The organism is Xanthomonas sp. LMC-A-07 (genome assembly GCF_030208825.1).
Lineage (GTDB): Bacteria > Pseudomonadota > Gammaproteobacteria > Xanthomonadales > Xanthomonadaceae > Xanthomonas > Xanthomonas campestris.
The window spans coordinates 170,264-227,391 of sequence record NZ_JARVTF010000013.1 but is presented as its reverse complement, the minus strand read 5'-3'; the positions used below and the strand labels follow the sequence as shown (position 1 = coordinate 227,391).

General features: G+C 66.0%; 48 protein-coding genes, 1 tRNA gene and 1 other RNA gene (1 of these 50 cut by a window edge). 30 read left to right on the top strand and 20 right to left on the bottom strand.

What is annotated here, in order from left to right:
• The 3 genes from QRM89_RS14980 to QRM89_RS14970 form a co-directional block, all read right to left on the bottom strand.
• Positions 1-760 carry the 5' portion of a diguanylate cyclase gene (locus QRM89_RS14980; protein WP_012438097.1) on the bottom strand. 539 nt of this gene lie to the left of the window's left edge, so the window shows 760 of its 1,299 coding nt (coding positions 1-760); the start codon lies at positions 758-760; the stop codon falls past the left edge of the window.
• A gap of 74 nt (positions 761-834) precedes the next feature.
• Positions 835-2,148, bottom strand: coding sequence for an FAD-binding oxidoreductase (locus QRM89_RS14975; RefSeq protein ID WP_285445821.1), 1,314 nt, complete (start codon positions 2,146-2,148; stop codon positions 835-837).
• Positions 2,148-3,527, bottom strand: a complete 1,380-nt coding sequence (locus tag QRM89_RS14970) for a glutamine synthetase family protein (protein WP_285445820.1) — start codon at positions 3,525-3,527, stop codon at positions 2,148-2,150. The genes QRM89_RS14975 and QRM89_RS14970 overlap by 1 nt, the downstream gene beginning before the upstream one ends.
• A 129-nt stretch (positions 3,528-3,656) precedes the next feature.
• On the opposite strand from QRM89_RS14970, the gene QRM89_RS14965 reads away from it, so the two are divergent.
• From QRM89_RS14965 to QRM89_RS14915, 11 genes are all read left to right on the top strand, one after another.
• Positions 3,657-4,412 carry a gamma-glutamyl-gamma-aminobutyrate hydrolase family protein gene (locus QRM89_RS14965; protein ID WP_285448355.1) on the top strand — a complete coding sequence of 252 codons (756 nt, stop codon included), beginning with the start codon at positions 3,657-3,659 and terminating at the stop codon, positions 4,410-4,412.
• Positions 4,413-4,418: 6 nt separating this feature from the next.
• Positions 4,419-5,804 carry a glutamine synthetase family protein gene (locus QRM89_RS14960; RefSeq protein ID WP_285448354.1) on the top strand — a complete coding sequence of 462 codons (1,386 nt, stop codon included), beginning with the start codon at positions 4,419-4,421 and terminating at the stop codon, positions 5,802-5,804.
• A 660-nt stretch (positions 5,805-6,464) separates the two neighbouring features.
• Positions 6,465-7,832 (top strand): aspartate aminotransferase family protein, encoded by a 1,368-nt coding sequence (locus QRM89_RS14955; protein WP_285448353.1) that lies wholly within the window; start codon positions 6,465-6,467, stop codon positions 7,830-7,832.
• Positions 7,833-8,048: 216 nt separating this feature from the next.
• On the top strand, positions 8,049-9,164 hold the full coding sequence (locus QRM89_RS14950) for a polyamine ABC transporter substrate-binding protein (protein WP_285448352.1): 1,116 nt from the start codon (positions 8,049-8,051) through the stop codon (positions 9,162-9,164).
• Positions 9,165-9,366: 202 nt separating this feature from the next.
• On the top strand, positions 9,367-10,566 hold the full coding sequence (locus tag QRM89_RS14945; protein WP_259174307.1) for an HlyD family secretion protein: 1,200 nt from the start codon (positions 9,367-9,369) through the stop codon (positions 10,564-10,566).
• A complete protein-coding gene (locus QRM89_RS14940; protein WP_012438104.1) occupies positions 10,563-12,149 on the top strand; it encodes an MDR family MFS transporter in 1,587 nt (528 codons plus the stop codon). Before QRM89_RS14945 ends, QRM89_RS14940 begins: the two co-directional genes overlap by 4 nt.
• A gap of 4 nt (positions 12,150-12,153) precedes the next feature.
• A complete protein-coding gene (locus tag QRM89_RS14935) occupies positions 12,154-13,647 on the top strand; it encodes an efflux transporter outer membrane subunit (RefSeq protein ID WP_285448376.1) in 1,494 nt (497 codons plus the stop codon).
• Positions 13,648-13,749: 102 nt separating this feature from the next.
• Complete coding sequence (gene potA / locus QRM89_RS14930; RefSeq protein WP_285448351.1) at positions 13,750-14,880, top strand: polyamine ABC transporter ATP-binding protein; 1,131 nt, start codon at positions 13,750-13,752, stop codon at positions 14,878-14,880.
• Between the two features lie 76 nt (positions 14,881-14,956).
• A non-coding RNA gene (locus QRM89_RS14925) (sX9 sRNA) lies at positions 14,957-15,032 on the top strand.
• Positions 15,024-15,935, top strand: coding sequence for an ABC transporter permease subunit (locus tag QRM89_RS14920; protein ID WP_103702706.1), 912 nt, complete (start codon positions 15,024-15,026; stop codon positions 15,933-15,935). The genes QRM89_RS14925 and QRM89_RS14920 overlap by 9 nt, the downstream gene beginning before the upstream one ends.
• Entirely contained in the window at positions 15,932-16,780 is an 849-nt protein-coding gene (locus QRM89_RS14915) for an ABC transporter permease subunit (protein WP_285448350.1), read from the top strand. The genes QRM89_RS14920 and QRM89_RS14915 overlap by 4 nt, the downstream gene beginning before the upstream one ends.
• Positions 16,781-16,925: 145 nt before the next feature.
• Here QRM89_RS14915 and QRM89_RS14910 read toward each other — a convergent pair whose 3' ends face one another.
• Positions 16,926-17,336, bottom strand: coding sequence for a hypothetical protein (locus tag QRM89_RS14910; RefSeq protein ID WP_285448349.1), 411 nt, complete (start codon positions 17,334-17,336; stop codon positions 16,926-16,928).
• Between the two features lie 262 nt (positions 17,337-17,598).
• Between QRM89_RS14910 and QRM89_RS14905 the strand changes: the two genes are divergently transcribed.
• Entirely contained in the window at positions 17,599-18,963 is a 1,365-nt protein-coding gene (locus QRM89_RS14905) for an NAD-dependent succinate-semialdehyde dehydrogenase (protein WP_285448348.1), read from the top strand.
• A gap of 920 nt (positions 18,964-19,883) precedes the next feature.
• Here QRM89_RS14905 and QRM89_RS14900 read toward each other — a convergent pair.
• The 9 genes from QRM89_RS14900 to QRM89_RS14860 all read right to left on the bottom strand — a co-directional run bounded on the left by QRM89_RS14900 (position 19,884) and on the right by QRM89_RS14860 (position 29,342).
• On the bottom strand, positions 19,884-20,882 hold the full coding sequence (locus QRM89_RS14900; RefSeq protein ID WP_285448347.1) for a magnesium and cobalt transport protein CorA: 999 nt from the start codon (positions 20,880-20,882) through the stop codon (positions 19,884-19,886).
• A 14-nt stretch (positions 20,883-20,896) separates the two neighbouring features.
• Positions 20,897-22,021, bottom strand: coding sequence for a DUF4105 domain-containing protein (locus tag QRM89_RS14895; RefSeq protein ID WP_285448375.1), 1,125 nt, complete (start codon positions 22,019-22,021; stop codon positions 20,897-20,899).
• A 110-nt stretch (positions 22,022-22,131) separates the two neighbouring features.
• Positions 22,132-23,010 carry a transporter associated domain-containing protein gene (locus QRM89_RS14890; RefSeq protein WP_011037476.1) on the bottom strand — a complete coding sequence of 293 codons (879 nt, stop codon included), beginning with the start codon at positions 23,008-23,010 and terminating at the stop codon, positions 22,132-22,134.
• A gap of 333 nt (positions 23,011-23,343) precedes the next feature.
• Positions 23,344-23,862 (bottom strand): hypothetical protein, encoded by a 519-nt coding sequence (locus QRM89_RS14885; protein WP_115577194.1) that lies wholly within the window; start codon positions 23,860-23,862, stop codon positions 23,344-23,346.
• Positions 23,862-24,347, bottom strand: coding sequence for an rRNA maturation RNase YbeY (ybeY, locus tag QRM89_RS14880; RefSeq protein WP_011037474.1), 486 nt, complete (start codon positions 24,345-24,347; stop codon positions 23,862-23,864). The genes QRM89_RS14885 and ybeY overlap by 1 nt, the downstream gene beginning before the upstream one ends.
• Positions 24,348-24,402: 55 nt before the next feature.
• Positions 24,403-25,275 (bottom strand): hypothetical protein, encoded by an 873-nt coding sequence (locus QRM89_RS14875; RefSeq protein ID WP_228439764.1) that lies wholly within the window; start codon positions 25,273-25,275, stop codon positions 24,403-24,405.
• A gap of 265 nt (positions 25,276-25,540) precedes the next feature.
• Positions 25,541-26,527, bottom strand: coding sequence for a PhoH family protein (locus QRM89_RS14870; RefSeq protein ID WP_228419263.1), 987 nt, complete (start codon positions 26,525-26,527; stop codon positions 25,541-25,543).
• Between the two features lie 676 nt (positions 26,528-27,203).
• The gene (miaB, locus tag QRM89_RS14865; RefSeq protein WP_228419264.1) at positions 27,204-28,661 is read right to left on the bottom strand and encodes a tRNA (N6-isopentenyl adenosine(37)-C2)-methylthiotransferase MiaB; all 1,458 of its coding nucleotides are present in this window, start codon (positions 28,659-28,661) and stop codon (positions 27,204-27,206) included.
• Positions 28,662-28,727: 66 nt separating this feature from the next.
• On the bottom strand, positions 28,728-29,342 hold the full coding sequence (locus QRM89_RS14860; protein WP_103701041.1) for a glutathione S-transferase: 615 nt from the start codon (positions 29,340-29,342) through the stop codon (positions 28,728-28,730).
• A gap of 84 nt (positions 29,343-29,426) precedes the next feature.
• Between QRM89_RS14860 and QRM89_RS14855 the strand changes: the two genes are divergently transcribed.
• The 8 genes from QRM89_RS14855 (at position 29,427) to QRM89_RS14820 (ending at position 36,116) form a co-directional block, all read left to right on the top strand.
• Positions 29,427-30,446: a WYL domain-containing protein gene (locus QRM89_RS14855; RefSeq protein ID WP_285448346.1), complete on the top strand. Its 1,020-nt coding sequence runs from the start codon at positions 29,427-29,429 to the stop codon at positions 30,444-30,446.
• Entirely contained in the window at positions 30,443-31,411 is a 969-nt protein-coding gene (locus QRM89_RS14850; RefSeq protein ID WP_274341957.1) for a lytic transglycosylase domain-containing protein, read from the top strand. The genes QRM89_RS14855 and QRM89_RS14850 overlap by 4 nt, the downstream gene beginning before the upstream one ends.
• Positions 31,412-31,774: 363 nt before the next feature.
• The gene (gene petA / locus QRM89_RS14845; RefSeq protein ID WP_011037467.1) at positions 31,775-32,419 is read left to right on the top strand and encodes a ubiquinol-cytochrome c reductase iron-sulfur subunit; all 645 of its coding nucleotides are present in this window, start codon (positions 31,775-31,777) and stop codon (positions 32,417-32,419) included.
• Positions 32,419-33,678 carry a cytochrome bc complex cytochrome b subunit gene (locus tag QRM89_RS14840; RefSeq protein ID WP_011037466.1) on the top strand — a complete coding sequence of 420 codons (1,260 nt, stop codon included), beginning with the start codon at positions 32,419-32,421 and terminating at the stop codon, positions 33,676-33,678. Before petA ends, QRM89_RS14840 begins: the two co-directional genes overlap by 1 nt.
• Entirely contained in the window at positions 33,671-34,429 is a 759-nt protein-coding gene (locus QRM89_RS14835) for a cytochrome c1 (protein WP_285448345.1), read from the top strand. The genes QRM89_RS14840 and QRM89_RS14835 overlap by 8 nt, the downstream gene beginning before the upstream one ends.
• Before the next feature lie 165 nt (positions 34,430-34,594).
• The gene (locus QRM89_RS14830) at positions 34,595-35,230 is read left to right on the top strand and encodes a glutathione S-transferase N-terminal domain-containing protein (protein ID WP_285448344.1); all 636 of its coding nucleotides are present in this window, start codon (positions 34,595-34,597) and stop codon (positions 35,228-35,230) included.
• Between the two features lie 78 nt (positions 35,231-35,308).
• Entirely contained in the window at positions 35,309-35,752 is a 444-nt protein-coding gene (locus QRM89_RS14825; RefSeq protein WP_114998943.1) for a ClpXP protease specificity-enhancing factor, read from the top strand.
• Positions 35,753-35,783: 31 nt separating this feature from the next.
• On the top strand, positions 35,784-36,116 hold the full coding sequence (locus QRM89_RS14820; protein WP_186829416.1) for a hypothetical protein: 333 nt from the start codon (positions 35,784-35,786) through the stop codon (positions 36,114-36,116).
• A 113-nt stretch (positions 36,117-36,229) separates the two neighbouring features.
• On the opposite strand, the gene QRM89_RS14815 is transcribed toward QRM89_RS14820, so the two are convergent.
• Positions 36,230-36,574, bottom strand: coding sequence for a DUF3301 domain-containing protein (locus QRM89_RS14815; protein WP_050912576.1), 345 nt, complete (start codon positions 36,572-36,574; stop codon positions 36,230-36,232).
• Between the two features lie 396 nt (positions 36,575-36,970).
• Between QRM89_RS14815 and QRM89_RS14810 the strand changes: the two genes are divergently transcribed.
• Complete coding sequence (locus QRM89_RS14810; protein WP_285448343.1) at positions 36,971-41,365, top strand: DEAD/DEAH box helicase; 4,395 nt, start codon at positions 36,971-36,973, stop codon at positions 41,363-41,365.
• On the opposite strand, the gene QRM89_RS14805 is transcribed toward QRM89_RS14810, so the two are convergent.
• Complete coding sequence (locus tag QRM89_RS14805; RefSeq protein WP_285448342.1) at positions 41,305-41,928, bottom strand: DNA-3-methyladenine glycosylase; 624 nt, start codon at positions 41,926-41,928, stop codon at positions 41,305-41,307. The genes QRM89_RS14810 and QRM89_RS14805 overlap by 61 nt on opposite strands.
• A 297-nt stretch (positions 41,929-42,225) precedes the next feature.
• Here QRM89_RS14805 and QRM89_RS14800 point away from each other — a divergent pair, with 297 nt between their 5' ends.
• Positions 42,226-43,884 (top strand): methyl-accepting chemotaxis protein, encoded by a 1,659-nt coding sequence (locus QRM89_RS14800; RefSeq protein ID WP_285448341.1) that lies wholly within the window; start codon positions 42,226-42,228, stop codon positions 43,882-43,884.
• 9 nt (positions 43,885-43,893) lie between these two features.
• The gene (locus tag QRM89_RS14795; protein ID WP_011037457.1) at positions 43,894-44,403 is read left to right on the top strand and encodes a chemotaxis protein CheW; all 510 of its coding nucleotides are present in this window, start codon (positions 43,894-43,896) and stop codon (positions 44,401-44,403) included.
• A gap of 39 nt (positions 44,404-44,442) precedes the next feature.
• On the opposite strand, the gene QRM89_RS14790 is transcribed toward QRM89_RS14795, so the two are convergent.
• Positions 44,443-45,519 (bottom strand): diguanylate cyclase, encoded by a 1,077-nt coding sequence (locus QRM89_RS14790; protein WP_285448340.1) that lies wholly within the window; start codon positions 45,517-45,519, stop codon positions 44,443-44,445.
• Between the two features lie 317 nt (positions 45,520-45,836).
• On the opposite strand from QRM89_RS14790, the gene QRM89_RS14785 reads away from it, so the two are divergent.
• The 3 genes from QRM89_RS14785 to QRM89_RS14775 all read left to right on the top strand — a co-directional run bounded on the left by QRM89_RS14785 (position 45,837) and on the right by QRM89_RS14775 (position 47,268).
• On the top strand, positions 45,837-46,010 hold the full coding sequence (locus QRM89_RS14785) for a hypothetical protein (RefSeq protein WP_172666318.1): 174 nt from the start codon (positions 45,837-45,839) through the stop codon (positions 46,008-46,010).
• 414 nt (positions 46,011-46,424) lie between these two features.
• Entirely contained in the window at positions 46,425-46,925 is a 501-nt protein-coding gene (locus tag QRM89_RS14780; protein WP_285448339.1) for a hypothetical protein, read from the top strand.
• 82 nt (positions 46,926-47,007) lie between these two features.
• Entirely contained in the window at positions 47,008-47,268 is a 261-nt protein-coding gene (locus QRM89_RS14775; RefSeq protein WP_040941188.1) for a hypothetical protein, read from the top strand.
• A 361-nt stretch (positions 47,269-47,629) separates the two neighbouring features.
• Here QRM89_RS14775 and QRM89_RS14770 read toward each other — a convergent pair.
• Positions 47,630-47,705: transfer RNA gene (locus QRM89_RS14770), tRNA-Ala, on the bottom strand.
• Positions 47,706-47,795: 90 nt separating this feature from the next.
• On the bottom strand, positions 47,796-48,200 hold the full coding sequence (locus QRM89_RS14765) for an H-NS family nucleoid-associated regulatory protein (protein ID WP_040941192.1): 405 nt from the start codon (positions 48,198-48,200) through the stop codon (positions 47,796-47,798).
• 221 nt (positions 48,201-48,421) lie between these two features.
• Here QRM89_RS14765 and QRM89_RS14760 point away from each other — a divergent pair, with 221 nt between their 5' ends.
• Together QRM89_RS14760 and ligD are read left to right on the top strand one after the other, a co-directional pair.
• Positions 48,422-48,598 (top strand): DUF3606 domain-containing protein, encoded by a 177-nt coding sequence (locus tag QRM89_RS14760; protein ID WP_259174289.1) that lies wholly within the window; start codon positions 48,422-48,424, stop codon positions 48,596-48,598.
• An 11-nt stretch (positions 48,599-48,609) separates the two neighbouring features.
• The gene (gene ligD, locus QRM89_RS14755; RefSeq protein WP_285448338.1) at positions 48,610-51,159 is read left to right on the top strand and encodes a DNA ligase D; all 2,550 of its coding nucleotides are present in this window, start codon (positions 48,610-48,612) and stop codon (positions 51,157-51,159) included.
• An 89-nt stretch (positions 51,160-51,248) separates the two neighbouring features.
• Here the strand turns inward: ligD and rnd are convergent, their stop codons facing one another.
• Positions 51,249-52,337 (bottom strand): ribonuclease D, encoded by a 1,089-nt coding sequence (gene rnd / locus QRM89_RS14750; RefSeq protein ID WP_285448337.1) that lies wholly within the window; start codon positions 52,335-52,337, stop codon positions 51,249-51,251.
• A gap of 205 nt (positions 52,338-52,542) precedes the next feature.
• On the opposite strand from rnd, the gene QRM89_RS14745 reads away from it, so the two are divergent.
• Positions 52,543-54,312, top strand: a complete 1,770-nt coding sequence (locus QRM89_RS14745; protein WP_315968447.1) for a formylglycine-generating enzyme family protein — start codon at positions 52,543-52,545, stop codon at positions 54,310-54,312.
• Between the two features lie 106 nt (positions 54,313-54,418).
• On the top strand, positions 54,419-55,666 hold the full coding sequence (locus QRM89_RS14740) for a virulence factor (RefSeq protein ID WP_285448336.1): 1,248 nt from the start codon (positions 54,419-54,421) through the stop codon (positions 55,664-55,666).
• A 48-nt stretch (positions 55,667-55,714) separates the two neighbouring features.
• Here QRM89_RS14740 and xseA read toward each other — a convergent pair whose 3' ends face one another.
• On the bottom strand, positions 55,715-57,055 hold the full coding sequence (gene xseA / locus QRM89_RS14735) for an exodeoxyribonuclease VII large subunit (protein ID WP_285448335.1): 1,341 nt from the start codon (positions 57,053-57,055) through the stop codon (positions 55,715-55,717).
• Positions 57,056-57,128: the final 73 nt, after the last annotated feature.

Here is a 57,128-nt window from a genome sequence, read left to right as displayed (position 1 = left end):
AGACGCGGCAGAAGAATTCTTCGCGCGAGAACGGCTTGCGTAGAAAGTCGTTGGCGCCGTTCTTGAGAAAACGCGGGATCAGCGACGAATCGCTGTTGCCGGAGATGCCGATCACCGCCACCTTGTCGCGCGAGCGGATCGCACGCAGCCGGCGGGTGAATTCCACCCCTTCCATGCCGGGCATTTCCTGGTCGACGATGGTCAGGCGGATGCCGGGGTCGCGTTCGATCGCCTGCAGGCCGGCAGCACCGTCGGCAGCCAGCACCACGCGGTAGCCATACATCGACAACAACGCCGCAGCATAGGTGCGTGCAGACAACGAGTCGTCCACCACCAGCGCGCCGATGCGCCGGTTGCGCTCCAGGCGCTGCACCAGCCAGGCCAGGTATTCGATGCTGCCTGGCGCGTTCTTGAGCACGTAATCGATGATCTGCTGCTGCAGCACGCGCTGGCGCAGGTCTTCGTCGTAGACGCCACTGACCACCACGGTGGGCAGGTTGCGCGAGAGGAAGAACTCCACCACCTTGTCGCGGTCGCCGTCCACCAGCACCAGTCCGGTCAGGACCAGGAACCAGCCACTTTCTTCGTCCAGCACGCGCGCGGCTTCGGCCAGGGTCGATACGACCGTGACCGGCAGCTCCACGCGTTGCTCGATGGCCTCGCGCAGCATGCTGGTGAACGTGCGCGAGTTCTCCACCAGCAGCACGCGCTGCGGCAAGACTTCGCTTTCACTGTTGCGATGTAGGGTGCCTGGGGACATCGGTCAGCCGTCTGGATCGAACCGTCAGGTCAGCTAACGGCTCGGTTCGGCAGAACTTGAGCACTGCGTCGCACTCACCACAGCGCGTCGCGCAGCCGGTACCAGCTCATCGCGGCCACCAGCAGCGGGGTGCGCAGCAACCGGCCGCCGGGAAAGGGCGCGTGCGGAATGCGGGCGAACACGTCCAGGCGCTGGCTCTGGCCGGTGATGGCCTCGGCGATGACCTCGCCGGCCAGCCCGGTGGCCGCTACCCCGTGGCCGGAAAAGCCCTGTGCGAAATACAGGTTCGGGGCCAGCCGGCCCCAGTGCGGCGCCCGGTTGGCCGAGATGTCCACGTAGCCGCCCCAGACCGTTTCCAGCCGCACGTCGCGCAGTTGCGGGAATACGGTGTGCATGCGGCGGGTCATCAGCCGCGCCAGCCCCGGCGGGGGCAGCGACGAATAGCTGGCCCGCCCGCCGAACAGCAGCCGGTGGTCGGCACTGAGACGGTAGTAGTCCAGGGCCCAGTTGGTGTCGGCCACTGCCATGTCGTTGCGGATCAGGTTGCGGGCCCGCTCGGCGCCCAGCGGCGGGGTGGCACCGACGTAGGTGCCCACCGGCATGATGCGGCGCTCCAGCGGTGCGGCGACGCCGCGCAGCAGCGCGTTGCCGGCAAGCACGCCAAACTCCGCCGAGATGCTGCCCTGGTCGGTGTGCAGCACGATCCGCTCGCCCTGTTGCACCCGCGTCACCGCGCTGTGCTCGTAGATGCGCACGCCGGCGGCCAGCGCTGCGCGCGCCAGCCCCAGCGCATAGGCCAGCGGCTGCAGGTGGCCGCTGGCCGGGTCGAACATGGCGCCGAGATAGAGCGGGCTGTCCAGCTCCGCGCGCAGCTGGCTGCGGTCCCACCACTGCAGTGGATAGTCATAGCGTTCGGCCATGCGCACGATGCCGCGCTGCAGGGCCTGCACCTGGCGTGGCTTCAATGGCACGTGCGCGTGGCCGTCGCGCCAGTCGCAGGCAATGCCGTGGCGCGCGATGCGTTCGCGCAGCAGCCGCATGCCATCGCGCGAATAGTCGAACAGCAGGCGTGCATCGCTGTCGCCGATGAGCGCTTCCAGCGTGTCCTGTTCGCAGCCATAGCCCACGATGGCCTGGCCGCCGTTGCGCCCCGAGGCACCCCAGCCAACACGCCGGGCCTCCAGCACGGTGACCTGGTAGCCGGCCTCGGCCAGCGCCAGCGCCGCGGTGAGCCCGGTGTAGCCGGCGCCGAGCACGCAGACATCGCTTCGCTGCGCGCCGTGCAGCGGCGCCTGCGCAGGCAAGGGCGGCGTGCTGCGCGCATACCAGCTGTCGGGATACCCGTTGCCCGGTGCGTCAGTCGAGCCGGCGGGCAAGGCGGTGGCCATCAGACCGTCCGCAGATACCGGGCGTAGTCCAGGTCCGGCACCAGCGCCTGATAGTCGAGCAGCTCGCGCTGCTTCTGCTCGCCGAACACATGCTGGAACTGCGTGCCCAACTGGGCGGCGATGAAGTCGCTGCGCAGGAAAGCATCCACCGCGCCCTGCCAGGTGCGCGGGGTGAAGGTCGCCTGCGCGTAGGCGTTGCCCTGCACCGGGGCGGTGGGTTCGCCGGGGTGCTGCAAGCCGTCCAGCATCGCGGCCAACACGGCCGCCGCCACCAGGTAGGGGTTGGCATCGGCGCCGGCGATGCGGTGTTCGATACGGGTGTTGTGCGCGTCGCTGTGCGGGATGCGCAAGGCCACGGTGCGATTGTTGAAGCCCCAGCTGGCGTCCAGCGGCACGAACGCATTCGGCACGAAACGGCGGTAACTGTTGGCATGCGGCGCGAACAGCAGCAGCGATGCGTCCGCATGCCGTTGCAGCCCGGCAATGGCATGGCGCAGGGCGGCGGCCGGCGCATCCGCTGTGCCGTGCAGCACGTTGTGGCCCGCGGCATCGAGCAGGCTGACGTGCACGTGCAGCCCGCTGCCGGCCTGGCCGGCGAACGGCTTGGCCATGAAACTGGCCAGCAGGTGTTGCTGCTGCGCGATCGCCTTGATGGTGCGCTTGAGCAGCAGCGCCTCGTCGCACGCGGCCACCGCATCGGCGCGGTGCTGCAGGTTGATCTCGAACTGCCCGGGCGCGTACTCGGCCACCGCGGTATCGGCCGGGATGCCCTGCTGCCGGCACGCCGCGGTGACGGCATCGGTAAAGTTGCGGTGGTCGTCCAGATCCTGCAATGCATACACCTGGGTGCTGGTGTTGCGTTCGCCGGTGTGTGCATCGCGCGGCGTCTGCGGGCGGCCCTGGGCATCGGCCATGGCGTCGAACAGGTAGAACTCCAGCTCCACGGCGATCACCGGCGTCAGGCCCAGCGCGGCGAACCCCTGCACCACACGTTGCAGCACCGCGCGCGGGGCGACCTCGAACAAGGCGCCGTCGGGCGTGTGCATCGCCAGCAACAGCTGCGCCATCGGCTGCGGCGCCCATGGCACCGGGCGGAGTGAGCCGGCGATCGGGCGGCAGATGCGATCGGCGTCGCCAATGGCGTAGCCCAGGCCGGTTTCTTCCACTGTATTGCCGGTGATGTCGGTGGCGATCAGCGACATCGGCAGGCACACGCCGTCGCGGTAGACCTTGTCGAGCGCCTCGCGGGTGACACGCTTGCCGCGCAACACGCCGTTGGTATCGGGCAGCAGCAGGTCCACCAGCGCACAGCCCTCGATCGCGGCCAGGGTGGCGGCATCGGTGCTGGGCAGGGACGCGACACGGGTTTCGGTTGCCATGGGCCACACCTGTGAAATCGCAGGCCAGCGTAGCAAAGCGGGCGTGAGCAGGCGCAGGAGTTGCGTGCGCACGGTGGCAATGCACCGGGCGGCGCGCTAAGTTCGAAGGACCGCCAGCGGAGTGCGTTGATGACCATGGTTCCCCTGGTCGGGTTGCCGACCGACCGCAGCCTGCACGGGCCGCATCCGTTCCTGGCAGCGGGCGAGAAGTACGTGCGCGCGGTGGTGGAGGCGGCTGGTGCACAGCCGGTGCTGTTGCCCAGCCTGCAACCGCCGCTGGATGCCGGCGCGTGGCTGCAGCGGCTCGACGGCCTGCTGTTGACCGGGGCGGTCAGCAATGTGGAACCGCATCACTACAGCGACGAACCCAGCTGGGAGGGCAACCCGCACGACCCCGCGCGCGATGCCACCAGCCTGGCCTTGATCCCGCAGGCACTGGCGCGCGGCCTGCCGGTGCTGGCCATCTGCCGCGGGCTGCAGGAGGTCAACGTGGCGCTCGGCGGGCGCCTGCACCAGCGCGTGCACGAGGTGCCGGGCCTGGCGGACCATCGCGAAGACCGCAGCGTGCCGCTGGACACCCAATACGGCCCCGCGCACCCGGTGCAGCTGCAGCCGGGCGGTTGGCTGGCCGGCATGAGCGACACCGCGCAGGTGCAGGTGAACTCGCTGCATGGGCAAGGCATCGCCACGCTGGCCGCGGGGCTGGTGGTGGAGGCCACCGCGCCGGATGGCCTGATCGAGGCCTTTCGCGGCCCTGGCCCGGGGTTTCTGCTCGCGGTGCAGTGGCACCCGGAGTGGCGTGTCACACAGCATCCGTTCTACCGTGCCATCTTCCAGGCCTTTGGCGAGGCCTGTCGCCAGTACGCCGCCCAGCGCGGAAAGTGAGCTCGCATGTCTATCCGTACACGTTCGCGCAAGTCCACGCCCAAGCAGCCGGAGAGCGCGCTGCGCCGCTGGCTCAAGGAGCGCCACATCACCGAAGTGGAATGCCTGGTACCAGACATCACCGGCAATGCACGCGGCAAGATCATTCCGGCCGACAAGTTCTCCCACGACTACGGCACGCGCCTGCCCGAAGGCATCTTCGCCACCACGGTCACCGGCGATTTTCCGGACGATTACTACGCGCTGACCTCGCCGTCGGATTCGGACATGCACCTGCGCCCGGATGCCTCCACCGTGCGCATGGTGCCGTGGGCCGCGGACCCCACCGCGCAGGTCATCCACGATTGCTACACCAAGGACGGGCAGCCGCACGAACTGGCGCCGCGCAACGTGCTGCGCCGCGTGCTCGAGGCCTATGCAGAGGTCAGGTTGCAGCCGGTGGTGGCGCCGGAACTGGAATTTTTTCTGGTGCAGAAAAACACTGACCCGGATTTTCCGCTGCTGCCGCCGGCAGGGCGCTCCGGGCGCCCGGAAACCGCACGGCAGTCGTATTCGATCGATGCGGTGAACGAGTTCGACCCGATCCTGGATCTGATGTACGACTATTGCGATGCGATGGAGCTGGACGTGGATACCTTGATCCACGAATCCGGCGCCGCGCAGCTGGAAGTCAATTTCACCCACGCCGATGCGTTGTCGCGCGCCGACCAGGTGTTCCTGTTCAAGCGCACCATGCGCGAGGCGGCGCTGCGGCACGGGGTGTACGCCACGTTTCTGGCCAAACCGATGGAGACCGAGCCCGGCAGTGCGATGCATATCCACCAGAGCCTGTTGCATGCCGGCACCGGCAAGAACGTGTTCAGCGGCAAGCGCGAGGGTGGCTTCAGCGACACCTTTGCGCATTATCTGGGCGGGCTGCAGAAATACATTCCGATGGCGATGGGGCTGCTGGCGCCCAACGTCAATTCGTACCGGCGGCTGATGTTCGGCGAGGTCTCGCCAAGCAATGTGCTGTGGGGCTTCGACAACCGCACCTGCGGGTTGCGGGTGCCGATCGATGTGCCGCAGAACATGCGGGTGGAGAGCCGGTTTGCAGGCTCCGATGCCAACCCGTACCTGGCGATGGCGGCGACCTTGGCATGCGGGCTCTTGGGCATCCGCGAGAAGCTGGAGCCGACTGCGCCGATCAGCAGCAACGGCAAGGAGCAGGGCTACGATTTGCCGCGGTCGTTGGGGGAGGCGTTGGATGAGTTGGAGGGGTGTGAGGCGTTGAAGGAAATGTTGGGGCCGCGGTTTGTGCGGGCTTATATTTCTGTGAAGCGGAAAGAATACGAGACGTTTTTTCGGGTGATCAGTTCGTGGGAGCGGGAGTTCTTGTTGTTGAATGTGTGAGGTTGATGGTTGCTCGATTTGGTGAGTTGAGCGCAATTGTCCTGCGTTTCCGTGTTGCGGGTTCCGTGCTTGTTTGTGCTTTTCTTAGCGTGCGGCTTGGGGGCTCTTGCGAAGCGAGAAGCAGGGCTTTCACGCCCTTCGGGCGCGAGTCACTTTTCTTTGCTTGTGCAAAGAAAAGTAACCAAAAGAAAGCACACCCCGTCCTCGCGCCCGGCGCGCTGCGCGCGACGGGTGCGCAAGTCCGGCAGAAATTTTTGTAAGGGACATCCATGTCCCTTACAAAAACGTCGCGCATCCATGCGCGCCGCCCTGCGGGTTGTATCTGCCAGCCTTGCCGCTGCGGTATGGGGCCCCGGAAGAGCGTGAGCAGAGCAAGGCAGGGCAAAGCGCAGAGCAAGCAGAGCGCAGCAGCGGCACAGAGCAAAGCAAAGCAAAGCAAGGCAAAGCAAGGCAAAGCAAGGCAAAGCAAAGCAAGGCAAAGCAAGGCAAAGCAAAGCAAGGCAAGGCAAGGCAAGGCAAGGCAAGGCAAGGCAAGGCAAGGCAAGGCAAGGCTAGGCTAGGCTAGGTAGTTCTTGTGTCGCCATGCATGCCTCTGCGCTCAGTCCACGGCATGGCAACAGTGCGCGGGTATGCTCGTTGTTTCTCATGTCGGAGCGGGTCGTGGATCCTTCTGTGCTCAGGTCCCTGCAGCAACTCGATGCTGCGCATCATCTGCATCCGTTCAATGACAACGCGGCACTGGCCTCCAAGGGCACGCGGATCCTGACGCGGGGCGAGGGGGTGTATGTGTGGGATGCGGACGGCAACAAGTTGCTGGATGCGTTTGCCGGGTTGTGGTGCGTCAACGTGGGCTATGGGCGGGCCGAGCTTGCGCAGGCGGCGGCGCGGCAGATGGAGCAGTTGGCGTACTACAACAGCTTCTTTCAATGCACCACCGAGCCCACCGTGCACCTGGCTGCCAAGTTGGCGGAGCTGGCGCCGGGCGATCTGAATCATGCGTTCTTTGCCAATTCCGGCTCGGAGGCCAACGACACCATCCTGCGGCTGGTGCGGCATTTCTGGGCGGTGCAGGGGCAGCCGCAGAAGCACATCTTCATCGGCCGCCACGATGGCTACCACGGCACCACCATGGGCGGGGCCAGTCTGGGCGGGATGCGCGGGATGCATCGGCAAGGCGGGTTGCCGATTCCGGGGATCGAGCACATCGCGCCACCCAATCATTTCGGCGAGGGTGGCGAGATGGACCCGGACGACTACGGTCTGCTCGCTGCGCGCCGGTTGGAAGAGAAGATCCTGCAGTTGGGGCCCGACACCGTGGCGGCCTTTATCGGTGAGCCGATCATGGGCGCGATCGGGGTCTACATCCCACCGCGCAGCTACTGGCCGGAAATCGAGCGCATCTGCCGGCGCTACGACGTACTGCTGGTGGCCGACGAGGTGATCTGCGGGTTCGGCCGCACCGGTGCCTGGTTCGGTGCGGAGTATTTCGGTTTCCAGCCCGATGTGATGACCCTGGCCAAGGGCATCACTTCAGGCTACATCCCGCTGGCCGCGGCGATGTTCAACGACCGCGTAGCCGGTGTGCTCAAGCGTCAGGGCGGTGAACTGGCGCACGGCGGTACGTATGCCGGGCATCCGGTATGCGCTGCGGTGGCGCTGGAAAACCTGGGGCTACTGCAGGACGAGGGCATCGTGGACACCGCACGCACGCAGATTGCGCCGTACCTGGCGCAGCGCTGGGCCGAACTGGGCGAGCACCGTCTGGTGGGCGAGGCGCGCATCGCCGGGCTGGTCGGTGCGCTGGAGCTGGTGCCCGACAAGCGCCGCCGTGGTGTGTACTTTCCGGAGCGCGGCCGCGTAGGCGCGCTGTGCCGCGACTTTGCCCTGCGGCGCGGGCTGATCCTGCGGGCCACTTACGATGCGATGCTGCTGTCGCCGCCGTTGATCATCACCTGCGAACAGGTCGATGAGCTGTTCGACAAAACCTGGGCCGCGCTGGACGATACCGCGCAGGCGTTGGGCAAGTAAGCGCGGCGGCGGGCCTCGCGCCGCCGAGCTGCGCAGCCACGACGCAGCAAGCGCCACCGCCGCAGTGAGCTTTGCCGTCTCCGACGCTGCAGCGCATCGCAGCCGTCCACCGCCGCCCAGAGGCCGCACGCTGTGCAAACCCGGACGCGGTGGGTAGGCTGGGCGCAGACCGGCCGCGATGCCGGGCCGCCCCACCGCGCTGCCCTGGAGACCCACATGACGCTGCGACTGCTCGCCCTGACACTGTCCATCACCCTGTTGTCCGGCTGTGGCGGCGGTGGCGCCCCGGGCAAGACCGATGCACAGGCCAAGGTGCTCAACGTCTACAACTACTCCGACTACATCGCCGAAGACACCATCCCCGCGTTCGAAAAGAGCACCGGCATCAAGGTCACCTACGACGTGTTCGACAGCGACGAAATGGTGGAAACCAAACTGCTGGCCGGCGGCAGCGACTACGACGTGGTGGTGCCCACGCTCAACTTCTTTGGCCGCCAGATCCAGGCCGGCGTGTTCCTGCCGCTGGATAAAAGCAAGATTCCAAACCTGGCCAATCTCGACCCGGACATCATGCGCCGCATCGCCGCGCAGGACCCCGGCAACACCTATGGCGTGCCGTACATGATCGGTACCACCGGCATCGGCTACAACGTCGACAAGCTCAAGGCGGCGTTTGGCAACACCGAGATCGCCAACAGCTGGGACCTGATCTTCAAGCCGGAGAACCTGTCCAAGCTCAAGGACTGCGGGGTCACCATTCTCGATACGCCCTCGGACATGATTCCGATCGCGCTGAACTACCTGGGCCTGGATCCGCACAGCACAGCGCCGGCCGAGATCGAAAAAGCCGCCGCGCTGATCAAGACCATCCGCCCCTACGTGCAGAACTTCCACTCCAGCCAGTACGTGACCTCGCTGGCCAATGGCAACACCTGTCTGGCGGTGGGCTGGTCGGGCGACATCATCCAGGCCCGCGACCGCGCGGCCGAAGCCGGCAACACCGTCAAGGTGGCGTATTCCATCCCGAAGGAAGGCGCACCGCAGTGGTTCGACATGCTGGCGATCCCCAAGGATGCCAAACACCCGGAAAACGCTTACGCCTTCATCAACTATCTGCTGACGCCCAAGGTGGCGGCCGCCAACAGCAATTTCATCCACTACGCCAATCCGGTCAGCGCCGCCACGCCGCTGGTGGATGCGGCCATCCGCAACGACCCCACCATCTACCCGCCGCCGGAGCTGACCGCCCGGATGTTCACTTACGCGATCAATCCACCCGAGGTGGACCGCCTGTACACGCGGCTGTGGACCGAGATCAAGACGGGGCGCTGACGCAGGCTCCCTCACATGCCTTGTGCGGCCCGTGCGAGGGCAGGACTAATAAAGTGCCAATGAGTCACAGCGGGGGCTGACCGGGTCATCACGCAATCTGTACTGGGCGGTTCAAATAATTGTATGGTTGCGCCGCCTCGCCGGGCCCGTTGATGCGGGCATGCCAGCGCGCGCGCCCAGCCCACGACACAGGACGCCCCCTTTGAGCAACCACGACCAGCAGTCCACCGATGGCCAGTCCACAGCAGCGGACGGGCAGGGCAATGCGTCCGGCGACGACGACGCCAAGAAGCCCTCGCCGCTGAAGAATCCCAAGGTGAAGTGGACGCTGATCATCGTCGGCGTGCTGGTGGTGGTGCTGCTGGTGATCTGGCTGGCCTACTACCTGATCAAGGGCCGCTACATGCAGGACACCAACAACGCCTACCTGCAGGCGGACTCGGTGGCGGTGGCCCCGCGCGTCAGCGGCTATGTCACTCAGGTGATGGTGGGCGACAACCAGATTGTCGACGCCGGCCAGCCGCTGCTGCAGATCGACGACCGCACCTACCAGGCCACGCTGCAACAGGCCGAAGCCGCGATCGCCGCGCGTGAAGCCGACATCGCCGCCGCCACCGCCAATGTGGCCGCGCAGGAATCGTCGCTGGTGCAGGCGCGCACCCAGGTGGCCTCGGCCGCGGCAAGCCTGCGCTTTGCCCAGGCCGAAGTGAAGCGCTTCGCGCCGCTGGCCGCCTCCGGCGCCGACACCCACGAACACCAGGAAAGCCTGCAGCACGATCTGGAGCGCGCCCGCGCCCAGTACGAGGCCGCACAGGCGCAGGCCAAGGGGGCGCAGAGCCAGATCCAGGCCAGCAGTGCCCAGCTGGAGCAGGCCAAGGCCGGGGTGAAACAGGCCACCGCCGATGCAGACCAGGCGCGCGTGGCGGTGGAAGACACCCGCCTGACCAGCCGTATCCACGGCCGGGTTGGCGACAAGACCGTGCAGGTGGGGCAGTTCCTCGCCGCCGGCACCCGCACCATGACCATCGTGCCGCAGCAGTCGCTGTACCTAGTGGCCAACTTCAAGGAAACCCAGGTCGGGCTGATGCGCCCGGGCCAGCCGGCCGAGATCGAGGTCGACGCGCTGTCGGGCGTGAAGCTGCACGGCAAGGTGGAAAGCCTGTCGCCTGGCACCGGGTCGCAGTTCGCGTTGTTGCCGCCGGAGAATGCCACCGGCAACTTCACCAAGGTGGTGCAGCGCGTGCCGGTGCGCATCCGCGTGCTGGCCGGTGAGGAAGCGCGCAAGGTGCTGGTGCCTGGCATGTCGGTGGAGGTCACCGTGGATACGCGCTCGGCCAAGGACGCCAAGCAGCGCGCCGAGGAGGAATCGGACCGCGTGCAGGCGCAGGAGCGCGCGCGATGAATGCCGCGGCGGCCACCGGCGAGCGTGCCGGCGGCAGCGCCGGACGCGAGAAAGCCGAACCGGGCGCGTGGCTGGCGGTACTGGCCGGCACCATCGGCTCGTTCATGGCCACGCTGGACATCTCCATCGTCAACGCCGCGCTGCCCACCATCCAGGGCGAAGTAGGCGCCAGCGGCACCGAGGGCACCTGGATCTCCACCGCCTACCTGGTGGCGGAAATCATCATGATCCCGCTCACCGGCTGGTTCGTGCGCACGCTGGGCCTGCGCAACTTCCTGCTGATCTGCGCGGTGATGTTCACTGCTTTCTCGGTGGTCTGCGGGCTGTCCACCTCGCTGACCATGATGATCATCGGGCGCGTGGGCCAAGGCCTGGCCGGCGGTGCGTTGATCCCTACCGCGCTGACCATCGTCGCCACGCGCTTGCCGCCCAGCCAGCAGACCATGGGTACCGCCTTGTTCGGCATGACCGTGATCATGGGCCCGGTGATCGGCCCGCTGCTCGGTGGCTGGCTAACCGAAAACGTCAGCTGGCACTACGCGTTTTTCATCAACGTGCCGATCTGCGTGGGCTTGGTGGCGCTGTTGCTGCTCGGGCTCAAGCACGAAAAAGGCAACTGGGCCGGCCTGCTGGATGCGGACTGGCTGGGCATCTACGGGCTTACCGCCGGCCTGGGCGGGCTCACCGTGGTGCTGGAAGAAGGCCAGCGCGAGCGCTGGTTCGAATCCAGCGAAATCAACACGCTCAGCGTATTCGCGCTGAGCGGATTTTTGGCGCTGGTGATCTCGCAGTTTCGTCAGCGTGCACCGGTGATCCGGTTGTCGCTGCTGCTGCATCGCAGCTTCGGCGCGGTGTTCATCATGATCATGGCGGTGGGCATGATCCTGTTCGGGGTCATGTACATGATCCCGCAGTTCCTCTCGGTGATCTCCGGCTACAACACCGAACAGGCCGGCTATGTGTTGCTGCTCTCCGGCCTGCCCACGGTGTTGTTGATGCCGATGATGCCCAAGCTGCTGGAGGTGGTGGACGTGCGCATCCTGGTGATCGCCGGGCTGCTGTGTTTTGCCGCGGCGTGCTTCGTCAACCTGTCGCTGACCGCCGACACCGTGGGCATGCATTTTGTCGCCGGGCAGTTGTTGCAGGGCTGCGGCCTGGCGCTGGCGATGATGTCGCTCAACCAGGCGGCCATCTCCTCGGTGCCGCCCGAGCTGGCCGGCGATGCGTCCGGCCTGTTCAACGCCGGCCGCAACCTCGGCGGCTCGGTGGGACTGGCGCTGATCTCCACCTTCCAGGAGCGGCGCATGACCTTCCACACCGAGACCATCGGCAGCGCCGTCACTGCAAACGCCAGCCGCGCGCAGGATTTCCTGGCCGGGTTGAACGCGCAGATGCAGGGCAGCGCCGGTGGCGAGGCGGCGATTCGTGCGGTTGCCCAACTTGCGCGCCTGGTGCAACAGCAGGCGCTCGTGATGACCTATAGCGACCTGTTCTGGATCTTTGGCGTGATCGTGGTCTGCACGATTCCGCTGGCCTTTTTGCTCAAGCCGTTACCCAAGGGGACGCACCTTGCAATGCACTGATTCCCTGCGCCTGGCGCGTATGCCGCTGGCGGCAGCGCTGGCCTCCCTGCTGCTGGGCGGCTGCATGCTCGGCCCCAACTACACCAAGCCGCCCGCGGTGGCCGAAACCGCCGTGCAGGCGCCCACGCTGCATCGCGCCAGTGCGGCCGACGTGGTCGCCGCTGCACCACTGAATCACTGGTGGGAAGACCTGCACGATGCGCAGCTGACCCAGCTAGTCACTCAGGCCCTGGCCGACAGCCCCAACCTGCGCGCGGCGCAGGCGCGTCTGCGCGCCAATCGGGCGCTGGCCAACCAGCGCCGTGCCGAGCGGCTGCCCAAGCTCAACGCCAGTGCGCTGTACGCCTACGCCGAGCCGCCGCAGACCATCGTCGACACCCTGGGCGGGCTGCAGAACGGCCAGCAGGGTCAGCCCCCGGCGCAAGGCAGCCAGGCGCTGAACCTGGAAAAGACCGAGCTCTACACCGCCGGCTTCGATGCCAGCTGGGAGCTGGACCTGTTCGGCCGCCGCCGCCGCGCCGCCGAAGGTGCGCTGGCCCAGGCGCAGGCCTCCGAAGCCGAACTGGCCGATGCGCAGGTGCAGCTCGCTGCCGAAGTGGGGCAGGTGTATGTCAACTATCGCGGGTTGCAGGCGCGCCTGGCGATTGCCGACAGCAACCTGGACAAGATCCGTCAGTCGCTGACCCTGGTGCAGCAGCGCCGCGGCCAGGGTGCCGCCTCGGACCTGCAGGTCGAGCAGATCGCCACCCAGGTGCAGCAGCAGGAGGCCCAGCGCCTGCCGCTGCAGATGCAGCAACAGGAAGCGCTGGACCAGCTGGCGTTGATGGTCGGCCGCGAGCCGGGCGCGCTGGATGCGCAGCTTGCCGCACCGCAACCGCTGCCGATGCTGCCCACCCAGGTGCGCGTGGACGATGCCGGTGCGTTGATCCGTCGGCGCCCGGACGTGCGCAAGGCCGAGCGCGAGCTGGCCGCGTCCAGCGCGCAGATCGGCGAGGCCTTGAATGGCTACTTCCCGCAGGTCAGCCTGCTTGGCGGCCTGAGCTGGGTGGCCGGCTCGCCCAGCGATTTCAATTCCGATGCGCTGACCAAGCTGGCAGTGCCGATGCTGCGCTGGTCGATCTTCGACTTCGGCCGCACCCGCGCGCAGGTCGAACAGGCGCGTGCCGGCAATGCCGGGCGCGAGGCCGCCTATGAAGGCGCGGTGCTGGCGGCGCTGCAGGACGCCAACACCGCACTGTCGCGGTTTGGCTCGGCACGCCAGCAGTTGGTGGTGGCGCGTCAGGCCGAGGCCTCGGCCACGCGCTCTGCCGGGCTCATGCAGCAGCGCCGCGATGCCGGTGCCACCTCCAGCATCGACCTGCTCGATGTGCAGCGCCAGCAGTTGTCCGCGCAGGACGCCGCCGCGCAGGCGCAGGTGCAATTGCTGGTGTATTACGTGGCGCTGCAGAAGAGCCTGGGCCTGGGCTGGAGCGAGCCGCCGCAGGCCGCCGCCCGCTAGCGCCACGCGTGTCGGCGCGCACTGCAGCGCCGGCACGCTTTTGCCATGATGCGTGCACGGCGCCACGGTGGCGCCGGCGCGTTGTTGTCACCGAGAGGATGCATGGCCCTTTCCGAAGCCGTCTTGCTTGCACCCGCCGCCGCCGATGCGGGGTATCTGTCGATCCGCGAGGTCCGCAAGGAGTTCGACGGCTTCGTGGCGGTGGACGATGTCAGCCTGCAAATCCGCAAGGGCGAAATCTTCGCGCTGCTGGGTGGCTCGGGCAGCGGCAAATCTACCTTGCTGCGCTGTCTTGCCGGCTTCGAGCGGCCCACCAAGGGCAGCATCGTGCTCGATGGCCAGCCCATCGACGCGTTGCCGCCTTACGAGCGGCCGATCAACATGATGTTCCAGTCGTATGCGTTGTTCCCGCATATGACGGTGGAGCAGAACATCGCCTTCGGGCTCAAGCAGGAAGGCCTGCCCAAGGCGGCGGTGGCCCAGCGGTTGGGCGAGATGCTCGAGCTGGTGCAACTTGCGCGCCTGGCCAAGCGCAAGCCGCATCAGTTGTCTGGTGGGCAGCAGCAGCGCGTGGCGCTGGCGCGCTCGCTGGCCAAGCGGCCCAAGCTGCTGCTGCTGGACGAGCCGATGGGCGCGCTGGACAAGAAGCTGCGTTCGCAGATGCAGTTGGAACTGGTCAACATCATCGAAACCTCCGGCGTCACCTGCGTGATGGTCACCCACGACCAGGAAGAAGCCATGACCATGGCCACCCGCATCGCACTGATGGACCACGGCTGGATCCAGCAGGTGGGCACGCCGGATGAAATCTACGAGCAGCCGGCCAACCGCTTCGCAGCCGAATTCATCGGCTCGGTCAATCTGATCGAGGCGGTCATCGCCGAAGACGCGCCGGATTCGGTCAGCCTCACCACCGCGGCATTCGCCGCGCCGATTCGCATCGGCCATGGCATCACCGGGTTCGAAGGGCAGGCTGTGGCATTTGCAGTGCGCCCGGAAAAACTCGGCATCGGCAAGCAGGAGCCGGCGCAGGCCTGCAACAAGGCGCAGGGCGTGATCGAAGACATTGCGTATTTCGGCAGCCACTCGGTCTACCACGTGCGCCTACCCAGCGGCATCAAGCTGATGGCGCATTTCGCCAACCGGCAACGCTGGGCCAGCGAAGCGCTGACCTGGGGCGATGCAGTGTGGGTGGGGTGGGGCGAGGACGACGGCGTGGTCCTAACCGCATGAGGCCGCGCCTGCCAAGAGTGGCCAGCAAAACTACTGCGCAGCCACCAGGGGGGCGCGGCCGGTGCTCGGAATCCTCATGTACCACACGTACACTGCGGTTCCTCCGCGCCGTCCGCGCCCCCCTGGCGACTGCTCGCTACGTTTTGCTAACCACTCTTAGTCGTGGTCTGCCGGGTGCGCGTTGGGGCGTGATCGCCGCACCGTATCTGTGGTTGCTGGTGTTCTTCGCCATCCCGTTCCTGATCGTGCTGAAGATTTCGTTTGCCGAACGCGCTACCGCGATGCCGCCGTACACGCCGCTATTTGCGTATGCGGCCGATGGCGCGGTGAGCGTCAAGCTGCATCTGGGCAACTACCTGGCCCTGCTGCGCGACAGCCAGTACGTGGCCGCTTACCTGAGTTCGATCAAGATCGCTGCGATTTCCACCGCACTGGCGCTGTTGATCGGCTACCCGATGGCATACGTGATCGCGCGCCTGCCGCTGGCCACCCGCAACGTGGCGATGATGCTGGTGGTGTTGCCGTCGTGGACCTCGTTCCTGATCCGTGTGTACGCATGGATCGGCATTCTCGATGGCAACGGCCTGCTCAATCAGGCCTTGCTGGCGCTGGGTGTGATCGAGCAACCGCTGCAGTTGCTGTACACGCCGATCGCCGCCTACATCGGCATCGTTTACTGCTATCTGCCCTTCATGGTGCTGCCGCTGTACGCCAACCTGGTCAAGCACGATTCGCGGCTGCTGGAGGCGGCTTACGACCTGGGCGCGCGGCCGTGGCAGGCATTCGTGCGCATCACCTTGCCGCTGTCGCGCAACGGCATCGTCGCCGGCTGCATGCTGGTGATGATTCCGGCGGTGGGCGAGTTCGTGATTCCCGAGATGCTGGGCGGTCCCGATACGCTGATGATCGGCCGCGTGCTATGGGGCGAATTCTTCAATAACCGCGACTGGCCGGTGGCCGCCGCGGTGGCCACGGTGATGCTGGTGCTGCTGCTGGTGCCGATCGTGATCTTCCACCGTTACCAGCAGCGCGAGCTGGAAGGGCGGCTGACATGATGCGCGCCGCGCGCGGTGGGCGTGTGCTGGGCGGCAGCGTGCTCGCGCTGGGGTTCGGTTTTTTGTATCTGCCGATCCTGTTGCTGATGATGTATTCGTTCAACGCCTCGCGCCTGGCCACGGTGTGGGGCGGATTTTCCACCCGCTGGTATGGCGAGTTGCTGCGTGACCGCCAATTGCTGGACGCGGCCTGGGTGAGCCTGGAAGTGGCGTTCTGGACCGCATGCGCGTCCACCGTGCTCGGCACCATGGCGGCCATGGCAATGGTGCGCATGCGGCGGTTTCCCGGCAAGACGCTGTTCGCTGCGCTGATCACCGCACCGCTGGTGATGCCGGAGGTGATCATCGGCCTGTCGATCCTGTTGCTGCTGGTCTCGATGGGCGGCGTGCTCGGCATCGCGCCACGCGGCGCGGTCGCCATCTGGGTGGCGCATGTCACCTTCACCGTCTCATTCGTGACCGTGGTGATTTCCTCGCGGCTGCAGGAGCTGGACCGCTCGCTGGAAGAAGCCGCCATGGATCTGGGCGCCACGCCACTGAAGGTGTTCTTCCTGATCACCTTGCCGATCATCGCGCCAGCACTTGCGTCGGGCTGGCTGTTGGCATTCACGCTCTCGCTGGACGATGTGGTCATTGCCAGTTTCCTGGCGGGCCCAAGCTCCACCACGCTGCCGATCAAGGTGTTTTCGTCGGTACGCCTGGGCATCAGCCCCAAGATCAATGCGCTGGCCACGGTGATGGTGCTGGCGGTGTCGGTGGCGGCGGTGATCGGGTGGTGGTTGCTGGCGCGCAGTGAAAAACGCCGTCTACGCGATGCGCAACTTGCGCTGCAGTCTGCTCCCTGAGGGCGCGCTGGCGCTGAGGTGGCCAATCACCGCAGCGACCTGCCGCCAGATAGATGCAAACGCTAGAGCCATCGGTGTGTGCGAAAGCTGCAAGTCGATTCCTGCGCAGTCCGGCCGATAAGCGCAACAAGTTGATCGACGGTGCTTACCTGGCCGAAGGCGTGTATCCGCTGTCCCAGGGCTGTGGCTTGGTCAGGTAGCACTGATACTCGGCTCTGATGTCGTAGCCGCGTTGCTCCACGCTGGATTGTTCGTCGTTGCGGTCCTTGCGGTTGCCCTTGCCGTCGTTCTTGGACTTTCGCTTATCGGGAAAGATCGGGACCATGTTCGGCGACGACCGCGCGGTGATGAGTTGGCGGATGGCAGTGTCCGAGCACGCTCGCAGCGCTTCTTGCTCGCAGGGTTGCGCGGGGTCGGGCTGTAGGCTGGTGCAGCTCACAGTGACAAACCCGGCCGGGCCGGGCCGCGGGTCACGCAGAAGGTCCTGGAGGGCTGCACATCCAGCAAGGCACGCACTGGTGCCAAGTACAACCAGAACAATGAGATTCCGGCGCATCGTGGTGGTCTTCCCTGGGTGGATCAATCTGCCATTGCAGAATGCTAGAGCATTTTGCGCGGTTGCATCGGCGAGTAAGGCAGGCTGCTTTCGTTACCTTGTCTGGGCGCATCATCCCGGCTGCCAGTGATCCGCCAGCTGTGCGGTGGAGGTGCGTCACTGCGCGGTGCGGTAAACACAGCGTTGCAGCGATTTGCAGCGGTTGTGACGCGGCTGCAACTTCCCGGCGACTAGCATGGCGGGCTTGTAACAGGAGACCATCATGTCCTACGACACCGTCAACCCGGCCAATGGCCAGGTCGAACATACCCAGCACACGCTGGACGCCGCCGCCATCGAGGCGCGTCTGGCTGCTTCCGCCAAGGCGTTTCCGAGCTGGGCGGCGCTGCCACTGGCCGAGCGCGGCGCCTTGTTGCGGCGGGTGGGCGAGGAGTTGACCAAGCGGCGCGAGGACCTGCAGCGCATCATGACCGCCGAGATGGGCAAGCTGCGTCGCGAAGCCCTGGCCGAGATCGACAAATGCGCGCAGGGCTGCGCCTATTACGCCGAGCATGCGGCCGAGTACCTGGCGCCACGCGCCATTCCAACCGAGGCGCAGTCCAGCTATGTGCGCTATGAACCGCTGGGCTGCGTGTTTGCGGTGATGCCGTGGAATTTCCCGCTGTGGCAGGCGTTTCGCTTTCTCGCGCCGGGCCTGATGGCCGGCAATGTCGCACTGCTCAAACACGCCAGCAACGTGCCGCGTTGCGCGGATGCGATGAAGGATGTGCTAGACGCCGCCGGCATTCCGCCGGGTGTGTTCGACGTGCTGCATATCGATAATGATCAAGCCGCCGAGGTGTTGCGCGATGACCGCATTGCGGCAGTCACGCTCACCGGCAGCGAACGCGCCGGCCGCTCGCTGGCCGCTAATGCAGGCGATCAGCTGAAGAAGTGCGTGATGGAACTTGGCGGCAGCGATGCCTTTGTGGTGCTCGACGATGCCAATCTGGAGCGCACCGTGCAGTCGGCAGTGCAGTCCCGCTTCGACAACAGCGGGCAGACCTGCATTGCCGCCAAGCGCTTCATCGTGGTGGATGCCATTGCCGACCAGTTCGTGGAGCGTTTCGTTGCCGCCGCCGCGCAGCGTGTGCTCGGCGACCCGCAGCAGGACGCGACCACACTTGCGCCGATGGCGCGTGCGGACCTGCGCGATGAATTGCACAAGCAGGTGCAGGAAAGCGTGTCCAAGGGTGCCAAGGTGTTGCTTGGCGGCGAGCCGGTGGCGGAGTCGCATGCGGGTTATCCGGCCACCATTCTCGACCAGGTCGGCCCAGGCATGCCGGCCTACGAGCAGGAATTGTTCGGGCCGGTCGCGGCGGTGATTCGCGTCGCCGATGAGGCCGAAGCCGTGCGCGTGGCCAACGACACTACCTTCGGTTTGGGCGGCAGCGTGTGGACCGCAGACGCCAAGCGGGGTGAGCGTGTTGCGCAGCAGTTGCAGTGCGGTGCGGCGTTCGTGAATTCAGTGGTGAAGAGCGATGTGCGGTTGCCGTTCGGTGGGATCAAGCGTTCGGGATTCGGGCGGGAATTGGCCGAGCACGGGATCCATGAGTTCATGAATATCAAAACGATTTATGTGGCTTGAGGGGGGGTGGGGAGTCGGGATTCGGGATTTGCAAGAGCAGCGTTTTCCTTTGCCGTTGGAAGAGATGCGCGGAGAACAAATGAGGGTGCGTTGCTCTTGCGGTGCTGGTGGTCTGGCTGATTCATCCGCTGATCTGTAGGCAACGTCGCTTTGGCCTCTAGCGAATCCCCAATCCCTAATCCCGAATCTCGAGTTGCTGCTCTTCTTGGGGCGGAGGCTTCAGGCGAAAGCAAAAGCAAAAGCAAAGGCTTCCGCGCCTGTGGCGCGGGTGACTTTTGTCTTGGCAAAAGTCACCAAAACCGCGCTCGCCCGACGCGATCCGGTGCGATGAAGCCGCACCGGTGCCCTGTGCTCCTCGCCACGCGCGGCACGGCGCCCAAACTCGCTGCGCTCAGACAAGGGCGCCTCTTCGGCCACGCGTGACTGCGGTGCTCGGCTCGCTTTAGGGCGAGGTGAGCGAGGAGCGAAGGCGAAAGCTCAAGCAAAGCCAAGCCGAAGCTTCCGCGCCTTTGGCGCGGGTGACTTTTGTCTTGGCAAAAGTTACCAAAACCGTGCTCGCCCGACGCGATCCGCTGCGAGAAGCCGCACCGGTGCCCTGTGCTCCTCGCCACGCGCGGCACGGCGCCCAAGCTCGCTACGCTCAGACAAGGGCGCCTCTTCGGCCACGCGTGACTGCGGTGCTTGGCTCGCTTTAGGGCGAAGGAAACTAAAGGCGAACAACGAAAGCGAAGACTCAAGCCAAGAGCAACGGCGAAGAGCTCAACGCAAGTGACGGCCATGAACGACGGCCAATAACAACAGCCGGGAGCAATGCTCTTCAGCCACGCCCAGGAGCAGTCGCCAGCGAAAAGCTCAGCGACCACCGCTCTACCAATTCCCCATTCCCAACTCCCCATTCCGCCACCGCAACACGGTGGCCCCTACAGCCAGCGTGCGCGCTTGAACAGGCGATACAGGACGAGGCACGAGGCAACGATGCCGCCGACCAGCAGCGGGTAGGCGTAGGGTTTGTCGAGTTCGGGCATGTGGGTGAAGTTCATGCCGTACCAGCTGGTGATCAGGGTAGGGGCGGCCAGCAGGGCGGCCCAGGCGCCGAGGCGTTTGACGGTTTCGCCCTGCGCCAGGGTCACCATCGAGAGGTTGACGCTCAGCGCGGTGCCCAGCATTTCGCGCAAGGTGTCGATGGCGTCGTTGATGCGCACAGCATGATCCAGCACGTCGCGCAGGTAGACGCCGACCTCGCCGTGAATCAGCGAGCCGGGATTGCGCTTGAGGTGCGAGAGCACGTCCTGCAGCGGGGCCACCACCAGCCGCATCTTGTTGAGTTCGCGCTTGAGTTCGTACAGGCGCACCACGGTTTCGCGTTTGTAGTTCTCCGCGAAGATGTCTTTTTCCAGGCCTTCCAGGGTGTCGCGGAACTCGTTCATGATCGGCAGGTAGTTGTCGACCACGAAGTCCAGCACGCCATACAGGCAAAACGCCGAGCCCATGCGCAGCATCGCCGGCTCGCGTTCCACGCGGTTGCGTACCGGCGTGTAGGAGAGCGAGGCGCCGTGGCGCACGGTGAGCAGAAAACGTGCGCCGAGGAAGGCATGCGTTTCACCGTAGCGGATCCGCTCGTTGACCAGCTGCGCGGTGTTGACCACCACGAACAACGAATTGCCATAGCTCTCGGCCTTGGGCCGCTGATGCGCCTTGAGCGCATCCTCGATCGCCAGGTCATGCAGGCCGAACTCTTCCTGCAGTTTGCGCAGTACCGATTCCTGCGGCTCGTACAGGCCGACCCAGACGAAGCCGTCCGGGCGCTGTAGCTCGTCGCTGATCTGTTCCAGGCTGATGTCGTGGCGCGCGCCGTGGCCGTCGTAATAGGCGCAGGTGATGACGCAGGAGGGGTTTTCCGGGTGGCGACGGTTGTTCATGGCCGCATCGTGGATCAGCGCGCACGCACCGGCAAGGCGCGCGGACGCAGCGCGATGGCCAGTGCGGCGTGGATCGGCAGCAGCAGCAACACCCACTGCAGGTTGTCCTGCGCCTGGAACGACAACCAGTGAATCACCAGCGCCAGCAGTGCGCACGTAGCGACCATCCAGCACAGCACATCGAACCAGCCCCCCGGCCGGCGGCCGCGCAGCAGCGCAATGCCGCCCACGCAGAGCAACACGCACAGCGGATTGACCAGCAGCAGATTACGGTTGGCCCATGCGGACTGGTGCGCGGTGAAACCCCACAGATACACCAGCAGGCCGCCGCCGATGGCGCACAACAGCCAGAACGGCAGCGCCACGCCGGCAAGCAAACGCTGCCTGCGGCGCACTGCCAACACGCCCGCGGCGACCAGCACGCCAGTCAGCAGCCACGGCCACCAGTGCCGTTGCTGTTCGGCCGGCTCCGGTGCAATGCGATGCGGCAACAGCACCTGGGTGGATTGCACCAGCGGACGTCCGGCGCTGTTGTGCACCTGGGTCAGGCTGTCGGCCAGGCGCATCGGCACGAAGGCTTCTTCCCAACGCGACAGCGGGCGGTCTGCGTACGGCCCCAGGCCCAGGTCGAAGCCCAGCCACATCCATGGGGCAGGGGAGGCCAGGCGCACCGCTTCGCTGCGGAAGGTGTTGCCACGCGAGCGGCCGGCCAATTGCGACTTGAGCGCGCCGCCCATGGCACGGTCCAGGGTGTCCCGGACCATCGTGGCGCAGTTGGCAACGAAATAATCGTAGTGGTAGCGCGCGTTTTCTGGCCGGCTGCGCACCGCAAGACCATCGGCCAGGGCCTGCGCCTGTTCCGGTGGCAGCTCCAGCCACTGGATGCTCACGCCGCGGCCGCCGTCGCGGTATTGCGCGAGGTCTTCTTCCAGCGGCAGCGCCACCAGGTAATACATCATCTCGCCGCGCGCAAAACGCGGCACGAAGTCGGGCTCACCGGGATCGAAGAAACCGAAGTTGTAGGAAGTCACCTGCTGGGTAACCGGGTCGACCACCACGATGGCGTCATGGCCGAAGCGCTCGAAGAACACTTCGCCCGGCTGCATGGTGGCCACGCCGATGCGCGGCGCCTGCGCCATGGCGCTCTGCAGGCTCAGCAGGGCGAGCAGCAGGAGTGCACTGCAGCCTGCCCACCAGGCGGCGGCGCGGCGTGCCGGCCCGCGCGCGGCGGTGCTGCGCTGGCGCAGGTTCAAGCGTCGTCCTGCGGGTCGGGCGGCAGGATGGTGACGTGGAAGGCGTGCACGCGACGCGCGTCGGCCTTGGCCACGCGGAAGGCGAACCGGCCCAGGGTCAGCTCTTCGCCGGTTTCCGGCAGATGCCCGATTGCATCGGTGACCAGGCCGCCCACGGTGTCGTATTCGTCATCGGGGAAATCGGCGCCGAAGCGCTCGTTGAAATCCTCGATCGGCGTCAGCGCATCCACCACATAGCGGCCGTCGGCCTGGATGGCGATCAACGAATTCTCTTCTTCGGCATCGTCGTGCTCGTCGTCGATCTCGCCGACGATCTGCTCCAGCACGTCTTCGATGGTGACCAGCCCGGCCACGCCGCCGTACTCGTCCACCACGATCGCCATGTGGTTGCGCGAGAGGCGGAATTCCTTGAGCAGGACGTTGAGCTTCTTCGACTCGGGGATCAGCACGGCCGGGCGCAGCAGTTCGCGCACGTTGCCCGGGCCATTGTCGGCCACCACGCCGCGCAACAAGTCCTTGGCCAGCAGGATGCCGAGCACTTCGTCCTTGTTTTCGCCGTGCACGGGGAAGCGCGAGTGGCCGGATTCGACCACCTGCTTCATCAGGTCGAGGAAGCGCGCTTCCACCGGCAGCGACACCATCTGCGAGCGCGAGATCATCACGTCGCCCACGGTGAGCTCGGACACGGAGATCGCGCCTTCCATCATGCGCAAGGTGTCTGCGGCGATGAGACCGTCTTGTTCAGCGGTGCGCAGCAGGGCGACCAGTTCGTCGCGGGTATGCGGTTCGCCAGAGAAGGCCGCGCTCAAGCGCTCGAGCCAGCTACGGCGTTTTTCCGGGGATTCTGAGGTTTGGCTACTGTCGTCTTCGGACATCTTGACGGGGAACGGCACCCGGCGAACCAGGCGATAGTGCCAAGTCTAGCAGGAAGCCGTGAGTGGTCTGTGGCTGGGCGCTGTGGCTGACCTGGCGCGCAGGGCAGGGTGTGGGTCAGCGCGGCACGGCGGCGGGTCCAGCATCCAGGCCGCTGCGACGCACCGCTGCCCTGTGTCCGTCAGGCCGTCTACGTCAGGCCGTGTCGGGACCATCCCGTCCCGATAGCACCAGATCGGCGCGGCTCAGCACCGGAGCGCGTAGCTGACTCCAAGTCGAGGCAGACCGAGCACGCAACGCAGGCCGCCGAGCCGGCGAGCGGGGCCGCGCAGCGCTCAGGGCAGGTCGAGGCTGTAACCGCAGCCCACCACGGTCTTGCCGGGGTGCGATTTCACATTCGACACGCTGAGCACGATCGATTCGATCATCGCCTCGCCGGTCTTCGGGTTGGTGGTGTCTTCGCTGACCACCTCGCGCCCGTACATCACCTTGTCGGCGTTATCCACGCCCAGCTCCAGGTCCAGCTGCTTGGCCAGCGGGCGCGGGTCGGGCAGGTCGAGCAGCGCCATGACGCTGGCACCGGAAAAAGCGATGTGGCTGGTGCTATGGCCGAAGACGGTGATCGGCGTGTTGAGCGTGTACTCGGTCATGAACAGGTTGGACTGCGCCTGCGGTGCCCAGCCCAGCGCCACCGCCTTGAGCGGGTCGGCCAGGATTGGTGCCAGTGCAGAAAAGTCGCCGATGCGCTGGCGGCACTCGATCAGCGCCGGCAGATCCGGGCGCACCGACGCGGTCTGCGCCCAGGCCGGGCAGGCAGCTGCCATCAGCAGGCCGACCATCACCCACCGCCGCATCAGCGCTCTCCCGCGTACGGGTCGTCGATGCCGAGTTCGGCCAGGATCTCGCGCTCCAGCTGTTCCATCGCGTCGGCCTCCTTGTCGTCCTCGTGGTCCCAGCCCAGCAGGTGCAAGGTGCCGTGCACGGTGAGATGCGCGTAGTGCGCGCTCAATGATTTGCCTTGCTCGGCGGCCTCGCGGGCCACCACCGGCGCACAGATCACCAGATCGCCAAGCAGCGGCATCTTGACGCCCTTGGGCAGGCCCTGAGGCATCTCCGCCGGGAAGCTGAGCACGTTGGTGGCGTAATCCTTGCCGCGGTAGTGATGGTTGAGCGAGCAGCCTTCCTTCTCGTCGACCACGCGTACCGCCAGATCCGCTTCGCGGATCCGCCCCTTCAGCGCGGCCGCCACCCACTTGCGAAAACTCACCGACGACGGCAGCCCGGTGCGCGGCAGCGCATAGCTGACTCCGACATCGAGGCGGACCGGACCTTTGGTCATGGGGACACCAATCATTCTGATCAGACAGGAGCAACAGTATCGCGCGTGTGCTGTTCTACTGCGACTTCCAGTCGCCCGCGTCATACGCGATTTCGACCACATCGGCCGTTCTCGCTGCATCCTCGATCCCTGCCTCCTTGAGCGTGCCGTGGCAGTTGAAGCCCAGATGGGTCTTGATCTGGCGCGCCAGTGCCACGGCCTGCTCCTCAGGTGTGGCGTCAGTGTCGACGCGAATGCTTGCTTTGGCGCACCCGCCGATGCTGGTGACCTGAATTGCTGGAACAAGGGCAAGTGCAGCTTGGTCCGCCAGCGACTCGAAAGCGTCCTGAGCCATAGCGTCTTCGTCCGCAGACACACGCACCTTGAAGTAATAGAGCTGCTTATAAAACAGATAGCCGTTGGAACGCATCGGCTTGCCGGTCGAGGACAGTTGCGTCCTGAGGCGCAGCTTTTCCCCGACAACCCGCTGGGCATCCGCGATGGCCGCGATGACCTTGGCATCGGTGCCATTGGCGGGCGCGGCGGCAGGCGCATCATTGGTCGGCAGCACGAGCGTGGTCTGGTCCAGCTCGTCCAGGCGCGAATAGCTGCCCTGCGTCACTGCCGACGCGAGGTCTTTGCGAAATGCCGCCATGCCCTCTGCAATGGCTTGCGTCTGATCGCGCTGCCCGAGTGGGTAGACGAATACATCGATCGACAGATCCGGTTGGCCTGACATCGCGTAATGGAAAGCGGCGCCGGCAGCCTTGGCGCCCGGGGTGTAGGCCCTGCGGGCCAGCGAGAACGGGCCTACTGTCCTGGGTGCGATCAGATAGCTGGTTTCGATGTAGGCGCGCGGTGATGTTGGAGCGTCTTTGGGCTTGGCCAACAGCGTCGCGGGCACCGCACTCAGCAAATAGACGCAAAGCAGCAAGCAGTCACGGAACATGGGCACTTCCTGTGCGAAACGTCCAGATAGTTTACGGCCACTGGGCTGCGGGCCAACACGTGCAGGTCAGCGGCACATCCGTGCTGCCGGGCTCAGATAACCCACTGACCCTTGTCCGGTGCAGGACCCCGACCTACTGGGCAACGCTGGCACTGCGAAGCGATGTCGTCGCATGGTCATGGTTGCGCAGATGCCTGCGCCACGCCGACATTGCGACGCACCACCTGGGCGCAGGACACCTGGCGGTGCCTGCATCAACGTGGTTTCAGGCTGCGGGTTCGGCCGGCGTGTGGGCGAGATCGTGCTTTTCGTACGCCGTGACGATGCGTTGTACCAGCGGGTGGCGCACGACGTCGCGGGCTTCGAAGAAGGTGAAGCTCACCCCGTCCACCTCGCGCAGCACGTCGACGGCATCGCGCAGGCCGGACTTGACGTGCTTGGGCAGGTCGATCTGGGTGAGATCGCCGGTGACCACCGCGGTGGAACCGAAGCCCAGGCGGGTCAGGAACATCTTCATCTGTTCGATGGTGGTGTTCTGCGCCTCGTCCAGGATCACGTACGCGTCGTTGAGGGTGCGCCCACGCATGTAGGCCAGCGGAGCGATCTCGATGACGTTCTTTTCCAGTAGCTTGACCACCTTTTCCACGCCCAGCATTTCATACAGGGCGTCGTATAGCGGGCGCAGGTAGGGGTCGACCTTCTGGCTGAGATCGCCGGGCAGAAAGCCCAGCTTCTCGCCAGCCTCCACCGCCGGGCGCACCAGGATCAGCCGCTGCACGCGCGACTCGTTCAGTGCTTCCACGGCGCTGGCCACGGCCAGGAAGGTCTTGCCGGTGCCGGCCGGGCCGATACCGAAATTGATGTCGTGGGTGGTGATCGCGTGCAGGTACTTGGCCTGGTTGGCACCGCGGCCACGCACGGTGCCGCGTTTGACCTTGATCGCCACGTCCTGTGGTTCGTACGCGCGCTGCGCTACTTGCTCGACATTGGCATCGTTGAGCCGCAGATGGATGGCGTGGCTGTCGAACGTGGTGGAGGCGGCTTCGTCATACAGCGCGGTCAGTAGATGCTGCGCGGCATCGACCGCAGGCTCCGGGCCGGTGACGCGGAAGATGTTGCCGCGGTTGGCGATCTCCACGCCAAGCTTGAGCTCGATCTGGCGCAGGTGCGCATCGAACGGACCGGCCAGGTTGGCCAGACGCTCGGTGTCGGCCGGGTCGAGGGTGAAATCGCGGGACGCTGGTGAGTTCATGATTGGATCGGACACCGCAACGCGGCGTCGGTAGGACGGGAGCAAAAGGGTAGCGCGGGGGGCGTGATCCCACCAGCAAACCGGGCGGCGCAGCACCGCGTCGTGCATAGGTGCAGAGCGCAGCCAGGACTTTTCCACACCGGGTGTGGAGCGTCGTACCAGTAACCTGTGGATAGATTCGGTTTGCCTTACTGCCGCAAGGCTCGCACAGCATGTGGCGAAAAAATGACCAGCGGGTGGCAGGTTGTCCACACCGGATGTGGATGGTTCTCGCCAAAGCCTGTGGGTAAGTGGCGATGCGCTTACTGCGACAAGGCCTTGCAGTTGCATGGCGAAAAAATGACCAGGACGCGTGGCGCGTGTTTGAGCACGTCGCTGTGATGCTGCACTGGGGAGCGATGCATATGGACGTGCATGTCAGCGGGATATCGCTGCGGTGCAGAACCGTGCCACGGCGCGCTAGTCAGTGACGCATTGGCCATCGGACAAGAATCGTTTCGCGCTTGCAGTCATTACTTATGACCACCGCAGCGCGTGATGCTTCCACCATGGCGCAGCACTGCGTCGGCCTGCACCATGTCTCGCCACAGTCGTCGGCCTGCACCTGGGCGACCACCACACGCCAACTCCATCAGCGTGTGGGGTCTTCGGGAGGGCAAGAACGCGCGCTGCCCGCTCAGACCGCGCTGTCGTCCAATTGGATGCGCCCGCGCAGCGAATTGCTCAGTGCTTCGGTGATCAGCACATCCACAAACTGGCCCACCAGGCGCGGATTCCCCGGGAAATTCACCGGGCGCATGTTTTCGGTCTTGCCGGTGAGTTCATTGGCATCACGGCGCGACGGGCCTTCTACCAGCACGCGTTGCACGCTGCCGACCATGCGTTGCGAAATGCCGGCTGCATGCGCGTTGATATGCGCCTGCAGACGTGCGAGGCGCGCCTGCTTCACCGCATCGGGGGTGTCGTCTTGCAGATCCGATGCCGGCGTACCGGGGCGACGCGAGTAGATAAAGGAGAAGCTCTGGTCGAAGCCCACGTCCTCGATCAACTTCATGGTCTTGTCGAAATCGGCGTCGGTCTCGCCCGGAAAGCCGACGATGAAGTCGGAGCTGATCGAGATGTCTGGCCGCACCGCGCGCAGCTTGCGGATCTTGGACTTGAATTCCAGCGCGGTGTAGCCGCGCTTCATCGCCGACAAGATGCGGTCGCTGCCGGCCTGCACCGGCAGATGCAGGTAATTGGCCAGTTGCGGCACATCGCGGTAGGCATCGACCAGCGAATCGGAAAACTCCAGCGGGTGCGAGGTGGTAAAGCGGATCCGGCCAATGCCGTCGATCTGCGCAATGGTACGGATCAGCAACCCCAGATCGGCGTACTGCGCCGGCTCGCCAGCATCGGCACCGTACGCACCGCGATACGCGTTGACGTTCTGGCCGAGCAGATTGATCTCGCGCACGCCTTGTGCGGCCAGCTGCGCCACTTCCACCAGCACGTCCTCGAACGGCCGGCTGACTTCTTCGCCGCGCGTGTAGGGCACCACGCAGAACGAGCAGTACTTGGAACAACCTTCCATGATCGACACGAACGCCGACGGGCCATCGGCACGCGGTTCGGGCAGGCGGTCGAACTTCTCGATCTCCGGGAAGCTGATGTCCACCTGCGACTTGCCGGACTCACGGCGCGCACGGATCAATTCCGGCAGCCGGTGCAGGGTCTGCGGGCCGAACACCAGGTCCACGTACGGCGCGCGCTTGACGATCGCTTCGCCTTCCTGCGACGCCACGCAGCCACCCACGCCGATGATCACCGGCTTGCCACCGGCCTTGAGCGCCTTCCAGCGGCCCAACTGGCTGAACACCTTTTCCTGCGCCTTTTCGCGAATGGAGCAGGTGTTGACCAGCACCACGTCCGCGTCTTCCGGGTTGTCGGTGAGCTCCAGTCCTTCGGACGCGGCAAGCACATCGGCCATCTTGGCCGAGTCGTACTCGTTCATCTGGCACCCGTGGGTCTTGATGTACAGCTTGCCGCGCACCACGGCAGGCGCTTGCGGGCGGCCAACGGGCAGGGGCAGCAGGGCGGGCGCGTCCACGGCGGTGGCCGTGGTCGGCAGATCGGAAACGGATGTCCCGGGCATGGCGCTTATTCCAGGCGGGTAGAAGAGAGCCGCGCAGTTTACCCGCTGATGCCGCCCCGGTGGCGCTCAGGCGCCGGCATCGACCGCCGCGGCCCGCGCCACCGCTGGCCGCGCGGCCATGCGTGCGATGTAGGCGAGGGTCGGGGCAGGTGGGTCGATCATCTTGAAGCCGGCCATCCAGCCCAGCGCGCTGCCCCACAGCACGTCGGCGGCGGAACAACGCGCGCCGAGCAGATAGTCGCCCTTGGCCAGCTGGGCATCCACCACCGCCAGCACGGTGGGGAAGTCGGCCCATGGCGACAGCGAGCGTGGCGGTGCATCGCGCTTCATGGCCTTGTCGATAAGGGCCGGCTCGAAGGCCGAGCCGTAGAACGCCAGCCAGCGCAGATAGGCGCCGCGGTCCGGGTCGCCCGGCGCAGGCGACAGCCCGGCGTCCGGGTACAGCTCGGCCAGGTATTGGTAGATCGCCGCCTGTTCGGTCACCACGCTGTCGCCGTGCGTGATGGCGGGAATCTTGCCCATCGGGTTGATCGCCAGGAACGCGGCATCGCGCTGGTCGCCGCGCTCCAGATCCAGCCGCTGCAGGCTGTAGTCGGCGCCCAGTTCCTCCAGCAGCACCAGGACTCCGCGCGAGCGCGATTGCGGATTGTGGAACAGGGTGATGTGGCGGTTGCTATGCATCGGAAGCTCCTGGCTGGAAGGAAGACGAGACATGGAGCGTAACCAGCACTTGCGGACAGTTTCTGTCCGCAATACGGTGCCGGCATGGCCTCCACCGCAGCCCGCTTGCTTCGTCTGATCGCGCTCATGCAGAACGGGCGAGATTGGCCGGGCGCGGCTCTCGCCGAGCGCCTGGGAATTCACCCGCGCAGCGTGCGCCGCGATATCGAGCGGTTACGCGAGCTGGGTTACCCGATCCGCGCGGTATCCGGCATCGGCGGCGGCTACCGGCTGGGGCACGGCGCGGCGGCCTTGCCGCTGCTGTTCGAAGAAGACGAAGCGCTGACCGTGGCCATCGCGCTGCGCGCGGCCGCGCCGGCCATTGCTGGCCTGGACGACGCGGCCGCGCGCGTGCTGACCAAGCTCGATCCGCTGCTGCCGCGCCGGCACCAGCAACGTGCCAGCGCCGCGCATGCCGCCATGGCCAGCCTGCCCACCGCCGCGCCAGGCAGCCTGGTGGACGCGGCGATGCTGGCCCTGCTGGCCGGGGCCTGCCGCGATCGCACCACCTTGCAACTGGAGTACCGGCGCCATTCCGGCGAGCAGATCCGCCGCCGGGTCGAGCCAGCTCTGCTGGTGAACTACGGCCGCCGCTGGTACCTGCTGGCCTGGGACTGCGAACGCCAGGATTGGCGCACCCTGCGCGCGGATCGCATCGATCAGGCCCAGCCCACCGGCATGCAGGCGCAAGCCCGCGCGCTGCCAGACGAGCCATTGCAGCTGCTGCGCAAGGCGATCGGCGAGGCGCCGTTTCCGCATCGGGCCCGGGTGCGCCTGCGCGGCAGCCTGCAGGAACTGGCGGCCCGCGTACCGCCCTGGCTGGGCGCGCTGGAGGCGGACGGCACCGACCACTGCTGGCTGGGCCTGGGCGCGCCCAGCCTGCCGGCATTGGCGGCCAACCTGTTGCTGCTCGAGGAGCCGTTCGAGGCGCTCGCGCCAGCTCACCTGCGCGCCCCGTTGTGCGAGGCGCTGACGCAGCTGCGGACCCGGCTGGAGCAGTTGCCGGCAAGCACCGGCGAGGACACTTGGCAAGTGCCGGGCAAGCTGGGACACTCCGCCGCATGAAGGGGATGTCAAGAACACTGGGGCTCTTGTTTGTCACGTTGGCGGCTGCGCCCGCCAGCGCCGGCACGCTGTACAAGTGTGTCAGCGCCGATGGCATTGCCAGTTACGTCAGCAAGCGCCAGAGCGGCGCCACCTGCAGCATCATCAGCCAGTACACGCCAGACCGCTCGGCCAGCCGGTCGTCCGCTCGCCTAGCCGCCAGTCCTGCGCGCACCGTGCCCGACATCAACAGCGGCGCCCCGGCCACCATCATCAGCCCGCCGGTCACCGCTCGTCGCACGGCCGAGGTCGCCAGCGCGCCGGTGCCGGCGGGCCGCAGCATGCCAGTGTCCGAGAGCGCCATCGCGCCACTGCCGGCAGCGGCTGCGGTCAACCCGCGCCGGGTGGTCAGCGGCCAGGTGTATTCGTATATGAAGGACGGCGTGCGACACTACACCAGTGCGCGCCCGCGCCAAGTGGCCAGCATCGAAGGCCTACGCACCATCCATTACAGCTTCATCGAGACCTGCTACGCCTGTGGCGCCAAGCCGGGCGTCAACTTCGGTGCGATCCGGCTCAACACCAGTGCCTACCAGCAGGAGATCGCTGCCGCCGCGCGCGAGTTCGGGGTCGAAGAGTCGATCGTGCGGGCCATCATCCATGCCGAATCCGCGTATAACCCGCTGGCCTTGAGCCGCGCCGGCGCACAAGGCCTGATGCAGCTGATGCCGGGCACCGCGCGCAGGTTCGGGGTCAGCGATGCCTACGATGCGGGGCAGAACATCCGCGGCGGGGTGCAATACCTGTCGTGGCTCTTGAAGCGTTTCAACGGCGATCTCACCCTGGCCGCTGCCGGATACAACGCGGGCGAGGGTGCGGTGGATCGTTATGGTGGCGTGCCGCCCTACAGCGAGACCCAGCGCTACGTGCAACGCGTCGGCCTGCTGGCTGGCCGCTACCGCGGTCAGGCCTCCACCGCCAATTAGTGCGCGCGTGCGTGCACGGCACGCATGATGCACGACACCGACGCCCAATGATGCAGTGCAATGCGATTGCACGCGTGTGCTGCTCGCATGCGCGCTGCTCCGGCCATGCCTGCATCGCCGCGCGCCGCGCCTTGAGCTGCGCGGTTTCATGGACTGCATCACGCACGTGGCCCACGCGGGTGTGCTTCGCCACACCCGCCTGCATGCCGATGCACGAGAGGGTTTGCATCGCGCATGCCCGACTGCGTACATTGCATTGTCTGTGCATTAAGCGTTCCGCTACACTGCGGTCGATTCATCGCGGCTGGACCCCCCGCCAGCCGCTGGCAGCCTCACGCTACCTAATCAAGATCGGAGAGCCGGATGGCCAACGATGGGGTTAACGCACCTGCCGACACAGGACGTCGTCGGTTTTTGACCGCGACAACCGCCGTGGTCGGTGCGGTCGGAGCAGGTTTTCTCGCAGTCCCGTTCGTGAAGTCGTGGAATCCCAGTGCACGTGCCAAGTTGGCCGGCGCACCGGTGACCGCCGACATCAGCGCTTTGCAGGAAGGCCAGCGGCTGATCCTGGAATGGCGCGGCCAACCGATCTGGATCGTCAAGCGGTCCAAGGCGATGCTCGATGCATTGCCATCCCTGGACGACCGGCTCAAGGATCCAAAGTCCGAGAACAAGGACCAGCAGCCGGACTACGTGCTGAAGAACCCCGAGTACCGCTCGATCAAGTCCGACATCTCGGTCCTGGTCGGCCTGTGCACGCACCTGGGGTGCTCGCCGGAGATGGTGGCCGAGATCCGGCCCGAGCCCTATGACCCGCAGTGGAAGGGCGGCTATTTCTGCCCATGCCACAAGTCGCGCTTCGACATGTCCGGTCGCGTCTTCGATGGCGTGCCGGCACCGATCAATCTGCTGGTGCCCCCACACCACTATGTCGATGACAACACGCTGGTGATCGGCGTCGATCCGGACGCAGCCGGCAAGCCGGCCAACAGCACGGGGGCTGCCTGATGAGCAATATCCTGGTTCGTACCGCCAACGGCGTGTTCGAGTGGGTCAACGAACGCGCACCCGGCCTGATGCCGGTGTATCGCAAGCATGTCAGCGAGTATTACGCGCCGAAGAATTTCAACATCTGGTACTACTTCGGTTCACTGGCGATGGTGGTGCTGGTCAACCAGATCGTCACCGGCATCTTCCTGACGATGCACTACAAGACCAGCGCCGCCGATGCCTTCGCGTCGATCGAATACATCATGCGTGACGTGGAGTGGGGCTGGCTGATCCGCTACATGCACAGCACCGGCGCCTCGCTGTTCTTCATCGTGGTGTACCTGCACATGTTCCGCGGCCTGATGTACGGCAGTTACCAGAAGCCGCGCGAACTGGTGTGGATCCTGGGCATGCTGATCTACCTGGTGCTGATGGCCGAAGCCTTCATGGGCTACGTCCTGCCCTGGGGCCAGATGTCGTTCTGGGGCGCGAAGGTGATCATCTCGTTGTTCGGCGCCATTCCGGTGATCGGCAATGGGCTGACCGAATGGATCATGGGCGATTACCTGCCCGGCGATGCCACGCTCAACCGATTCTTCGCGCTGCACGTGATCGCATTGCCGCTGGTGCTGCTGTTGTTGATCGTGCTGCACCTGGGCGCGCTGCATGAAGTGGGCTCCAACAACCCCGACGGTGTGGACATCAAGAAGGGGCCCAAGGGCAACCGCTGGGATGCGCACAAGCCGGCCGATGGCATTCCGTTCCATCCGTATTACACGGTCAAGGATCTGGTCGGCGTCGGCTTCCTGTTGGTCATCGCTGCCTTCATCATCTTCTTTGCGCCGGCCTTCGGTGGCTTGTTCCTGGAGCATGACAACTTCACCGAGGCCAATCGCCTGGTGACGCCGGAGCACATCAAGCCGGTGTGGTACTACACGCCGTACTACGCGATGTTGCGGGTGGTGCCCAACAAGCTCGGTGGCGTGCTGGTGATGTTCTCGGCGATCGCCATCCTGTTCCTGGTGCCCTGGCTGGATCGCGCCAAGGTGCGTTCGATCCGCTACCGCGGCTGGATCTCCAAGGTGGCGCTGGCCGTGTTGGTGGTGTGCTTCGTGTGGCTGGGCGTGATCGGCTCCGGCCCCGGCACCGATGCGCACGAAACCTACGTGGGGCGAGTGCTGACCTTCCTGTACTTCGCGTTCTTCATCACCATGCCGGTGTGGACGCGGCTGGACAAAACCAAACCGGTACCGGAGCGGGTGACCACACATGACTAAGCCCATCGTGAGGTCATGGAAGTCGCACGTGGTCGCCTTGCTGTGTGGTGTGCTGTTCGCCGGCGGTGCGCTGGCGGCAGAGGGCGGGGCGGTGCAACAGGCCGGCAACGACCTGGGCGACCGCGCATCGCTGCAGCGCGGCGCGCAGTTGTTCATGAACTACTGCTCCGGCTGCCACTCGCTGAAATATCTGCGCTACTCGCGCATAGCCAGCGACCTGGGGTTGAGCGAGGCCGAAGTCATGGCCAACCTCAATTTCACCGGCGCCAAGGTGGGCGAACACATCGAAGGCACCATGCCGCACGATGCGGCCACCAAATGGTTCGGCAAGGCGCCGCCGGATCTGACCCTGATTGCACGCGTGCGTGGCACCGACTGGGTCTACACCTACCTCAAGTCGTTCTATCTGGATCAGACCCGTCCACTGGGCTGGAACAATCAACTGTTCCCCAATGCCTCCATGCCCAACCCGCTGTGGGAGCTGCAAGGCCTGCAGCAGGCGCAGTTCGGCCCACCGGACAAGGCCACCGGCGATCGCCCGGTGCAGGCATTGAAGCTCGGCCAGCCCGGCCGGCAGACGCCGGTGGAATTCGATCAGACGGTGCGCGACATCGCCAACTTCCTGGAGTACGCCGGCGAGCCTGCAGCGCTCAAGCGGCAGAGCATGGGCGTGTGGGTGATCCTGTTCCTGGCCCTGCTTACCTTCATCGCGTATCTGCTGAAGAAGGAATACTGGAAGGACGTGCACTGATCACGCCCAAAAGCCGGATACGGCGTCGCCAGTGCGGCGACCGTGTCCTTAGCACTATTGGCTTTTGCGTGACGTGATTGCACACTCGATGGACCGTGGTGACGGTCGGCGTTGGGCCGGCCGCACCGATGCGGCCGGCGGATTCCGGTCGTCGGAGAGCCTTGAATGGCGACGAGTGTGCGTATGCGGAATACCTTGACTTTGTTTTCGTCCAACGATGATGTGTTGTGCCACCGGGTCCGACTGGTCCTGGCGGCAAAAGGGGTGACCTACGACCTGGTGTCAGTCGACCCGCAGAATCCTCCGGAAGATCTGATCGATCTCAATCCTTACCACTCGGTGCCGACCCTGGTCGAACGCGACCTGGTGCTCTACGCCGCCTCGGTGGTCAGCGAATACCTCGACGAACGCTACCCGCATCCGCCACTGATGCCGGTCGACCCGTTGTCGCGTGCGCGCCTGCGTTTGGCGATGCTGCGCATCGAGCACGATTGGGTGCCGCAGGTGCAGGCGATCCAGCTGGGCAACAAGACCCAGGCCGAAGCCGGGCGCAAGCGCCTGAAGGAACTGCTGACCGCCTCGGTGCCGTTGTTCAAGGCCAGCAAGTTCTTCCTCAATCCTGAAATGAGCCTGGCCGATTGCGCGATGGCGCCAATCATCTGGCGGCTGGATGCGCTGGAGATCAGCCCGCCCAAGGACAGCAAGGCGATCGAGGATTATGGCAACCGCATCTTCCGCAATCCCGGCTTCATCCGCAGCCTGACCGATCAGGAAAAGAAACTGCGCGACATGCCGGGTTGATGGTGCGGCTGTATGCCAACAGACCGAGTTCCGATGGCACCGCCGCCGCTGCGCGTCGTGTGCGGGTAAAATGACGCAATGAGCGAAGATTTCCCCCGCATGACCAGCCACCGCCCGTATCTTTTGCGGGCTTTGGTGGAGTGGATCAACGACAACGGCATGACGCCGCATATCCTGGTCGATGCCGGGCTGCCCGGCGTGCAGGTGCCCACCAGTGCCGTCAAGGACGGCCGCGTGGTGCTGAACATTGCCGAGCGTGCCGTGGTTGGCCTGAATGTCGACAACGAGAGCGTGCGGTTTACCGCGCGCTTTGGTGGCGTGAGCTATCCGGTGATGGTGCCGATGCCGGCCGTGCTGGCCGTGTATGCGCGCGAGACCGGGCAGGGCATGGCACTGCCGGACGACATCCCGGGCACCAGCACCGAGCCGCCGGATCCCGGTACGCCGTCACCGCCGAGCCCGCCACCGCCGGACGAGCCGCCGAGCACCGGCAAGCGCCCGCACCTGCGCGTGGTCAAGTAAGCGGTCGCGGACGTTGCCGAGCACTGCACCGATGCAGGTCTCGCGCGTCCGCCACACCGATTGCAGCGCGCCGGATGCGTCCGGCGAGTACGCGTATGACTACGAGTACGACATCTACCACTTCGTGGATGGCGGGATCGGTCTGATTGCGCGTAGCTACACCGACACGCCGGAAGAGGCGCATTTCCTCAACATCGAGGTCAACGGTACGCTGCGCCTGTTGACGCAGGCTGACCTGGCGCAGCCGCTGTTTGCACTGGCGCAGGCGCATCTGCGGCAGGAGGGCAAGCGGGAGCTGCGTTGGTTGAGTGGCCGGGGAGATGGTTACGAGCCGCTGCCTGGTGGCATGCCTTCGCGCGCTTGATGTGTCGTTGCGACACTCGACGTCTTGGCGGATCTTGCTGCCGCGGCGCGCTGACGAGTTTTTAGTGCAGTGACGCCACTAGCTAGCCAGCGCCGCTACGGGATCAGTGCCCATCACTCCAGGCGTTGTTGCTCCGGATGCAATGCTCGCACGGTTGCTACCTGTGGGCCGGTGAAGGCAATCAGCTGCTCGCCGCGCAGGATCAGACGGCCGCTGTGGCGGTCCACGCCATCGTGCGAATATTCGAAGCGAAACGTGCGCTCGAATCCCAGCCAGCCGTTGGGCATCCGGCAGATGCGCAGGTTAGTGGAGTGCACGCTCTGGTCCAGCCATTGCACATCGGCTGCACGGCAGGCATTGCGGCCGAGCACCTCGGCGCGTTCGGCTGCGGCACGCGACGCGTTCCAGAACGCGTAGAGCGCGGCGCCGGCAATCATGAAGAGAATCAGGCTGGGCATGCCGACAATGTGCCATGCCGCGCAGGCGCTGGACAATCGCGGGTGCCGGGCCGCAGCGTTGCGGTGCTGTCGCGTGCAGATTGGCGCGAGGCCAGTGATCACAGCGCTCGCAGTCGCCAGGCAAGCGCGAGCGGTGCGCGCAGCCGGCGTGTGTGCTCAGGCATTCGGCGTGTTCGCAGGATGCGCACCCGCGGACTGCGCTTTACCGAGGGGATTCGGCTTGCCTGTGCCATGCGTGCCCAAGCACCGCGCGATTGCGGTAGTCGCCATTAAACAATTCACCGCGCCCACGGCGGCTGGCTTGTTCTGGCGGTCGGCAAGCCCCATCACTAGGATTCTGCCCCTGTCGACGCCGAGTGCCGCACGGCCCTGCCTGGTGCGCCTCGGGCCCCGCCCATGCATCCAGTCCTACAGCATTTTCATCCCGTGGTCGCCGCCTGGTTCGGGCGGACCTTTGCTGCGCCCACCCCGGCGCAGATCGCTGCGTGGCCGGCGATCAAGGCCGGGCGGCATACCCTGGTGGCGGCGCCGACCGGCTCGGGCAAGACCCTCACCGCATTTCTTGCAGCGATCGATGCGTTGATCCGTGACGGCCTGGCCCGGGGCGGTGCGCTGCCGGACCAAACGCGGGTGATCTACGTCTCGCCGCTCAAGGCCTTGTCCAACGACATCCATCTGAATCTGGAGGCGCCACTGCAGGGCATCCGTGCGGAGTTGCTGGCGCAGGGCCTGCCCGATGTGCCGGTGCGTACGGCGGTGCGCACCGGCGACACGCCGCAGCGCGAGCGGGCTCAGGCGCGTCGTGTGCCGCCGCATATTCTGGTGACCACGCCGGAGTCGCTGTACGTGCTGTTGGGCTCGGCCTCCGGGCGCAGCGCGTTGCGCCATGTACGCACGGTCATCGTGGACGAGATCCACGCAGTGGCAGCGGACAAGCGCGGCAGCCATCTCGCATTGACCCTGGAGCGCCTGCAGCGGTTGGCCGAGCAGCCCATCACGCGGGTGGGCCTGTCTGCCACGCAGAAGCCGATCGACACCGTGGCGCAGTTTCTGGTGGGTGTTGGCGAGGACGGCGCGACGCCGCCGTGCGAGATCGTGGATATCGGCTACACCCGTCAACGCGATCTGGCATTGGCGCTGCCGCCCACGCCGTTGAGCGTGGTGATGTCCAACGACCAATGGCTGCAGGTGTATGCCGAGGTCGCTGCGCTGGCGCAACAGCACCGCACCACGCTGGTGTTCGTCAACACGCGGCGCATGGCCGAGCGGGCTGCGCGCCACCTGGGCGAGCTGCTGGGCAAGCAGCGCGTGGCAGCGCATCACGGCAGCCTGTCGCGCGAGACGCGGCTGCTGGCCGAGCGCCGACTCAAGGCCGGCGAATTGACCGTGCTGGTGGCCACTGCATCGCTGGAGCTGGGCCTGGATATCGGCGATGTGGACCTGGTCTGCCAACTCGGCTCACCACGCTCGATCGCCACCTTCCTGCAACGCGCCGGCCGGTCCGGACATGCGGTCGGCGGCACGCCGAAGGCGCGGCTGTTCCCGCAGACGCGCGACGAGCTGGTCGAATGCGCCGCGCTGCTGGATGGCATCCGCCGTGGCGAACTGGATGCGCTGCGGTTTCCGATCGCGCCAATCGACGTACTGGCGCAGCAGATCGTCGCCGAAGCTGCCTGCGAAGATTGGGACGAAGATGCGCTGTTTGCGTTGGTGCGCCGCGCATGGCCATTCGCAACGTTGAGCCGCGCCACCTTCGATGCGGTCGTGCGGATGCTGTGCGAGGGCTTCAGCACCCGGCTGGGGCCCCGCGCTGGCTATCTGCACCGCGATGCGGTCAATCGCCGCCTGCATGCGCGGCGTGGCGCGCGCATGACCGCGCTCACCTCCGGCGGCACCATTCCCGAAACCGGCGATTACAGCGTGGTGCTGGAGCCACAGGCGGAAAACATCGGCACGGTGAACGAGGATTTCGCGGTCGAAAGCCTCACCGGCGATGTCTTCCAACTTGGCAATGCGAGCTACCGCATCCTGCGCGTGGATGCGGGCAAGGTGCGGGTTGAAGATGCCAAGGGGGCGCCGCCCAATATTCCGTTCTGGTTGGGCGAGGCGCCAGGCCGCAGCGATGCATTGTCGCTGGCGGTGTCGCGCCTGCGCGAAGAGATTGCCACGCGGCTCGACGGTGCACGGCATGCCGACGCCCAGGCATGGCTATGCAATGAGGTTGGGTTGGCCGCGGAGCCGGCGCAGCAACTGTTGGAGTATCTGGCGAACGCCTGTCAGGCATTGGGTGCGATGCCGACCCAGCACTGCCTGGTGATGGAGCGCTTCTTCGATGCCACCGGCGGCACCCAATTGATCATCCACTCGCCCTACGGCAGCCGGATCAACCGCGCCTGGGGCCTGGCCTTGCGCAAGCGGTTCTGCCGCACCTTCAATTTCGAACTGCAAGCTGCCGCGACCGAGGACGCGATCGTGTTGTCGCTGTCCACCAGCCATAGTTTTGCGCTGGAAGAGGTGGCGCGTTATCTGCATTCCGCATCGGCCGAGCACGTGCTGGTGCAGGCGTTGCTGGACGCACCGCTGTTCGGTGTGCGGTGGCGCTGGAATGCCACCAACGCGATGGCGCTGCCGCGCTTTTCCGGCGGCAACAAGGTTGCGCCGCAACTGCAGCGGATGAAGTCCGAAGACCTGTTGGCCACGGTGTTCCCCGACCAGGTGGCATGTGCGGAGAATCTGGTTGGCGAGCGCGAGGTGCCGGACCACCCGCTGGTGGCGCAGACGCTGGAAGATTGCCTCCATCAATCGATGGATAGCGAGGGTTGGCTGCAGGTGTTGCGCGGCCTGGAGTCCGGCGCCATCACGCTGGTGGCACGTGATCTGGCCGCGCCGTCGCCGCTGGCGGCGGAAGCCTTGAATGCACGTCCGTACGCCTTTCTCGACGATGCGCCGCTGGAAGAGCGGCGCACCCAGGCCGTGCAGGGCAGGCGCTACACGCCGCAGAGCAGCGATGATTTGGGGCAGCTGGATCCGCAGGCGATTGCCGCCGTGCGCGAAGAAGCCTGGCCGCAACCACGCGATGCTGAAGAGATGCACGAGGCGCTGGTGGGCCTGGGTGTGCTGCCGGTGGAAGAAGCCCTCGATGCACAGTGGCAGGCATGGCTGTCGGCGTTGTCGGCGGCCGGGCGCGCCACCTGTTTTGCGATCGATGACGGCGCTGCACTGTGGATCAGCGCCGAGCGCATCGAGTGGTTTGCACCGTTGTATCCGCAGGCCGTGGCGCAGCCGCCGCTGCAGGCGCCACCGGATTGCCGTGTGGACGACTGGCAGCGCGAGTGGGCGGTGCGTGAGCTGGTGCGCGGCCGCCTGTCGGCGGTGGGGCCGGCGCAGGTGTCTGCGCTGTGCAGCGCAGTGCGCCTGCTGGCAGCAGAGGTCGAACTCGCCTTGATCGGGCTGCAGCGCGAGGGCTATGTCATGGCGGGGCGGTTCAGTGCGCAGGCACTTGAAGAGGAATGGTGCGAGCGGCATCTGCTGGCGCGCATCCATCGCTACACGCTGGGGCGCTTGCGCCGCGAGATCGAGCCGGTGTCGCAGCGCGATTACGCACGTTTCCTGTTCGAATGGCAGCACCTGGATGCCGACCACCGCGTGGCCGGGCCGGACGCACTGGCCGGTATCGTTGGCCAGCTGGAAGGTTTCGAGGCGCCGGCCGCGCTCTGGGAAAGCGAGCTGTTGCCTGCGCGCGTGCGCGACTATCAACCCGGCTGGCTGGACGAACTGTGCACGGCCGGTCGCACGGTATGGGCGCGCCTGCGTCCGGGTGGTGGGCGCAGCGGCAATGCGTTGCGCGGCACGCCAATCGTGCTGCTGCCGCGGCGTGAAGCGCAGCGCTGGAATGCCCTGGCACGCGCCGACGATGACGCGCCGCTGGGCTCACGTGCGCAGCGCGTGGTGGAGGTGCTGCAGGAGCAGGGCGCGCTGTTCTTCGATGAGATTGCCGATGCTGCGCGGCTGATGACCACCGAGCTGGAAGATGCGCTCAGCGAACTGGTGATGCGCGGGCGCGTGCATTGCGACAGTTATGCCGGCCTGCGTGCACTGCTGGTGCCGGCGTCCAAACGCCCCTCGGCACTGTCGCGGCAACGCCGGCGTGCCAGTGCGTTGGGCATCCGCGATGCCGGCCGTTGGGCGCCGGTGCGCAACCTGCCGGCGCTGCCCTTGGCCGAGGCCAGCGAGCGGCACCAGGAAATGCTGGAGCACGTGGCGCGCGCGTTGCTGCGCCGCTATGGCGTGGTGTGTTGGCGGCTGCTTGAGCGCGAGGCCGCCTGGCTACCGCCCTGGCGCGAGTTACTGCGTGTGTATCAGCGGTTGGAAGCGCGTGGCGAATTGCGTGGCGGGCGTTTTATTGCCGGCGTGTCCGGCGAACAGTTCGCGTTGCCCGATGCCATTGCCGCGATGCGTCGCGTGCGCGCGCAACCGTTGGCGCAACAGTGGATCTGCCTTAGCGCAAGTGACCCGGCCAATCTGCTCGGCAATCTGTTGCCCGGCGAGCGCATCGCGCGCGTGCCCGGCAATCGCGTGGCGTTTCTGGATGGCCTGCCGATGGCCGCATGGAGCGGCGATCGCTTCCAGCCGCTGCAAGAGCTCTCACACGAGCACGGCGAGCAGGCATTGCGACTGCTGCAACGTGGGCCGGGCGCCGCCGAGCAGACGCCACTGCAGCAATGGCTCGCTCAGTCGCCGGTTACTGATGCGCGTGCGCCGCTCACACGTGGCAGCGGACGCGACAGATAGGCGCTGCCAGGCACAACCCAGCGCCACGGCAATTCCACGGCCTTGCGAATGCCGATGCGCGGGCCGGCAAGCGGTGCCGCTGGTGGCGGAGTGCCGTCGTCCTCGATCCACAAGCGCGCCACGCCAGTGGTCAGGTCCAGTCCGTTATCGGCTGCGCTCACGCCAAAGGCTTGCGCCAGGCGGCCTGGACCAGTAGTCAGCGATTTGAACGGCGCTGCCCCGCGTGCGGCATGCATCGCATCACAGCCGGCCAGCGGTTCCAGCGCACGGAGCAACACCGCGTGGCCGGGCGCGCCGCCACATACCGCGTTGATTGCCCAGTGCATGCCGTAGATGAAATACACATACAAATGCCCGGGCGCACCGAACATCACCTGCGTGCGTGGGGTCATGCCGCGAAACGAATGCGCAGCGGCATCTTCGCTGCCGCAATACGCTTCGACTTCGGTGATGCGGCCGCGGCGGCCGTCGGCACTCACCAGAACCTTGTTGAGTAGCAGTGGCGCAACGGTGCGCGCATCGGCTGCATAAAAAGCGCGCGGCAAAGGCGAGTGCAATGACATGCGCGCAAGCCTAACGCGGTGGTTGTGATGTCTCTGCGGGACTGTCCCGGACAGCGTGCATAACGCGGGTAGGGATTTTCCGAATGGGGCGCGCGGCAAGCGAGTGAACTGTCACAAATCGACACATCCATTCGTGTGAACGACACATTCAGGCTGAAACCGCCTCAAGCGCGTTTTGCGTGCGCCGATAGCCATTAACGATTGGTTTAGCAAGGCACATCAATCGCTGCACCGATGGTGTCAGCAAGTGCCTGCCGACGCACCGCACTCATGCACGTTCACTCAAGAGACATCCCAATGCTAGGCAACCTCAAAATCGGAACCCGGCTGATCGTGGCGTTTCTGATCGTTTCGGCGATCGGCGCTTGCATTGGCTGGGTGGGGTACTCCAACTCCGGCCGGCTCAATGACCTGTCCACCACGTTGTACGAGCGCGAATTGCTGGGCTTGTCCAACGTGAAGGAAGCCAACATCAATCTGATCTACGCCGGCCGTGCGCGTGCGAACCTGCTGCTGGCCAGTAGCGCGGAAGAGCGCCAGTCGCACGTGCAGAACATCGACAAGTACACCGCCAAGGTGGTCGATTACATGACGCGTGTGCGGGCCAGCTTCGAAACCGACGAGGGCAAGACCAAGCTGGCGCAGTTCGATCGCGCCTGGCAGAAATACCTGGATGAGCGCGGCCGCTTCATCGAGGCCGCCAACCGCGAAGCACTGCGCGAGGCCAACCCCGAATTGGCCGAGCTGTCACGCGCGGTGCGCGCCAGCTCGGATGAGGTCGATACCTTGATGACCGACCTGAGCAGCTTGCGCGAACGCAGCGCGGCGTCGGCGAACGCCGAAACCGGTGCAATCCACAGCAGCAGTTCCAAGTTGCTGATGGCCATTATCTGCGGCGGCGTGCTGCTGGGCGGGGTACTCGGTGTGGTGATCAGCCGCAGCGTCACCGGCCCGATCCGCCGTGCGGTGGAAGTGGCAAACGGGCTGTCCGAAGGCGATTTGACCATGCGCATCGAGGTGCATGGTCGCGACGAAGCCGCGCAGCTGCTCGAAGCGATGCGCACCATGGTGCAGAAGCTGTCGCAGGTGGTAGGCGAGGTCAACACCAGTGCCGAAACCCTGGCCAGCGCCTCGGAAGAAGTCAGTGCCACTGCGCAAAGCATTTCGCAGGCGGCCAGCGAGCAAGCGGCTGGCGTGGAAGAAACCAGCGCCTCGCTGGAGCAGATGACCGCATCGATCAGCCAGAACACCGAAAACGCACGCATCACCGACGGCATGGCCACCCAGGCCGCGAAGGAAACCATCGAAGGCGGCGAAGCGGTCGTGGCCACCACGCAGGCAATGAAGCAGATCGCGCAGAAGATCGGCATCATCGACGACATCGCGTATCAGACCAATCTGCTGGCACTCAATGCCGCCATCGAAGCTGCACGCGCAGGCGAGCATGGCAAGGGCTTTGCGGTGGTTGCCGCCGAGGTGCGCAAGCTGGCCGAACGCAGCCAGGTGGCGGCGCAGGAAATTGGTGAGGTCGCCAGTTCAAGCGTCGAGCTCGCCGACCGCGCCGGCCGCTTGCTGGACACCATCGTGCCCAGCATCAAGCGCACCTCCGATCTGGTGCAGGAAATTTCTGCCGCCTCCGAAGAACAGTCCTCCGGCGTCAGCCAGATCAACTCGGCCGTGGTGCAGTTGAGCCAGACCACCCAGCAGAATGCCAGCGCCTCCGAAGAACTCGCGGCCACCGCCGAAGAAATGAGCGCGCAGGCCGAGCAGCTGCAGCAGAGCATGGCGTTCTTCCGGCTGGGCGGGCAGGCGCCGGCCAGCACGCCGCCCAAGCGTGGCAAGGCCGTGGCCGCGCGCGCAGCCCGCAGCAATGGCGCACGGACCTGGCGCGGCACTGCCGCACCGGCCTACGCCATGTCCGAGGGCCCGGACGAAGGCCAGTTTGCACGTTTCTGAGGACGATCGATGGATGCGTTGACACCCGATGCGCTGCTGGGCGATGCCGATGCTGCAGCCCAGTATCTGACCTTCCAGCTGGACGGCGAGACGTTTGCCACCAGCATTCTCGGCATTCGCGAGATTATCCAGTACCGTGCGCCCACGCCGGTGCCATCGATGCCGGCCTGCGTACGCGGCGTGATCAACCTACGCGGCGCGGTGGTGCCGGTGGTGGATCTGCAGGCACGGCTGGGACGTGCCGACAGCAGCATCGGCAAGCGCAGTTGCATCGTGATTCTGGCCACCGAGCAGGCACAGGGGCCGCAGGTGATCGGTGTGCTGGTGGACGCGGTCAATGCGGTGATCGAGCTGGCCGATCACGACATCGAAGCAGCGCCGTCGTTCGGCACGCACATCCGCCGCGATCTGCTGCGCGGCATGGGCAAGGTGGGCGAGCGCTTCGTCGTGCTACTGGAGATGGAGCAGGTGTTGCGAGTGGATGAGATTGCTGGCGAAACCGACGTGCTGGCGGCCTGAAATCCGCGAAACGAAGCGCCTGCGGCGGTGAGGCGTTGATCAGCGGTCGGTCTGCCAACCATCGAAGCACTGCACGCAATTGCGCCCCGCACGCGTGGCACCGAGCAAGGCGTGGCGGACACGCGCCATCAAGACATGGCTGTCCAATGGCTCGCCAGGCGCGGCGCAGACCAGCCCGGCGGTGATGCTGATGGTGTCGGCCGGCCAGGACGCGGCGGCAATCATGGCTTGCAGGCGCTGCATGCTCGCCAGCGCCTGCGCGCTGTCTGCGCCGGGCAGCACCATGCAAAAGTGCGCTGCGCCGATGCGCGCGACACCGCCGGGTTCCTGCGGCTCGGTCTCGATACAACGTGCGGCCTGCACGAGTGTAGCGTCGGCAGCGTCGCTGCCGAACTGCAGCTTGAGCCGTTTGAAGCCGTCGATCTCGATCAGCACGAATGCCAGGCCGTGTTGCTTTGCCACCGGCGCAGCGTCTTCCAGCACATGTTCCAGACCCTCCCGGTTCCACAGATCGGTGAGCGGGTCGCGTAGGGCATCGCCTTCCAGCAGACGCGCGGCCTGGCGCAGTTCGATGGTGGTGACGACGTGGCGGGCCAGCGCCTGCAATGCAGTGCGCTCGGCGTCCGACAAGGTGCGCGGGGCGCGATCGAGCACGCACAAGGTGCCCAGCGCCACGCCGTCGGACGTCAGTAGCGGTGCACCGGCGTAGAAGCGGATCTGTGGCCCGCCTGTCACCAGCGCGTTGCGCGCGAAGCGTGGGTCCACAAACGTGTCGCCCACTTCCATCATCTGGTCGGGCTGCAGGATGGCGTGCGCACAGAACGCCAGGTCGCGCGGTGTTTCGGTAGGTTGCATGCCCACGCGCGACTTGAACCACTGGCGGTCCTGGTCGATCAGCGAGATCAACGCCATCGGCGTGCGGCACAGCTGCGCGGCCGCGGCGGTGATGTCGTCGTAGCGCGGCTCCGGCGCGGTGTCGAGAATGTCGTAGCTGCGCAGCGCGGCCAGACGGTCGTCTTCGTTGGCCGGTGGCGGTGCACCCAAAGCAGCCAGCGCATTGCCGGACAGCAGCGTGGCGTGGGCCAGATTCAGCGACGGCGCGTCGGGGGTCTGCATAGAGCGTGGTACCGGCAGGTGCCCGCAGGGGCGCGAATAGGAATGACTGGTTGTCATCGGGCGGCAAGCGCTGGCGCGCGTGGTGCTGCTCGCCGATCTTGCCACACTCGTTGGCTTGCACGTGGCGCCGCGTGGGCATTTGATCTCCCGAATGTGGCCTGCGCACCGCGCGGTGCGGAACGTGGCCTCGCGCCATGCACAGGCATCGCGTGCGATCAACTTCAAACCGCGTCAATAGGCGCCGTCCGTCGTGGCGCGCACATCACGTGCGCAGCGCTAACGTTCGTTTGCAATCTTTCAACGGAGTCGCCCAGATGATGCCCGACCACACACCGCGTGAAAACGAACCCGACAGTCAGCATGGCGAACTGGAAGGCCAGCAGGATAGAAAGCAGGACGAAACGGCCAAGCAGCGCCCCGGCCAGACCGATCAGCAGATCCGCGATACCGAAAGCCGCCGCCCCAAGCCCAGCGACGAGCAGGGCACATAGCTGCACGCCGATCTGGTTGCGCGGCAGGTTGTGAGCGGTGCGCCGCGAGGCGCGCTGCTTTCCACCATCGGTGTTGCCAGTGCGCCACGGTGTAGCGCTTGGCTGCAGTGCAAGAGATCAACGACAGGTCCGATCCTGCTGCACGATTTCGATGCTGCGGATGCCGTGAATCCGACGCGGTCGTCAGCACTCTGGTGGACTACCGACTACCGACTGCCGCGCTTTAAGCAGTGCAGTTGGCCATCAACGCTGCGGTTGTGCGGCGCGTCAGACACATGACGTCGCCGTGTCTGCAGTTGAATTTAATGGGCGACCAGTGATCCTCGCTTGCAGCAGCATGTTTGGGACGTCGCCGTTTGCGACGCCTGACTGCGGGTTCTAAACCAAGTCAGGTGCATCGGTATCACTAGATGCATGTGCATCTCGTTCCACGTGGCTGGCAAGATTGCGGTCGCACATCATTCACCCGAGACGCGCTGCAGAGAGGACTGTGCTGGGGCACTCACGGCGCTGCTACATCGCTCGCGATTACTCGCCACCGAGCAGCGCAGTTCCATCACAAATTCAAAGGTGTTCATCCGCTGGCGCGCTGAAGGGTTGATCGAGCGCCACGCCGTAAGAAAAATAGCAGCTGGGCCATACAACCCTTGTTCTATGCCATTCCACGGCTACGTCGGTGTTTTCCGTGTGACTACGGTCGAAGCCAAACGCCTGGGCGCCAACGAATGGACGTCCACGGCGTACATCCACCACGGCGATGAGGCAGACGCAATCCGGGTCTTACCCGATGTGGGCTGTAGTGCTGATCGCATGGAGGCGCGCCGCCAGGGAATGCAGGCGGGCGTACAGGCAGCGCAGTTGCTGAATGCTGGTGTCCGCAACAGGCAAGAGCCTCCGCGCTGGCGCAATGTCTAACAGCGCGCTGTTGATGCGGCTGCACGCGGTCATGCGTCGGCCCACACGTGTTCGTCAGATGCCCACTGCGATACTGCAGCGCATGAAACAGCGCACCCTACAACGCACCGTGCTGCATGGTCATTGCGGCGAGTTCCGCGTCGAAACGGTCGAGTTCCAGGCGCCGGGCGACCCGCAGTGGAGCTCCACGGCGTATGTCTACCATCGCGATCTGTCATCGGCGGTCGCCACGATTGAAGAAGCTGGCAAGGCCGGCTATCGCGGCGATGCGCGGGCCCAGGCAATGCAGCTTGGCCGCTGCCTGGCGGAGTTCCTGGATCCGGCCGGTTACCGCGTGGCGTGATGCGGCCCGGTGATTGCGGTGCGCGCTAGCATCAGCGCCACCGTCACCCCGAGTTCCAGATCTTCTTGCCACAGAACCGATATTTCATCCAGTCGCTACTAGCAGCCGCCGGCTGCTAATAGCTCCAGATACGGTCTGCCAACACTCTCGTGGTCTTCAGCGCCAAGTTGACGCGACAAATAGAGAAGTCGGAGAGTGGCGGCGTTTGAATCTGAGTCTGGGCACAAGTGCCCCCAGATATGCCCCCACTGTCTCGCGCGTTTCAACGAAACGATCCGCTCCGGCCAAAAATGCAGAAGGCCGGTCAACCCGTCCTACAGCAGGGTTTCCGGCCTTCTTCCATCCCGTTCGGGGTGCTATCTGGTGGAGCGGAAGGGGATCGAACCCTCGACCTTCGCGATGCGAACGCGACGCTCTCCCAGCTGAGCTACCGCCCCACGTGACTCGATTCTAACCACATGCCACGCGGTTCGCCAAGGGCTGCCTGCGTGGCTGGCCGCATCGGGGGGATGCGGCCGGTGGTCTGATTACTCGCGAATCAGCGGGAACTTGAGGTCGGGGTTCTTGGCCTTCCATTCCTTGTACGACTCCGTGCCTTCCCATGCAGCGAAGGCCTTCGGCGTGCGTCCGCGGCCAGACCAGGTCTCGCCGGTGCCGGGAAGCTCGTACTTCGGGCGCACTTCGCTGCGGCCGGTCTTCACCACGTCCTTGCGGGCGGCGGTGGTGGTGCCCAGGTAGGCAGCAATGTCGTTGCGCTGCTTGGTGTTGAAGTGGCCGGCAAACTGTTCGAGCAGCGACACGATGGTGGCATGTGCTGAGGATGCCTCACTGGCGCGCTCGGTTTTTTCCTGTTCTTCCAGCTTCTGCAGCTCGTCCAGCAGCTTGGCTTTGGCTTGCGCGATGGAATCCAGTTTCGAAGAAGTATTGCTCACAGAGGTATGGCCTCGGAATAAGAGTGGAGACACCGCCCGATGGGCGCGCGCCATTATGGCACTGGTCCGTGGATGGTCGTTGCACGGACACGGCTTTACACATGCGCTAAACGGGCCGTTCACGGGGTCTGGCCGGACGCTTTCGCATTGTCGTGCTGCGCCTGCTGCAAGACGCATCGCGTCTGCTGGCAGGCCCAACCGCAACAATACAGGAGCATGCCATGAGTGATGACACCCGCAATGTCGGCACGCCGGATCGTGACCGGATCAATGTGCACGAAGCCTACGAACTGCAGTATTGGACCGAGGCCCTTGGCGTGAGCGCCGACGAACTGCGCGCGGCCGTGGATGCGGTGGGGCCAGTGGCCGCCAAGGTGCGCCAGCACCTGGGCAAGTAGGCCCGGCTTGCATGAGCCTGAGCGAATATCGCCGCAAGCGCAGCTTCGACAAGACCCGCGAGCCGGAGCCAGGCAAGCTGCTGCCGCAGGGCCAGCGGGCGATCTTCGTGGTGCAACTGCACCACGCCAGCCGGCGCCACTACGACTTTCGTCTGCAGGTGGGCGATGCGCTCAAGAGCTGGGCGGTGCCGAAGGGGCCAAGCTACGACCCGGCAGTGAAGCGCATGGCGGTAGAGGTGGAAGACCACCCGGTGGACTACGCCGGTTTCGAGGGCGAGATTCCGAAGGGCGAATACGGCGGTGGCCACGTGGCACAGTTCGATCATGGGGTCTGGGCCACCGCCGGTGACCCGGAAGCGCAGCTGGCCAAGGGCCACCTGCGCTTCGAGTTGTTCGGCAGCAAGCTCAAGGGCGGCTGGCACCTGGTGCGCTCGAGCAAGCCGGCCCGCCAGCCGCAGTGGTTGCTGTTCAAGGAAGACGACGCCTATGCCGGCACGCTGGAAGCCGACGATCTGCTGGCCGATGTGGCTGCCGCGCCAGCAGAGGATGTACGTCGCGCCGGGGCCGGCAAGGCCCAACGCAAGGCACTCACTACCGTGCCTGTGCCACGGGCGCGTGCACGTAACGCCTGGACCAACGCCGCGTTGAAACTCACGTACGCGCGGCGCGGCGACATCGACGATGCCGCCTTCGCACCGCAGTTGGCCAAGCTTGGGCAGGCGCCGCCGGACGGGGCGCAATGGGTGCATGAAATCAAGTGGGACGGTTATCGCATCCTGGCCACGGTGACCGATGGTCAGGTACGGCTGTGGTCGCGCAATGCGCTGGAATGGACCGACAAGATTCCCGACATCCGCGATGCGATCCAGGCGCTCAACCTGCGCTCGGCACGGCTGGATGGCGAGCTGATCGCCGGGCGTGGCACCAAGGAGGATTTCAACCTGCTGCAGGCGACCTTGTCGGGCGAACGCCAGGTGCCGCTGGCGCTGGCGGTGTTCGACCTGCTGCACATCGATGGCGTGGAGATCAGCGAGGCACCGCTCCGCGAACGCAAGCAGCTCTTGCAGCAGGTCCTGGCGAATGCGCCCGCCGGCCACTTGGCCTACAGCTCGCATGTGGAGGGCGATGGGCCGGAGGCGTTCCGGGTCGCCGGCGAGCAGCACTTCGAGGGCATCATTTCCAAGCGTGCCGACCGGCCATACCGCGGCGGTCGCAGCGATGATTGGCGCAAGACCAAGCAGCTGGCCAGCCAGGAATATGCGGTCGTCGGCTATACCGCGCCCAAGGGCAGCCGTACCGGCTTCGGCTCGCTGCTACTGGCCACGCCAGATCCGCAGCACGGCTGGATGTATGCGGGGCGGGTTGGTTCGGGCTTTTCGGATACGTTGATGCAGGAAGTGACCCAGCACCTGCACGGGGGCGGCAAGCGGCCCACCGCGCATATCCCCACCGAGGACACCGATCTGCGCGGCGCCACCTGGTTTGCACCGCGGTTCGTGGTGGAGGTGTTCTATCGCGGCATCGGTGGGCAGCAGCTGTTGCGCCAGGCCTCGCTCAAGGCGGTGCGTCTGGACAAGGACATCGCCGACCTGGCCGACAGCGACACGGGGGATCTCAGTCCCGCTCAGGCTGACGTGGCCGACACTCCCGCGCGCGGGCGCAAGCGTGCAAGCAAGCAGGCGCCCGCGCTGGGCGAGCCCACGCTGTCCAGCCCGACCAAGCTGATCTACCCAGATATCCGTGCCACCAAGGGCGATGTCTGGGATTACTACCACGCGGTGATGGATCACCTGCTGCCAGAGATCGTGGGGCGGCCGTTGTCGATCATCCGTTGCCCCAACGGTGCGGAAAAACCGTGCTTTTTCCAGAAGCATCACACCGCCGGGCTGGAGCGGGTGAGCTCGGTACGGTTGAAGGAAGAAGCCGGCAGCAATGCCTACTATCTGGTGGTCGAGGATGCGCCCGGGCTGCTGGAACTGGTGCAGTTCAATGCGCTGGAATTCCACCCCTGGGGCTCGCATGCCGCGCGGCCGGATATGGCTGACCGCGTGGTGTTCGATCTGGATCCAGGCCCGGATGTACCATTTGCCGAGGTCAAACGGGCCGCCACCGATATCCGCAAGCTGTTGGCGCAGCTGGAACTGGAATCGTTTCTGCGCGTCTCCGGTGGCAAGGGCCTGCATGTAGTGGTGCCCTTGAACCCAGGCTGCGATTGGGAGCTGACCAAGCGCTTTGCCAAAGGCTTTGCCGACGCGTTGGCGCAATCCGAGCCGGACCGCTTCGTGGCCACGGCAACCAAGCGCTTCCGCAACAAACGCATCTTTGTCGATTACCTGCGCAATGGGCGTGGTGCCACTGCAGTGGCGTCGTATTCGCTGCGCGGCCGCCCGGGCGCACCGGTGGCATTGCCGCTGCCGTGGTCAGATTTGGCCAAGCTGCATCGCGCCAATGCTTTCACCCTGCGCGATGTCCCAGACAAGTTGCGTCGCCGCCGCAAGGACCCTTGGGCAGATATCGCCAGCATTCAACAGAACTTGGCGCGCTGGGCGGACCAGGGCTGAGGCACGGGCTCCATTCTCACAGAGCACGCCGGATGCGTTGTTGCCGCACGCCGCCGCAGTTACGCCGCAAGCGTGCGCAAACACGCCGCTCAGGGCGTTGCCGCATCCAGCAGCGGCAGCAGATCTGCCTCCAGCGCCTCGCGTCGCCACTGCCCGAGCGCGGCCGGCCAGCTGCGCTGCTCGATCAGGGTTTCCAGATGGCGGCGCGAGGCGAGGATGCCGTCCGGCAGTTCGAGCTCGCGGCTGCGCTGCGTCACTGCGTCCTGCAGGCGCTTGAGCGTGGCCTTGTTGCCATCGGTGGAGGCCTGCGCCAGCGGGGCGTGGTCTTCGTCGGGCAAGGGCGTGTTGAGCGCCTCCCAGACCGCGTTGGCGAGCTTGCGCGGGGCCTTGGGGAATTTGTCGAATTGGCGCATCAGTGCGTCCAGATCCGCTGGCGGGAAGCGCGCCAGCTGGCTGGCCAGTTCGTTGTCGAGTATCCAGCTGCGCGGGCGGTCGCTCTGCCGTGCCTGCAGGTCGCGCCAGCGCAACAGGCGCAGCAGGCGGCGCTGTGCGGCCGGTTCCAGGAACTGTGCGGTGCGCAGGCTCACGTGCGGCCAACGGTCGCCATCGTCGTGCTCCACTGTGCCGAGCAAGCGCTCGCCATCTTCGGCCAGCCAGCCTAAGCGGTCTTGCGCGGTTAGCTTGGCGGTGAGCGCGTCGTGGATGGCAAACAGGTAGCGCACGTCGTCGGCAGCGTATTCCAGCTGTGCGGGTGAGAGCGGGCGGCGCATCCAGTCCGAGCGGGTCTCGCCCTTGGTGAGCAGGGTGCCGGTGATTTCCTGTACCAGTTTCTGATAGCCCATGCCGCCACCGACGCCGGCCAGTGCGGCCGCGATCTGGGTGTCGAACAACGGCCGCGGCAGCACGCCGCAGGCACACTTGAAGGTGACCAGATCTTCGCTGGCGCTGTGCATCACTTTGACGATGTCCGGCGCGATCAGCCAGTCTTTCAGTGCATCGGTCATGCCCGGAATCAACGGGTCGATCAGCAGGATTTCCTCACCGATCGCCATCTGCACCAGCGCCAGTTGCGGCCAATAGGTGCGCTCACGAATGAATTCGGTATCCAGGCCAATGCGGGACGGACGCAATTGCAGGCGTTCGGTCAATTCGGAGGGGTGGGTGATCCAATGGGGCACGTGATTTCCGTCGACAGCAAGGGTTTGCGTAGAGCGCGCAGAATAGCCTAACGTCGCGATCGCCTGCCGAAGGGGCAGTGCCGGGCAAGGAGTGGGTGTGGGTCAGTGCGGCAATCGGATCGCAGCATGGGCGCTGGTCGCGCTCTGTGCCGGCGCGTGCTCACGCGAGCCGACAGCTACGCCCGCGGCGGTTACCAAGCCGCGCGTGGCCGCCACTGCCAGCGCAGCGCCGGCCACCGCACCGCGCGTGTCCATTGGTGGCGAAGAATCCGCCGAGACCGTTGCGCAGTGGCAGCCACCACCGGTGGACCTGGGCGAGACGCCGCTGGCGCAAGTGCGCCAGCGCGCCGCCGAGGCGTTGAAGGAAGATCGCCTCTACCGCAGCGCCGACGATGCCATTCCGCTGTATCTGGCGATCCAGCAACGCAGCCAGGGCAAGGATGCGGTCAGCCGACGTGGCCTGGAGCAGGCACGGCAGCGTCTGCTTGAGCGCGGCCATGCGCTGGTCGAGCAGACCGACCGTCAGGACAACGCACTGGAGCAGGCGCGCGAGCTGGCGATCGTGGCACTGGCCCTGGCGCCGGAAGATCCCAAGGTGCGCGCGCTGCAGCTCGAAGTGGAAACGGCCCAGCGCGTGCTCGGCTTCAATCGCGCCGGCGAGGACGATCTGCGCAACGGGCGTCTGGGCGAAGACGGCAACGGCGCGCTGGTGAACTTCCGCGATGCCGCCCAGCTGGACCCAGACAACCCGCGCACACGCCAGGGCCTGGCCGCAGTGGAAAGCGCCTTGCTGCGGCGTGCCGAACAGGCCGCCGAGACTGCCAACTTCGTGGCGGCGCGCTACTGGTTGCAGATGGCCGGCCAGGTGCGCGAGCGCGCGCCGACCATTGCCGATGCACGTGCGCGTATCGAGCGCATGCGGCGCGCGCAGATCGCCGCGCTGCGCGATGCCGGCCTGCGTGACCTGACCACCCCGCGCGGGCTCAAGCCGGCCGGCGAAAAACTGGCCGAGGTGCTGCGCATTGCCGATCCCGGCGACCCGGTGGCCGGCGATCTGCGGCGGCGGCTGGAACTGGCCACGCACTACGGCAGTTTTCGTCCCGGCCAGGTGTTCACCGATGGCCTGAAGGTCGGCGGCCGCGGCCCGCAGATGATCGTGGTGCCACATGGTGCGTTCCGCATGGGCGCAGGCGACTATGAGCCGGGCGCATCGGACAACGAACGCCCGGCGCATTACGTACGCTTTGCGCGCGGGTTCGCGATGTCCATCACCGAAGTCACCGTGGCCGAGTTCCGCCAGTTCGTGGAAGCGACCAAGGCGCGGCCGCGCGCAACACGGCGCGGCCATTCGGTGGTCTACGACGAGCGCAGCGGCAACTTCATTCGCCGCAGCGGGGTGGACTGGCAATCGGATTACAACGGCGCCCAGGCCGCCCCCAACAGCCCGGTGATGCATGTGAGCATCCGCGACGCCGAAGCCTATGCGACGTGGTTGTCCGAACAGACCGGCCGCCACTACCACCTGCCCAGCGAAGCAGAGTTCGAGTACGCGCTGCGTGCCGGCACCACCGGCCGCTATCCGTGGGGTAACCCGGGCGTGCCGCCGCCCGATGCGGGCAACTTCACCGGCGGCAACGACGTCTCGCGCAGCGGGCGGCACTGGAACAACGGCTTTGTCGGCTATGGCGACGGCTTCTGGGGGCCGGCGCCAGTGGGCAGTTTTCGCGCCAATGCCTGGGGCCTGCACGACATGGGCGGCAACCTGAGCGAGTGGGTGGCCGACTGCTGGCACGCCAGCTACCGCCGCGCACCGGCCGACGGCGCCGCGTGGTTCAACCCCGGTTGCCGGCAGCGCCTGGTACGTGGTGGCAGCTGGGCCAATTCGCCGCTGCAGACACGCGCGGCCTGGCGGCTGTCGCAAGAGTCCGACACCACCAGTGCGCGCATCGGCTTCCGCCTGGCGCGCGGCATCTAGGCTGGCGCGGCGCCAGGCTTAACCACGGAAAACGGCGCCACCGCGTGGCTGGAACCGGGCGCGGCCTGCGCCGGTCCAAGCCGCAGCGTTTTCAAGGACCGCCGCGATGACCTGGGGTATCACACTGTTTCGCTGGATCGTGGCGCTGCTGTTCATTGCAGGCAGCGGCTATGCCGTTGCCCGGCATCTGCAGGACGGCAACACCGCCGGCAACTACGGCGCGGTGGAAGTGGTGCGCCCGGAAGGTACGCCCAAGGCCATGGTGGTGCTGCTGCCGGACAGCGCACACGCCGAGCAGGGGCAGCAACTGGCCGACCTGCTCAGCGACGATGGCGCGCTGGTCGCGGTGGTCGACACCGCGCGGTACCGCACCCGTGCGCGCAGCCGGCATGCTGCCTGCAGTGCGCTGGCCGACGACGCCGAGCGGCTCGGCAAGAAATTGCTGCGCGCCGAGCACGTGGATGCCTTCCTGCCGCCGGTGCTGGTCGGGCAGGGCGATGGCGCGCTGCTGGCGCGTCAGGCGGTCGCCAACGCCGCGCCGGATGTGCTAGGTGGCGTCGTGGTGGCCGATGGCGACGCCACCGACACCGGGTTGGCGTGCCTGCACGACATGCCCGACCCGAACCAGGGCTTCCTGGATGCCCAGGTGGAAGATGCCAGCCCGGCGCAGATCGCCGCCGCCACGCGCGGCCATTTCCAGGCCGCACAGGCGCAGGGCTTGGCCGACCTGCCGCTGGTGGAACTGCACGCGCCCGGCAGCGATCGTCTGGTCGTGCTGCTCTCAGGCGACGGCGGCTGGCGCGAGATGGACAAGGACATTGCTGCACGCCTGCAGCAACAGGGCGTGTCGGTGGTGGGTTTCAACAGCCTGCGCTACTTCTGGGGCAGCCGCACCCCGCAGCAGGTGGGTGTGGATCTGGACCGGATCATCGCCACCTACCAGCAGCGCTGGCATGCGCATCACGTGGCCTTGGTGGGCTATTCGTTCGGTGCAGATGTGTTGCCATTCGCATTTCCCGAACTGCCGGCGGCGCGCCGCGATGCGGTGCAGTTTGTCGGCTTGCTGGGCCTGGCCCATGAAGCCGACTTCAAGGTGCGGGTGGGCGGTTGGCTGGGCTGGCACAACGAGGCCGAGCGCCCGATCGCCCCGGCGCTACAGGCGCTCGATGCGCATCGGCTGCAATGCATCTACGGCGAGCAGGAGAAGGACACCTTGTGCCCGGAGCTGCGCGCGCGTGGCGTGGAGGTCATTGCGCGTCCTGGCGGCCACCACTTCGACCGTGACCCGGGTGCGCTGGCCGACATCCTGCTGCAGGGCTGGCAGCGCGCGGCGCAACTGCCGGGGCATGCGTGAAGCCCGCGCAGCTGCAGGCATGTTGCACGGCGTGCCTGGATGAGCGCGTCAGCCGGTCTCGCTGGTGTCGACCACGACCGTCACGCTGCCATCGGCCAGCTGTGCGCGCAGGCGATCACCCTGGGTCAATCCGGCGGCACTGCGCACCACGCTGCCATCGGCCTGACGGGTGACGATGGCATAGCCGCGTGCCACCGTGGCCAGCGGGCTGACGGCTTCCAGTGAACGCACCAGGCCGCGCAGATGCAGGTGATCCTGTTGCAGGCGCCGCTGCATTGCCGCTTGCGGATGTGCAGCGCGCAGGCGTTGCTGCAGGGGTGCCAGATGGCGCTGCGGGCTGTGTGACTGCACACCGGCCTGCGCGCGCTGCACACGTGCCTGTAGCCGCTCCAGGATGTGCTGCATGCGCGCACGCAGGTGCCGTGCGGCGTCTTCCTGGCGGCGTTGCAGCAGCTGCAGGCGTGCCTGCGGGCTGCGCGCGCGCAGGCGCAGCGCCAGCCGGTCCGCGTGTTGCATCGCCTGGCCAAGCGTGTGCTGCTGCAGCTGGCTGAGCCGGGCCTGCGCGCGCCGCACACGTGCCACCAGTTCGCGTTGATCGGGCACCAGCAACTCTGCGGCAACCGAGGGCGTGGGCGCACGCACGTCGGCGGCAAAGTCGCTCAGGCTGACATCGGTCTCGTGACCGACCGCCGACACCACTGGCGTGTGTGCTACGGCGATCGCCCGCGCCAGGCGCTCGTCGTTGAACGCCCACAGGTCTTCCAGCGAACCGCCACCGCGGGTGATCAAGATGACGTCGTAGCGGCCGGAGGCATCGGCGCGTTGCAGCAGCGAAGTGATCTGCGCAGCCGCGCTGTCGCCTTGTACCAGCGACGGCAAAATCTCCACCTCCAGCAGCGGGAAGCGACGCGCCAGCACGCTGAGCACGTCGCGCACGGCCGCACCGCTGGGCGAGGTGATCACCGCCAGGCGGCGCACATGCGCGGGCAGCGGCTGCTTGCGCTCTGCGTCGAACACGCCCTCGGCGGCCAGCCGCGCGCGCAGTTCCTCGAACGCGCGCCGCAGCGCACCTTCGCCGGCTTCTTCCATGTGGTCCAGCACCAGCTGGTAATCGCCACGTGCCTCGTACAAGGTGAGGCGCCCGCGCGCGAGCACGCGCAGCCCCTCGCGCGGCTGGAACTTCAGCCAGGTGCTCTTGGGCTTGAACATCGCGCAGCGGATCTGCGCGCGCGCATCCTTGAGCGTGAAATACAGATGGCCGGAGGCGGGGCGGGTGACATTGCCCAGCTCGGCTTCTACCCACACCAGGGGGAAACTGCCTTCGAGCAGGTCGCGCGCCAGCGTGTTGAGCTGGCTGGGAGTGAGGATCTGTTCGGTGCGGTCGGCCATCGCCGCATTATCCCGCAGCGGGGCACGCAATGCGTGAGCGGCTGCGTGCGGTGCGCCTGATGCGGCGAACGAT

Bases quoted from the DNA above. Each gene is read 5' to 3' on its own strand.
- ligD (WP_285448338.1), top strand. From the start codon at position 48,610: ATGAGCCTGAGCGAATATCGCCGCAAGCGCAGCTTCGACAAGACCCGC.
- QRM89_RS14800 (WP_285448341.1), top strand. From the start codon at position 42,226: ATGCTAGGCAACCTCAAAATCGGAACCCGGCTGATCGTGGCGTTTCTG.
- QRM89_RS14785 (WP_172666318.1), top strand. From the start codon at position 45,837: ATGCCCGACCACACACCGCGTGAAAACGAACCCGACAGTCAGCATGGC.
- QRM89_RS14960 (WP_285448354.1), top strand. From the start codon at position 4,419: ATGTCTATCCGTACACGTTCGCGCAAGTCCACGCCCAAGCAGCCGGAG.
- QRM89_RS14795 (WP_011037457.1), top strand. From the start codon at position 43,894: ATGGATGCGTTGACACCCGATGCGCTGCTGGGCGATGCCGATGCTGCA.
- QRM89_RS14830 (WP_285448344.1), top strand. From the start codon at position 34,595: ATGGCGACGAGTGTGCGTATGCGGAATACCTTGACTTTGTTTTCGTCC.
- QRM89_RS14870 (WP_228419263.1), bottom strand. From the start codon at position 26,527: ATGAACTCACCAGCGTCCCGCGATTTCACCCTCGACCCGGCCGACACC.
- QRM89_RS14975 (WP_285445821.1), bottom strand. From the start codon at position 2,148: ATGGCCACCGCCTTGCCCGCCGGCTCGACTGACGCACCGGGCAACGGG.
- QRM89_RS14950 (WP_285448352.1), top strand. From the start codon at position 8,049: ATGACGCTGCGACTGCTCGCCCTGACACTGTCCATCACCCTGTTGTCC.
- QRM89_RS14760 (WP_259174289.1), top strand. From the start codon at position 48,422: ATGAGTGATGACACCCGCAATGTCGGCACGCCGGATCGTGACCGGATC.
- QRM89_RS14900 (WP_285448347.1), bottom strand. From the start codon at position 20,882: ATGAACAACCGTCGCCACCCGGAAAACCCCTCCTGCGTCATCACCTGC.
- QRM89_RS14860 (WP_103701041.1), bottom strand. From the start codon at position 29,342: ATGCATAGCAACCGCCACATCACCCTGTTCCACAATCCGCAATCGCGC.
- potA (WP_285448351.1), top strand. From the start codon at position 13,750: ATGGCCCTTTCCGAAGCCGTCTTGCTTGCACCCGCCGCCGCCGATGCG.
- QRM89_RS14895 (WP_285448375.1), bottom strand. From the start codon at position 22,021: ATGGCGCAGGCGCCGCGCATCGGCGTGGCCACCATGCAGCCGGGCGAA.
- QRM89_RS14835 (WP_285448345.1), top strand. From the start codon at position 33,671: ATGACTAAGCCCATCGTGAGGTCATGGAAGTCGCACGTGGTCGCCTTG.
- xseA (WP_285448335.1), bottom strand. From the start codon at position 57,055: ATGGCCGACCGCACCGAACAGATCCTCACTCCCAGCCAGCTCAACACG.
- petA (WP_011037467.1), top strand. From the start codon at position 31,775: ATGGCCAACGATGGGGTTAACGCACCTGCCGACACAGGACGTCGTCGG.
- QRM89_RS14855 (WP_285448346.1), top strand. From the start codon at position 29,427: ATGGCCTCCACCGCAGCCCGCTTGCTTCGTCTGATCGCGCTCATGCAG.
- ybeY (WP_011037474.1), bottom strand. From the start codon at position 24,347: ATGACCAAAGGTCCGGTCCGCCTCGATGTCGGAGTCAGCTATGCGCTG.
- QRM89_RS14965 (WP_285448355.1), top strand. From the start codon at position 3,657: ATGACCATGGTTCCCCTGGTCGGGTTGCCGACCGACCGCAGCCTGCAC.
- QRM89_RS14775 (WP_040941188.1), top strand. From the start codon at position 47,008: ATGAAACAGCGCACCCTACAACGCACCGTGCTGCATGGTCATTGCGGC.
- QRM89_RS14825 (WP_114998943.1), top strand. From the start codon at position 35,309: ATGAGCGAAGATTTCCCCCGCATGACCAGCCACCGCCCGTATCTTTTG.
- QRM89_RS14815 (WP_050912576.1), bottom strand. From the start codon at position 36,574: ATGCCCAGCCTGATTCTCTTCATGATTGCCGGCGCCGCGCTCTACGCG.
- QRM89_RS14915 (WP_285448350.1), top strand. From the start codon at position 15,932: ATGATGCGCGCCGCGCGCGGTGGGCGTGTGCTGGGCGGCAGCGTGCTC.
- miaB (WP_228419264.1), bottom strand. From the start codon at position 28,661: ATGCCCGGGACATCCGTTTCCGATCTGCCGACCACGGCCACCGCCGTG.
- QRM89_RS14820 (WP_186829416.1), top strand. From the start codon at position 35,784: ATGCAGGTCTCGCGCGTCCGCCACACCGATTGCAGCGCGCCGGATGCG.
- QRM89_RS14805 (WP_285448342.1), bottom strand. From the start codon at position 41,928: ATGTCATTGCACTCGCCTTTGCCGCGCGCTTTTTATGCAGCCGATGCG.
- QRM89_RS14850 (WP_274341957.1), top strand. From the start codon at position 30,443: ATGAAGGGGATGTCAAGAACACTGGGGCTCTTGTTTGTCACGTTGGCG.
- QRM89_RS14790 (WP_285448340.1), bottom strand. From the start codon at position 45,519: ATGCAGACCCCCGACGCGCCGTCGCTGAATCTGGCCCACGCCACGCTG.
- QRM89_RS14905 (WP_285448348.1), top strand. From the start codon at position 17,599: ATGTCCTACGACACCGTCAACCCGGCCAATGGCCAGGTCGAACATACC.
- QRM89_RS14840 (WP_011037466.1), top strand. From the start codon at position 32,419: ATGAGCAATATCCTGGTTCGTACCGCCAACGGCGTGTTCGAGTGGGTC.
- QRM89_RS14890 (WP_011037476.1), bottom strand. From the start codon at position 23,010: ATGTCCGAAGACGACAGTAGCCAAACCTCAGAATCCCCGGAAAAACGC.
- QRM89_RS14940 (WP_012438104.1), top strand. From the start codon at position 10,563: ATGAATGCCGCGGCGGCCACCGGCGAGCGTGCCGGCGGCAGCGCCGGA.
- QRM89_RS14910 (WP_285448349.1), bottom strand. From the start codon at position 17,336: ATGCGCCGGAATCTCATTGTTCTGGTTGTACTTGGCACCAGTGCGTGC.
- QRM89_RS14970 (WP_285445820.1), bottom strand. From the start codon at position 3,527: ATGGCAACCGAAACCCGTGTCGCGTCCCTGCCCAGCACCGATGCCGCC.
- QRM89_RS14810 (WP_285448343.1), top strand. From the start codon at position 36,971: ATGCATCCAGTCCTACAGCATTTTCATCCCGTGGTCGCCGCCTGGTTC.
- QRM89_RS14780 (WP_285448339.1), top strand. From the start codon at position 46,425: ATGTGCATCTCGTTCCACGTGGCTGGCAAGATTGCGGTCGCACATCAT.
- QRM89_RS14885 (WP_115577194.1), bottom strand. From the start codon at position 23,862: ATGCGGCGGTGGGTGATGGTCGGCCTGCTGATGGCAGCTGCCTGCCCG.
- QRM89_RS14740 (WP_285448336.1), top strand. From the start codon at position 54,419: ATGACCTGGGGTATCACACTGTTTCGCTGGATCGTGGCGCTGCTGTTC.
- QRM89_RS14875 (WP_228439764.1), bottom strand. From the start codon at position 25,275: ATGTTCCGTGACTGCTTGCTGCTTTGCGTCTATTTGCTGAGTGCGGTG.